Below are 57,671 nucleotides of genomic sequence, written 5' to 3' on the forward strand. Positions count from 1 at the left end.
CAGCGCGCCTGCTTTGGGAGCAGGATGTCGGAGGTTCAAATCCTCTCACCCCGATTTATCTTACTTCCCTATAGGTGTCATTAATTTCGATATACTTCGTCCGAATTACTGGAAGACACATAATAAGATGAAGACAATCCTGTATGGGTAAGTTTGTCTTCGTAGACAGATCCCCTGTACGAAGCTGGATCGGATTTTTGTCCCGATATTCCAATACAAATTGAATTTGTAGATAGGCTCATAAACAAAATAGTGTTGACAAATAATATTGGTAGCATATACTACCAATATGACAAGCAAAGACTATACTCTGCCATTACAGGCTCTCGGTTTCACAGAGATCGAGGCTCTCATCTACGGTTTCCTTGTAGAAAACTCCCCGGCGACCGGCTATCGGATCAGCCACGCCGTCGGTAAGCAGCCTCCCAACACATACAAAGCGATAGCTTCCCTTGAGGACAAAGGGGCAATCATCGTCGAGGTGGGAGAAAGAAGACTTTGCCGGGCGGTGCCACCGGTGGAACTACTCGACAAACTCGAACAGTGCTTCAAACAACACCGTCAGGAAGCTGACCGTGCGCTGAAAACTCTTTCGAGCTCCCCGCAGGATGACGGGATATATCATCTCAAGACCGTGGATCAGGTGATCAGTCAAAGCATAGCCATGCTGGATCGAGCCAAGGGGATTGTTCTTTGTGACCTGTCTCCCGGTCCTTTCAGCCTGCTTGCAGATTCCCTCAGAGAAACCGCAACCAGGGGCGTACGCATCATCTGCAGAGTTTACAGCGAGGTGCAGATCCCGGACGTGATTACTCAGCAACTGACCGGGTACGATCCGGCTTTGGATACCTGGCCCGGTCAGCAGATCAGTATTGTAGTCGACGCTGAAGAACACCTGCTCGGGTTACTCACAAAAGACATGAAGGGTGTGCATGAGACCGTATGGAGCAATAGTACTTACTTGTCCTGCCTGCATCACAATCACGTGGCCTCTGAGATTCTGTACACAAATCTCGAGTCGGGACAAGCTAACCTGTCAGCCGAAGCCGAGGAGAAATTGAAAAACATATCATTACTGACATTCCGCCCGTCCGGCTTGGAGACTCTCATCAAACGCTATCGAACCACCCCTCCCTCATTTGACCAACACTCCAGTGAAAAGGAATCAGATGATTAAGCGTTCAATCACAGCAATCAATCTTCTAATCCTATTTGCCCTGATGACAGCATCCAGCGTGGTAGCCCAGCCTCCCGAAGTCCGAACCGACACAGACCTGGAGTCGTTACTTGCAAACAGAGCGAACCTCACTATTAACTTGCCTGACCTTGGATACACCTGGAGTGATTCCAATTTCACCGGTTCTGCTGACACCGGTACATTGTTAGTAAACACGACAAAAGTGATTTATTACTTCCTGCACTGGGGGCCGATCGAAGTACCCGAAATTACCGAAGACTATGTCAGAGAGAGAATTCCAAAAATCTGGCCTGGCGAAGGTCTGAAGGTTCTTTCGGTGAACGATACAATTGTAGCCGGGCACCCGGCATATTTCGCCGAGGTGATGCCCCAACGCGATTTCTATCGTGCGTTCTTTTTGATCTGGAACTGCCCCGAGAGTGGTCGCCAGTTTATCACCGACATGAATTACAATGTTCGGTACCACACACCACGGGCCGAACTAGAAGCCGAGTTCGCTACTACATATCATACTCTCGCCTGCCATCCGGGAGCAAAAACTAAAGAGTTGCCGGACCATGTCGTGCGGTTCGATAGCCGTCGTTTCGGCATTCGTTTCGATCACCCATTGCACTGGTTTGTTTTTGAGAATCCTTACGGTGTCCCCCACCCTGAGTATCGTGGTATGCGCAACAAGGATATTGGTTCGCTACTGGCGCACCTTCAGGATATGACAACAGACATCTTCTTCAAATGGGTAACGCTACCTGAAAAATCGGCTGACGACACCCAAACCATGGGTAGTGCAATAGAACACTACCGAGTGGCGATCAAGTGTGCCAGCACAATGGATCTAGTAGAGTCATTCAAGTACGACGACGTGGAGACTGTGATTATAAATGGCCGGAAAGTATTCAAACTTTTTGGTGACGTGGTGCGCAAAGCTCCGGCGCAACCCGACCCCGATTTTGTCTCCCACGCACGGACGATGGTTGTACTGATGGACGATCAGCAGAACAAGCGGCGGCTTCATGTTGTGATACTCATCGATGAATACGAGGTAGATGGAATCCCCCGGAAACCGGTACGGGATATCTTCGACCGCTGGGCGGTCACACTCGCGGAAGGGGTTTCTTTCTGAGTATTTTTCATTGTTAAGAACTGTTGGATACACACGAGACTATAGCTGAATTTACTATTTAACAAGAAAAGGAAAGAACGAAAATGATGAAAAGAGGACCGCTGATTATTATCAACGCGTGCATCTGGGGATTGGTTATATTAAGTTGCGCGTGGGCTTTAAAGGGAACGGACGCGTACCCGTTGATTCAGACCATTCTCTCTGGTGGAGCGGGAGCTACATTGTTCTTATTATTATTTGGTACTCGGAAGGACCCCAAGAAACAGAAGGAACGATAATAATGATAACAGAAGCGATTAGAACAGGAGTGATGATTATTGTCAACGCGTGCATCTGGGGATTGGTTATATTAAGTTGCTCGCATGCTTTAAAGGGAACTGGCGCGTACGAGGAGATTCAAAACATTCTCGTTGGTGGGGCGGGAAGTACAATGCTCTTAATATTATTCGGCACTCGGATGCCCTTCAAGAAACAAAATGGTGAGAGCGCTGATCAGGATGTGAAATAAGGAGAACAATTCTACATCTTCCTATAGATCTTCATCTTCTTTCATTGGAGATACCACCAATTTCGGCGTTCTGGCGTTGTAGTTTCTTGAGATGTCTGTTTAGTTTTGCCCTGTAGGAAGCAGGATGTCGGAGGTTCAAATCCTCTCACCCCGATTTTGTTCTCCTCCGATAACATAGGTTCATATCCTCGACAATTGCATCCTGAACCCATTTGTATTATAATCACACCGGAAGCGGATGCCGTCTGGTGGCGGTCCCGGCCTTCAAAGCCGTGCGGGGGGCAATCATATTGTCCCCGGTGGGTTCGATTCCCACCCCTTCCGCTTTCTAAGTAAGTCTTTATCCTTCGGACTGCGGGGAAGAATCTGCTAAAATGTAAGTTAGCTCTACTACTGCTTCAGGTGGCGTTCCAGCAGCTTTGAATTTGAATCGCCCCGGTTTAGATGTCTGTCTTCAATTCCGGATCAGTGTGGATAATAACGCGGGTGACATCGGAAAACTCTTCCAATAACCGCTTCTTGACATTGTGAGCAATAGCATGCCCGGCGCGAACAGTCAGATCAGGATCGACAACGATATGCAATTCGACGAATATCTGCGACCCGCTTAACCGGGCACGCATGTCATGAACCTGCTGTATCCCATCGATCTGCTCGGCGCATTCTGTCAATTGGATCAATACTTCCCGGTCGGGAGCCGTATCCGATAGTTCCTTAAAAGCCGACCAGACCAACTGCAGGCCTATCTTGGCTACGAAAAATGTCACAACCAGGGCAGCATAGGAATCGGCCAGAGACCAGTCGGGATTCACAAAAGTGGCACCCACTCCAAACAAAACAGCTACCGAAGTAAGCGCATCAGAACGGTGATGCCAGGCGTTGCCGATAAGAGCGAGGCTACGAAGGCGACGGCCGATTATTATTGTGTACCAGTACAACCCTTCTTTGAGAATAATACTTGTCGCGGCCGCTATGACAGCAAAGAGGCTTGGGCTGGATGGTTCATGATGGTAGATTGACTGCAAGCCGCTGTAGGCGATCCCAACCGCCACACCGACCAACAGCATACCGACAATCATACTTGATATAGTCTCAATACGGGCGTGTCCGTAAGGATGGTCCGCATCCTCATGCCGACGGCCCCACTTCAACCCCAGGATAACAACGAAATCACTGAACAGATCGGACAGCGAGTGTATCCCGTCAGCGATCAGAGCCTGACTGCCGCTGAGGATTCCTGCCCATAGCTTGAACACAACCAGGACGACGTTGACGACCGATCCGACAACTGTTGCTCTCAAGCCCGCACCGATATCACCGAGAGATGACTCCTTACCGATCGCGAGTGTATTTTGTTTATTCATACCCATAGTAATCAAGAGCAACCGGTGGTTGTTAGATTGACTGCACCGGCATAAGAAAAGGGTCGTCTAATAATATCTTCTCCTTGACCGTATAAGCCTCGGCGTATTTCACATCAACAACCTGCCCCAACGCTCCCGCACGGGTACGCATGAGATCAAAAATATCCACGCCCGGCTGGAAAATCTGCTTAGCTGTCACGGCGCCACCAAACTGGGACTTATAGGCAGCGACAGCCTCACATTTCTTGTCCATTTCGTCAGATATATCCACCAGGAATGAGTAGTCAGAGTTGCGGAAGTATGAGGCATAGATGATTTTGCGAGGACGGAAAGCTTCACCGCTGAGGTCAGCCTTTTTGAGTCCAGCCAGGTAGCAAGCATCGTAACCCAGCCTACAGCAAGCCAGATGATCAGGATGACGCTGTTCCCAATGGGGTAGAACGACCATCTCCGGTCTGGTGTCACGTATGACCTGCGCCAGCTTGAGTTTGTTGGCCGAAGTGGACTCCACTGCGGCATCGGGTAAACCTAAATTGGCCCGCCAGGATAGACCCAGAATCTCAGCGGCCGCGGCCGCCTCAGTTTGACGGCTTTCAGTCGTACCCAGGGTACTCATCTCCCCTTCAGTCAAATCGAGTACACCGGTAGTGCGACCGAGTGAGGCCATCTTGATCATAAGCCCACCACAAGTAATCTCGACATCGTCGGGATGGGCGGCAATCGCCAGTACGTCAAGATGAATCCGGTCAGCCATTGAGAACTTCCTCGTAGTACTGCTCATATTCTGCCACAATTTTCTCACCAGCGAATTTTTCCAAAGCCATTTTGGCCGCAGCTTTCCGGAACTGCTGTAACCTCTCGGTGTCCTTTAGTAGCGATACAGCCGCCCGCGACATGGAACCGGTGTCTCCCACAGGCAGCAGGAAGCCGTTCTTATAGTCGTCAACCACTTCGGTCAGCCCTGTACCCGAAGAGCCGATCACTGGAACGCCGCACGCCAGTGCTTCCATGGCCGCCAATCCAAACGACTCCTCCTCGGAGGGAATCAGAAACAGATCGGCACATGGCAAAACAGCCTCGATACGATCCTGGCTTCCAAGGAACCGAACTCGGTCGACGAGTCCTTTTTTCTTCACCTGTCGTCGTGTCAAAACGATATCAGGTCCGTCGCCGATCATCAGCAATCGAGCCGGCACCTGGGCAGAGATTCTCTCAAAAATATCGATCACGTCCAGGGTTCGCTTTACAGGACGGAAGTTCGATATGTGCACGATAATGAACTCGTCGGGAGTGGCAAAATCCGCCCGAGCGCATCTACATTCAGATGAACGGAAACGTTCGGGATCGAAAAAGTTATGAATCACCCGGATGTCTTTGTCGAGCTTGAAGACCTCCTTTGTTTCGTCGGCCAGATACTGCGAGACAGCAGTCAGACCATCTGAGGCATTGATCGAAAAGCGTGTCATGTCATAGAACGATGGATCCTGCCCCACCAGTGTTATATCTGTGCCGTGCAGAGTTGTTATGATCTTCGGTGGCACTTCACCGTTGTCGGACAGTAAACGCTGAGCCAGATAAGCACACGTAGCATGCGGAATTGCGTAATGCATGTGCAGAATGTCGAGCTTGGAGTTGCGTGCCACCTCGGCCATCTTGGCCGCGAGTGTGATCGTGTACGGCGGAAACTTGAACAGCGGATAGGCAGTGGTCTCAACACCATGATAGCTTATATTCGCTTCGTACTTGTCCAGACGAAAGGGAATCGCATATGAAATAAAATGTACCTGATGTCCGCCCCGGGCTAGATGGAGCCCCAATTCCGTCGCAACAACTCCCGAACCACCGGTCGAGGGATAACAGGTAATGCCAACGTTCATGGTGCCTCCTTCAGATCGGACAAGTGTATGAGTTGGTGCGAAGTTTCCTCGCTGTCGAGCTGCTCGAACAGAAATGGAATGATTCCACGACCATACCGCGACAGGAAATAGCTCATGTTGAGCGTTCGTTCCTGCAAGGCTCGATGTGGGTACAGCACTCTCCATAAGCGGTAGATACTATCCCGCACCTGTGCACTTCGTCGCTTGTGAGCAGCGAACAATTTCCCTTCCATCTGCCGAAGCAAATGGTCAATTTTTCCCCGCACCTGGTTGCTGTAGGTCTCAAGTGACGGCTCAAACTTCAAGGCCATATCAACGAAGCTGCCGACAGTCTCATCGACATCAGTCTTCATCGTCTGAGATTTCTGCTCCAGATCAGAGGGAAATGAAACCCCCAGAACACGGTTGACAACTTGTTCAACGTCGCCCGCAAGGTCCTCAAGAGATATGTCGTGAGCAGTCATAATCTTCTGAAATCTTTTCTCAACGATGGTGGCCGTAGCTCTCGCCCTGTAATAAGGAGCGACTCTATCAAATAGCGGGAAAAGACGATTCATCTGTGCCAGATACGCAATCTCGGCCGGACCACCTTTCTGAGACAGGACCGGGAATAAATACGACTGGAACACCGGCTTGGTCATCACATCAGGCGAGAATCTCTCCGGTTCGGATCGGATTAACTGCAACAATTCGTCAAGTATAAATCGTTCCTCACCCGCAACAAACATGTCACCATCCCGAAGGATCGGCCTGCGACCCTCACGATTGAGGAAAAGATGAACCGCCTCTGGTTTCTTCTCTACTTGAAGATGATAGCCACTGTCAACGATCTCCCGGTTGGCTGCGTTCAGCTGTCCGTGAAGCTCGTCCTGTTTGTGGAGTATCTGTTCAAACAACGGAACAGCCAATTGCTTGGCCTTAGGATCGGATGGCGAGAACAGGACCAACCCGTACTCTCCAACCAGAGCAGTCATCAGCTTCGCAAACGCCGAGACAAAGGTGTCCTCAGTAGTATAACAACGATCAATCAGACTATACAGATCGTCCGTGAAATCGGAATCCCCAAGTTCTTCTCGCAACTGTTGCCTGGCTCGATCGAGCGCATCGACATCACTCAGCGATGTTTCGCCCATCGGCAGTTCCAAATCACGCACTCCGTCGTAGGAAACCCGACATACTTCACTGCCGTGGTCGAGAATAAACGTGTGGTTGACCTCGGCAAAATCATGATCGTCGGCGGCAATCCAAAACATCGGAACCACCGGCCGATTCAATGTCTTAGCGTATTTGCGGCAGGCCTTGACTATTGCCAAAGCTTTGAAGATAACCAGCATCGGCCCACCAAAAAGCCCCGCTTGCTGACCGGAAAAAACGCATAGCGTTCCCGAATCACGTAGCTTGTCTATGTTGTCAAAAGTAGCCTGACTGCAACCATAGGAACGATTCTGAGTTTCGAGTAAGTCTGCTACCGCGTCCCTTGGATAGTTGATGCCATCCAGGGAGTCAGCCACTTCTTCCAGGCTCTGACCGGCATAGAAATGCAGAGCTTCAGAGTTCCCACTAACCTGATCGAGATAGAGCCGGGAATATCCAAGCGATGAATTGGGGTTAACAAGCTCAACCACTTATAGCCGTTCCCTCATTTTCCACCAATGAACCATCCTTCTTCTTGCGCCGGAACAATCCGACAAAATCATCAACCAGAGTATACACTACCGGCACGACCACCAGAGTCAACAGCGTTGACGATAGCATTCCACCGATTACAGCTTTTGCCATTGGTGCCCGGAACTCAGCACCGGGCCCAATACCGAGTGCCAATGGCAGCATTCCAAAAACCGTGGCCAAAGTAGTCATCAGAATTGGTCGCAATCTGATCGGTCCGGCACTAAGTATGGCATCAGTTCTTGAAACACCTTTGGCACGTTCTTGTTTCACAAAATCGATAAGCAGGATGGCATTCTTCGTTACCAATCCCATCAGCAACACGATGCCGATCATGGACATGATGGAGAACGATGATCCGACCAGTCCCAGAATTGCTCCTACCAGCGAAAGAGGCAACGAAATCATGATTGAGAACGGATCAAAGAACGATTCATACTGAGATGCCAGGAGCAGGTAGATGAAAATGACAGCCAGCATCAGCGCCAAAAGAATGTTGGTAAACGATTCCTCCATCATCTCCGCTTCGCCCACAGGTTCAATAACATAACCAGGCGATAGCTTCATCAGGCTTACTTTATCCATTATCTGTTGCGTTATAGTACCTGCAAAAGCCCAACTGGCCACGTTGGAATTAACCCTGATTTCGCGCTGGCGATCAAAACGATTGTACTGACCTATAGAAGAACCTTTCTCCAACTCGGCCACACGATCCAACGGAATCAACGGCTTCTCGCCACCCGCCAATTCCTTATCGCTCAGGACGAGTATTCGTCCTATGTCATTCATGGAAGACCGGAATTTCTCTTCGAGCCTGACGCGAACATCGTATTCCTCGGTCCCATCCTTGAAAGTTGAGACAACCTCCCCTTCGACCAACGTTCGCACGGTAGCCGGTATTGCATAAAGATCCAGTCCCAGATCATCGGCCAACCGGCGATCAACATCCACCAGAATTTCCGGTTTTCCTTCTTCCATCGTATTATCGATGTCAGCTGTTCCGGAAGTTTCTCGCATTATCGCCTGCACCTTGTGGGCCAGCCGTGCCAACTCATCCAGATCACTGCCCCTGATAGACAACTCAACCGGTTTCTCACCTCCGCCTTCCCCCTGTTGATCTGCCACAGCGATACGCGCCCCGGCAATATCGGACAGGAGTATGCGCACCGAATCCACGAGTTGTCGAGCTGTCAGTTCTCGTTCACTGCGATCTATGAGTTTGACAAACATCGATCCGTCGGTGACAGGAGCATTTCCAACGCCAATGGTGACATATGTGTGGGCTACTTCCTTCAGTTCTCGAATGCGGTTCTCGGCCGTCCTGAAACGAGCGGTCGACTCCTCCAGATTCGTTCCCGGAGGTGTAACCACTGACACAATCAGTTGATTCTGATCCGAGGCGGTCATAAACTCTGCGCCCACATACTTGGTCATATACGCTGCCAGTGCAACCGACCCCAGGGCGCCCAGGATGACAAGCCACCGTCTACGCAAAGAAGCTGCCAATAGACCTTTGTACCTGGGTTTGAGACGGTCGAAGAACTTGTTCCATAAAGAGAGTACGTTGCGCACTCTATACCACATACGTAGTAGTATTCCGCCTGACGAAGTTCTTGCAGCAACAGCTGTCGCCTTGTGCAGCCACCGCGAGGAGAGCATGGGCGTTAAGGAAAAAGCCACAAAAAGTGAAATCAATACCGCAAAGGCTACCGAGATGCCAAACTCGAAGAAGAACTGTCCGACCATACCTTCCATATAGGCTACCGGCAGAAACACTACCATGATAGCAAACGTCGTTGCCGAGACAGCCAGTCCTATTTCCTTGGTTCCGTCGATGGCGGCCGCAACCGGCGATTTTCCCATGTCGATGTGTCGGTAGATATTCTCCATGACGACGATAGCGTCATCGATGAGTATTCCGACTGATAACGACAATCCCATCAATGTCATCATGTTAATCGTAAAACCAAGCGAATTCATTATCGTGAATGTAGCCACCAGCGAAATCGGGATAGACAAACCTGCAATAATCGTCGGGCGATAGTCCAGCAGAAACATGAATATTACGAGCACTGCTAAAATTGTTCCAAACCGGATATTGAACAGGATTTCGTGAACGGAATCCTCGATAAATGTAGCATTGTCCTGAACAATCTCGATGGTAATATCGGAAGGGAGTTCCTCCTCCAATTGGACTATTGCGGCTCTGACTAAGCGCGCCATATCCACAGTATTGGCACCGGACTGCTTGGTAACAATCAACGACACGGCCGGATTCATATCATAGCTTGAGTATGACCTCTGTTCGGCTATGGTGTCGGAGACGGTGGCCACATTCTTGAGATAAACAGGTATGCCGTTCTTGTTCTTGACGATGACATTGTCGAAGTCGCGTACTCGCACCAGACGACCAGCCATTCGCACCGTATACTCCCGGGCCGATTCGTCAATTCGTCCGCCGGGTATCTCAAGGTTGGCGGCCGTAATAGCCCCGGTTATATCAAGAACGCTGATACCGTACGATTCCATCCTGTCCGGGTCAAGTGCCACCAGGATTTCGCGCTCCTGGCCTCCTGAAAGTTCAATGTTGCCGACGCCCTGGATAGTCTCCAGACGTTTCTTGATAACATTTTTTGCCAGTTCGGTGACTTCACGGGCTGGGCGTTCTCCCGATACCGCCAACGACAAGATCGGCTGAGCATCAGGGTCCCAGTTCTGGATGAGTGGCTCTTCCACTTCATCCGGCAACTCGGCTCGCACACCCGCTACTTTCTCACGAACCTCCTGGGTCGATTCAAAGCCCCCCTTGTACATCTCGAACTCGATAACAATCAGCGAGAAGCCCTCCTGAGATCGGGAAGTAATATGCCGGACACCGGATATTTGGTTGATGACATCTTCGATCTTCTTGGATACTTCCGTCTCGACCGTCTCTGCCGCCGCACCCGGATATATCGTCTGCACGACAGTAATCGGGAAATCGACATCCGGAAAGAGATCAACCGAAAGTTGGTAGTAAGAAAACAATCCCAGCACCACCAGGGCGCTGATCATCATGGTCGCGAAGACTGGACGTTTGACTGATATTTCAGAGAGCTTCATTATTCACCTGTTGCTGTACCAGTGATGTTGACCTTGACGCCATCTTCCAGGTAATCCTGTCCCAAAGTCACAAGGATATCACCGGGATTAAGCCCCGATACTATCACCACCGAGCCGTTCACCTCGGGTCCAAGTTCTACAACTCGTCGTTCGGCGGTATCCTCATTGACTATATAAACCACATCTCTTCCGCCGAGGTTCAGTACGGCGTTGCGAGGAATAACCAATACTCCTTCCAACTGCTCGACAATCAAGCTGACTCGCACAAACATTCCCGGGGTGAAGAGTCCGTCGGAATTATCCAGGGTCGCCTCGACTTCATAGGAGCGCGTGGCGGGGTCGGCGGATCTGGCCACGGCCGTGACCGTACCTGTCGCGACAAGACCGAGGGCATCAACCGCAATTCTTACTTCGTCGTCCAGCGAAACCAGTTGAATGTCGGAAGTATTGATGGGGAACCTGACACGCAACCGATCAACACTGGCTACTGTTGCCACAACCTGACCAGCACTAAGATAATTCCCATCGACAACATCGACCGAAGTGACCGTGCCGGCGAAGGGAGAACGTATATCAACCAGTCTGGCGGCAGCATCGAAAGCCGCCCTGGCAACTTCGTATTCCGTGCGCGCCCCGTCGGCGGCGGCCTCGCTTACGGCACCTTCATCGAACAGATAGGCCATTCTATTGTTCTGTTTCTCAGCATTCAGATAGAGAGATTTCGCCTGCTGGTAGCTTGAGCTTGGACCTGATTTATTCAACGACACAATGACCTGTTCAGCCTTCACATGATCACCTTCGCGAACACGGACTTTCTCAACCGCCTCTGATATCTTGCAATAAATGACAGCTTGCTTCTGACCTTCCAGAGAACCTGTGTAGGTCCGAACCATTTCCTGATCCGATATCTCGACGACTTGCGTCATCACTGCCACTACTTTCTCTGAGGCCACCTGGTCTGCTTCGTCTTCACCACCACAGGAGAGTCCCACCAAAGTAAACATGGCCGCCACTAATCCAACTTTGAGAATCTTCTTATTCATGTCTTGTGTGTTCCGTACTATTATTAGAGTGTGCTTGCTATTCTTAATTGTGATCTTGCTTGTCTGAACAGAAATACTGCTTCAGCCTGAGCGTTGCGGGCATCAGTCAGAGCCACCTGAGCTGAGAGTACTTCCAATAGTGTTCCTATTCCTGACTCATAACGAAGATTCGATATCCTGAGTCCGGCTTCAGCCTCCGCAATGTTGGCGCCTTGAATATCCATCGTCTCTTTTGCCTGCGTCAACAAGTCGTATGCTTCCTCTACTTGAAGCCGCACATCATCCCGAAGTTGTTCTCGAACGAGCATGGCTTGCCGATGATCCGCCTTACTGATTCCGACCTCTCCCCCGCGAGCGCCACCCTGGAAGATCGGAATGGTAAACGAAAGCCCGGCAGTCCAGGAGTTGCTGTTGTTTTTCCTCAGGCTTAGTTCATCCGATCCAGCTTGCCAGTCATACGACAGAAATACACCTGCTGACGGATAGTAATCGCCCTGGGCAACCCGAATCGCCTTTCGTCTCATATCAACCATATACTCGGCCTGATGTATTTCCGGGCGAGCTTCAAGAGCCATTTGAAAATGTTCTTCAAGCGACGGCAGAGCCTGTAGTGAAGTATCCTCCGCTTCTTCCCGCAGCGTTACATCAGAATTGAATTCAATACCAAGGAACGATTTCAGTCGCTTCTCTGATAGCCGAACTTCTGATTTAACAGCCAGAATTCGAGGCAGGAGATTGTTCTTTTCAACTCTCGCCCGGAGAACCTCATACTCCGACACCAAACCCTGCGAAAACTGTTTCTCTACTACCTCAAGATTGTAACTATTAGCCTCCAGAGCTTTCTCAAGCACCAGCAATCTAGATCGTTGCAGGAGAGCCGAGTAGAACAGCAGTTCAGCATTGTATATGACTTCGGATCGCGACTGGTCGGCCATTGCCTTAGAAAATTTCCGATAGTCCTTGGCAATGGAGTAGGCAGCAAATACTTTCCCGCCCTGAAACAACGATTGGCTTACCGTGAGTCCGGCGCTGAACGAATTCGCATACCCGAATTGCAATTCCTGAGTCTCACCGTCAGCCTCGAAAAAGGTCTTGGGTATCTTGAAACTATGAAGATAACCGCCGGTAGCCTCAATCGTTGGAAACGCTCCTGCGCGAGCTCTGGCAACTTCCCCGCCTGCCTTGGTAACTTCCTCCTGAGCCGCAAGGTATGCGCGATTGAAAACCAGCGCTTTCTCTCTGGCCTTATCTATAGTCAATTCGAGAGGCTGCGCGTTGGCGACCGCAGCTATCAGTACCAGCGCCAGTAGGGCGGTAACCGCCATTCGTCGCGTCAGGTTTGTCAACCAACCAAGCTTCCCTGTTATTCTTCGGGGCATAAGCTCACTGATGCTCATTTTCCTCTCCGATTCCTTGCCTTCCCGGGCTTCCCGGCGTCAAAATGTTTTGTAAACAGACGAGCCTGTTTGTCGAAATCTATATGATTAGGATGCATGAAACTCCCCCAGCAAAGACCGTCATAGAAGTTGACGGTCAGCAGAGCTAACTGCCATAACCCCTTCCGGGATGTAGCCAGGGTCGGATCAAGACAGCGCGTGCACAGCCCCAGGAACTCCTCGTATCCATCATCAATGGCTCTCCGGATACGCGGAATCTGTATTATCTCAGCCAGCAAGGACAGGTTGTGCCTGGCTCCGTGCATAGGTGCCTCCCCATCGATTTTCTTGAGGCGGCGGATTAGTTCACCGGGCTGCAGGCTCCCTCGGGGCAGTTTGCCGACCCCGTCCTGGTACAAATTTAGGATCATCTGTGTAAGCTCCAGGAGAATAGCCTCTTTATTCCTGAAATGATGATAGACAGCACCCTTGGTAAGACCCACTTCCGTAGCGATGTCATCGAGCGTCGTGGCTCGGTACCCCTTCTTGTCAAAGAGGTTGTGGGCCGCCATGAGAAGCTGCTGGCGGCGAGCTTCGGCCGGGAGTTTGGGGCTTTGTTTGATCTGTCTCTTCATTCCAGCCTTGATCCAATTCTATACATACCTACTGGTCAGTATCTATGTATAGATATATCGCAAAATGTCAAGGAAAGTTTCCAAGAAAGATCAATTACAACCACTTTTTTTTGCGAAAGAAGACTACCAGACCGAAAACTACTACCAGCATAATCCCCAGAGCATACCAGTAACCGTATTTCAAGCTCAGTTCAGGCATAGAATCGAAGTTCATCCCCCACAAGCCAACGAGGAAAGTAGGTGGAATAAACAGCACGGTGAATATCGTCAGGATCTTGATTATGGCATTGGTTCTGGTCGAGATTGAGGAATAGTAGACTTCGAGGGAAGAATTGAGAATCTCGCGGTGAAAACTGGCAATGTCGTCAATTCGCACCAGATGATCGTGGACATCCGAAAAATAGACGGCCGCTTTGCTGGAAATCTGACTGAATTGCTCGCGGGAGAACCGCGCCAGGACTTCCTTCTGGGGCATCACGATCCGCTTCAGATGGACTATATCACGGCGCAGAGTAAAAATCGTTTTGAGCGTGTCCTCCTCAGCCTCTCCCCCCAGAACGTCGTCCTCAATCTGGTCAATATCATATTCAAGGATGTCCAGCGTTGCACTGTAGTTGTCAACAATACTATCGATAACAGCATGAGAAAGGAAATCGACTCCACGAGACATGAGTCGCTCGTCACGTTCAGCTCGATGGTGCAGATAGTCAAAAATACGGTGGTCATCGTAGTGGACCGTTACCAGTGCATTGTCGGTAACAAATAAGTCGATCTCACCAATCTTGAGTCCTTCTTCCCGTCCTATGTAGTCTACAATCTGAAAGACGACAAAAAGATACTGATCATAATCATCAACCTTGGTGCGCGGTTTTTCGGAGATCACGTCCTCAATAGCGAGCGGGTGAAAATGGAAATCATGCGTCAGGACAAACGATTCCTCATCGGTCGGTTTGCACATGTCAACCCACAGAACACTGTCCTCGAGTTTCACCATCTCGTCGAAACTCTGGATGCCGTCCATGACCACGATGTCCTGGCCGGGCGAATTAAGGAAGGACTTGATCATACTTTCTCCCGGTCGAGAAGAACGCCGTCCTCGGAAATATGATCTATCAGTTCTTCGTCCTGGTGTTCCTTCTGAATTTCCTGAAGTGACATTCGTTCGCTACGGAGAAAGGCAAGACCGAATATCCACATCGGGATGATATCGATAATGTGCAGAGCCAGGGCAAACATCACGGCGTCCGACCGCCCCACCGAAAAAGCCACCAAAGACGTACTGACCGCCACTTCAAATGTGCCTGCGTTGCCAGGGGTGATAGGGACCATCAGAGCAATAGTGTTGATAATCATCACAGCTGCTGCCGCAGCAATAGGTAATCCGAAACCGAAGGCCTTAAAGAGGAAATAGACTACCAGCATATGGGTCGTCCAGAAAACCAGAGAAATACACAGCGATCCGGCTAGATGCTGGCTGGAGCGAAGCAGTTCAATACCCTTGCAAAATGAACGGATGAACTTCTTAAGACCTATATACAGCCCAGGTCGTCGTTCACGGAAGCAGCGGCGGCCCAAATCCTCGAGCGCACGACTATAGTGCAGGAACACATATAATCCGGCCAATAAGGCCAGCGTAATCCCAGCCACGACCCAACTCAGCGAACGATACTCATCGGGAAAGGCAAACGCCAGCGAAGTAAGAAGCAGAAACAGAACCAGTGTAATGGCGTCAAACAGAATTTCAAGAACAATCGTTGAGAAGACAAAAGTCTTCCGCAATCCCTCTTTCCTCGCAAAAAGGATCACCCTCCCAAGCTGACCAGTAAGGGCCGGCATGAGGATATTCAATACCTGTCCGGCAGAATAGAGGGTTATGCTTCGATAAACCGGGATTATCTTCTGGGGAGCGACCATGAGCTTCCAACGCAGGGCTTTGAAAGCAACAAAAGCCACTGAACAAATCAGGGATAGAAGAATATAGAGAAGATTGACGCGATGATACAGCAACTCCAGTTCGCTGAGCTTAACATCCTTTACGCAGAAAGCCAGCAGAGCAACGGCAAATACTGTCCCCCAGAACTGTTTCTTCTTCCACATCATAATCGAATATTCTTCTCCCCATAGAAAACAACGCCGATAAAGATAGACGCCCTCCTGATGGGTGTCAACTAATTAGAAAGGGTTCAAATGATGATGTCCGACTATATCTCGGCCAGGAGAGATTTTTTCATCCAGCCACGTCGTTTGTTCTCAAACAGCACGTTATAGTAATCGCCGGTCTCAGCCATAATCTCGACAATCAGTCCCGGGGCACCCCGAAATTCAAGGTCGGCACCATCGGTTGGTCCCGATAGCACAAGGCTCTCGTCGGCCACAACCACTGCCCAACGGGTTAGATAGTCAGTCCGATACTTGAAAGTGGTCAGACCTGATATGCCCAACAGAATTACCAGCACCACCACGGTGGACACCCGCTGTAAGGGATTGTTGTATCCTAGTCCGAAACGGACCATAAGCAACAGGCAGAACAATATGAATATGGCCGACATAGCCCAGGCCAGGGTATCCAGACGATATGAAGCCACCAGTGATTCCATAAAGCTATTGATCGGATTAAGCTTTACCCCTTCCATCTGAACACTGGGGAATTGCCGGGCAAATTCAAGATTATGAACCAGGTCTTCATCGTCCGGGGCTAGCCGTCGCGCCCTGTGATAGGAAAGTACGGCTCGTCCCAAATCGCCGGCCTTGAAGTATGCGTTCCCCAGATTATAATATAGAGGTGCCGATTCGACACCGTGACTCAGGGCAGCCAGATATTTGTCTATCGCAGACTCATAATCCTTATCCTCGTAAGCCTGATTACCCTGAAGAAAGAGACTATCGGTGGCAGGCGTAGCGCTGACAGAAGTCACCATCACCATGATGAGAATGGCGTAGAACCTAAGCAAATCGTACTCCTTCGAGGTGGATCATTATCTGTTCGGCCATCAAGAGCAATTGATCAATATTCTCCTGTTTGGTCTCGGCTGGCGCAAACCGCCCGAAGTCGCACTTCTGTAGAGCCATGCAGACATCTTCTATCACTACCTCTTCAACTGAACGTTCCTCCAGCAATTCGCGGAGGCTATCAGTGGTCAGACCGTGGGGCGAAATGTTGAGCTTGTCGGCTACATACGAAGTCAGAGCAAAATGCACTTCGGCAAAGAAATCACCGGCCTGGTCGGGTTTCGCCAGAGATCGAGCCCGAGCCAGACGTTTCCGGGCCAGTTTGCCAGCTTGCCGGGAACGGGCATAGCTGACATCGGAGGCCAGTCTTTCCCGCCGTCGTCGCACGAAGATCATACCGGCCAGCACGAGCACCGGCAACCCATTCACAACCAGATAGACCGGCGTGGTGAAAAACACACGACCGATCAACGACATCTCTCCAGCATCAGTCTTGATGTATCGGATATCCCGCGCATCACTACCGATGAGCAAACTGGGACGGGCAAAGGGGGCATCAGTCGCAGCCACATATCCTTCCGGCTTGATCACCCGCAGTTTGATCGGAGCGGTTGCAATTGTCCGGTAACGCCCCTCGGAAGGAACAAAGTAGTTGTACGAGATAGCTGGTATTTCCAGAGTTCCGGGACGTTTCGGGATGAACACTTCTTCATATATTTTGCTTCCGCCGATGCGGTCTTTGACTTTAGTGATGTTCTCACTGCTGGAAGCCCGGTAGATACGAAACTCATCCAACTCCGGAATGACCGGCTCAGCCGCGGCCTTAATATTGCCCGTCCCAGAGATACGTAGCGTTAGAGTCACTGGCTGATTGACCTCGACTTCACGCTTGTCGGTCTTACCACTGATCTTGAAATTCCCGATACTGCCCGTAAAATCAACGGGACGGCCCTCGTCAGGCAGAGATCGAACATTGATCCTGATCGGCTTGCTACTGACCGAGATTTCCTTGCCGGTATTAAAGAAATCACCGAAAGCACTAAAGGGATCCCGCCCTCGATTACCCCTCGCGGGAACATTGACACGAATAGTAGCACGACCAATAGTGAGATCGCCAGTCTGAGTAGGAAACAGGGCATATTTGCGCTCGATAATCTTGTACGTACGATTGTTGATCTTCTGGCGGTAGGGAGCCTTGTTTCCAAGGAGTTCTGTCCAGAAGCCGGTGGTGGTCGGTTCCGAGAGTTCCGGACTGCCATAATACTGTATCGCGATACAGAACTTCAGCGTGAGCGTAACCTGCTCATTGACGTATGGGTTCTTTTTGTCAATGACAGCTTCCAGGAAGTGATCTTTCCCGCGACTAGTTGATGCCGATGCTTCATCCTGAAGCTGTGATGAGGCCGAAGTTCCAGTGTTCAGAACCGTTAGTTCAACCGGATTGCCCTTGTATCGTTTCTTGCTGTGAACAATCGCGATGTTATCAATGACAAAGACACCGTGCTTACGCGGCATGAGCAGGTAACGATAGGTAACAGAGGAAGTGACCTGGCCGTTGATGATGCTGAAATTACTGGATCTCCCCTGTGAATAAACTTCGAAAGCGGCCAATGTTGGAACCTGTGGATTAGGAAGGTCCTGAGATGTGCCTGCGACGATTATCTGAAGTGTGGCGTGTTCATCAAGACCAATCGTATCCCGGTCAAGCGAGACGGTCAGGGTGACATCATCTCCCTGTCCGACGGCACTGACCGTTCCACATACCATAACAGACAGCAGTAACGTACACCAAATTATGAAGCCGGCTCTAGTCATATTTTACCAGTCATTCCCACGGTAGGCTCCAGCCGCGATTTGTCGTTTGATTTTCTTCTGAAGATCCTGCTCATCATCACGCAGAGCATTGAGAATTCGTTCAGCATCCTCCTTTGATATCTCGTTTTGCTCCTGTTGCTGCTGCTGCTGTTGTTGTTGCTGATCCTGCTGGTCTTGTTCACCATCCTGTTGATCCTGATCCTGTTCTTCTTCCTGCTCGCCTTCCTGCTGTTCCTGCTCTTGTTGCTGTTGCTGTTCCTGTTGTTGCTGTTCCTGTTCCTGGTCCTGATCCTGTTGCTTCGGTTGAGTGTTCTCTTTGAGCATCTTGCGAGCCAGTTCCAGGTTGAACTTCGCATTCAGATCGTCAGGGTTGATCTCCAACGATTTCTCGTAGTTCGTGATGGCGTTCTGATAATCACCCATGCGGAAGTAGGTATTGCCGATATTATAGTAAACCTGCGCCGCCAGTCCTATATTAGTCGTGTTGAGTGCCCTGGTGTAATTGTCAACTGCCTGTTCATAGTCTCCCTGCTTGAAAGACGCTCCACCGATATTGTAGAGCAACTCCGGCGATTCGGGAATCTCCACTTCTGCGCTGTGATATTTTTCCATCGCCGTTGCGAAATCACCATCATTAAAAGCCTCGTTGCCCTCCCGGACCAGATCCACATGATCGGCTGCCACACCGGTCCCCACCATGAGGAGTATCAGCAGTGCCACCATAGCTACCCATCGCATATTCATTAGACAATCCTCTTCCGCGGCTTTTTTCGTTCCGGCAGGAAAAACTCTCCGATAATGAATAGCATCGCCAACAGTAACGGCCACTGGAAGCGATCATCGTAACGGGTTACCAATGTACCTTCCAATTCCTTTTTCTCCAGACTCGCGATCTCATCAAATATCCGATCAAGCTCCATCTCACCGGCCGAAGCGTGGTAGTACTTGCCACCGGTGGCCAGAGCGATTTTCTGCAAAGTGACCTCATCCAGACGAGTCAGTATAACCTCGCCATCCTGGTCCTTCTTGAAGCCTACCTGCTTACCACTACGGTCAACAATAGGAATAGGTTCCCCATTTGGATTGCCAATCCCCACCGTATATATCTTAACACCCTGCTTGCGAGCCTCCTCGGCAGCCTCAATCGCGCCCTCGTCCTGATCTTCTCCATCGGTCAACAGGATCATAACCTTATGCTTCTTCTCCTGCTGGTTAAAAGCACGAGCGGTCGCTTCAATAGCGGAGGACAGGGACGTTCCCTGAATGCTGACCGATGTTTGATCGACAGCACCCAGTAAGAAACCGGCTGATGCGTAGTCGAGCGTCAGGGGACATTGAATAAAAGCATCTCCGGCGAAAACGACCAACCCAATACGATCACCCTGAAGTCGATCAATAATAGACTGAAGTTCCTGCTTGGCCTTACCCAGTCGGTTGGGTTTCATATCACGGGCCAGCATGGAATTGGAAACATCCAACGCCACCATGAGGTCGATCCCTTCTCGCTTGAGCATCTCAAGGTGAGTTCCAAATTGCAGCCGGGCCAGAGCAAGTACAATAAGCACCAGAGCAATCATCAAAAAGGTGGCTTTACTGCCCTGACGGACAAACGAAATATAGGGCGCGTTCTTCATAATCAAAGGCAGATCACCGAAACGCTGAAGAAGCTTTTTCTTTCTCCTGAGCGCCCAGAAGACAAAACCGATCAAAGCCAGTACAACGAGCAACAACAGGAAGTTTTCAGGTTGGGCGAAACGCATCGTCTATCTCATCTCCCTTACGGCAGCTTGCGAAAATATGTGTGGGCCAGCAGCATTTCAAGCATTAGCAACAATAAGCCGGCATAGGCGAAAAAGTGGAATAGCTCAACATACTGAATATGAGCTGCCACTTCGATTTCGGTTTTTTCCAGTTCGTCTATCAGGGTATAGATCTCCTGGAGTTCATCGCCCGACCTGGCCCGGAAGAATTTCCCGCCGGTACGCTCGGCTATCTTCTTGAGGGTTTCTTCGTCAATCTTGGTCGGCTGATATACATAGCGCTTGCCAAATACCGGGTCCTGGTACGGATACATAGCTCGACCGGATTTGCCTGCACCGATCGTGTATACCTTAATATCGAACGCTGCGGCGAGGTTAGCGGCAGTAACAGGGTCGATCTCACCGGCATTGTTGTCGCCATCAGTTAACAAAATGATAATCCTGCTCTCGCTCTCCGAATCCCGCAGACGATTGACAGAGTTAGCCAGCGCCATACCGATTGCAGTGCCGTCATCAATCAATCCAAAATCGACCTGATCGACAAAACTCAACAACACCCCATAGTCAGTCGTGAGCGGACACTGTGTATACGAATATCGCGCGAATACAACCAGACCGATACGGTCGTTAACTCGCTTCTCAATAAAATTCTTGATTTCTTCCTTGGCCACATAAAGGCGATTGTTGGGTTTGAAATCTTCGGCCTGCATCGATGATGACACATCCAGGGCGATCACAATATCGACACCTTCCGAAGTCACCTCCTGATACTCGGTTCCCGACCGGGGTCGAGCAAAAGCCACCACAAACGCCGCCACCGCCAGCACACGTAGCAACAACAGCACGAAGCGGAAACGCTGACGGCTGCTCCGAGCGGCGCGTTTGACAATTCGTATATCGGAGTACTTGATTGAGGCTGATTTAAAGCGCCGGTATTTGAAATGGTAAATCAGCATCGCGGCGATAACAAAGGCACCGACGCCAAAGATAATCAGGGCAGGGACAGTAGTGTCGATCAATTCCAGGAAGCTTACCGACAATCCACCAAACTCTACATTCATGACGCTCTCTCCTGCTGTGAGGGCGTACCAGTATTTTGATCGGACTGTGTATCAACAGTTGTGGTAACAGCCAGACGTTGCACCTGATCGGTGCGAACTCTTTCCACGATGGCATGAACGGAGTCGAAATCTAACCCTGTTCGTTCTCCGGCAGGCACTAGTTTGGCAAACTTTACCAGATCGGCATGACTGAGAAATCCAATCGTATCATCGAAAATACCGGGAGGCAGAGTCAAACTCTCAAACTGGGCCATGAACTCTTCTGTTGTCATATCGAGTGCATTACACTGGTAGACACGACCAAGATACCAACGAGCAATCTCGGACAGTTCAATATAGTAGAGTTTATGTCCGTCACCGTCGATGAGGTTCTTTCCCTGAAGAACGGCCAGCCGTTCAAATGCAATTTCCCATGGCGGGCGGAGGTCCACCGGCTCAACCTCCGTCTTCTTCTTTCGTAACCGCCGCCAGAACCACAGACCGACCAACAACAGGACAAGCGCGATAGCCCCTCCCCAATAATAGTATATGGTCAGATCGCGAAGGAACTCATACTGAGTCTTCAAGGGTTTAATATCCAGCGAGTCATCGGTGTTTAGCAGAAGCGAGTTCACCTTGACCGGCACTGCCTCTGAAATCATAACCTTGCGAGTGCCGTCGGGTAGATCGAAAATGACCGGGATCGGCGGAATAACATAATCTCCGGTCGTAAACGTGGACAGGACAAACCTGTTTTCGCTCTGCACCCGGCCGTCTTCCAGTACCGTGACGATATCAGGTTGATAGTCCTTGACATCGAAAGCTCCGAGGTTGGCTCCCAGCGGTGGAGGAATCAGTTTGTAGGTCGAGTCATGGACGATTGTCAGGATGTACGTTACCAGGTCGCCCACATACATGTCGGCGCGATCAACGGAGGTGGTGATCTCTACTCCCGGTAGAGAAGCTACCGTGTCAGCCTCGCTCTGAGCAAGCGTCACTGAAGGCAGCAAGCAAATCAAAAAACAGACAAATATGTAGTGACGTAACAAAATCATAGCTTACTTCACATTATGGTCGAGAAACTCAACCCTCTCTGTTTGCGCCAAGCGGTTGATGTAGTCACCAAAAGCTGACTGGGTCTTCTCGGACTGGTAATCCATAAAAGCCTGTGCCCGAACTGAATCGAAGGGGGCATTTTGATAGCGAGCGGTCTTATTGGCCAGATAGTAATTGTGTACATCGGAATTATCAATCTGAACTTGGGGAATCACTTTGTCGACTACATAGCGATCCACCAGCAATTGCTTATAGAACAGATGCTGACGGCGTTTGACTTCGGGATCGTCGCCATAGTTCTCCCTGACCGCAGCATGATAGATCAACTCAAGACCAACCTGCTGATGCACAAACTCGATCTTCGCTTCACGACTGAGATAGCGCTGCTGCACTTCAACCGGCAACGCCTGTATCCGGTCGGTGATTTCCGACATATAGAATGGCACGCCGCCGATCCGAGCTACAGCCACGTCCTTGTCATCACGTGGTCCCGCGTCCAGATTAGCGACCTGATCCAGCTGCCTTCGGGCGTCAACGATATTACCCATCTTCTCCAGCGAAGCAACCAATTTGCGGCCGACCTCATCCGAGAAAGAAGCATCCGGGTCCAGTGTCTGCGCCCGAACATAGTGGGCTGCTGCCTGCTCATAATCCAGAAGATGCTCGAAGTAAATGCGAGCCATAAGATAGTTCACGTTGGCTCTGGTCTTCTTCTCGATCCCCTCTATATCAAGGATACGCGCATATTCCAAAACAGCAGCAGAATACAGACGGTTGTCGCGTAACTCACCGGCCAATTTCTTATGACGTTCGATTGCCTCACCATAATCGGTCGTATTCATACACGACACAAAAGCCAGACATATAATCAAACCAAGGCCCAGCATCAGGAGACTGTATATTTTTATGCTTGATGTCATAGTAAGTTCAGTTAGAATCGTTTCTCGCGCTTCCGGAAGAAATTGATTAACGGTATGGTGTATGGCTGGTCGGTACGGATATTGATAAAGTCAAGGTCTATCAACTGGAACTCGCGGGTCAGGTTGGCGACATCTTCATCAGAACGAGCCGCAAATTCACGACGAAACTCCCTGGACGACGTATCGACCATATAGACTTCGCCTGTCTCAGCATCTTCAAGCTCAATCAACCCTACATCCTCGAAGGTTGTTTCACGGGGATCGCTGATTTTGATAGCCACCACATCGTGTTTGCGATTGGCGATCTGAAGCGGCTTGCGGTAGCCTTCCGAAAGAAAATCGGAAATGAGAAACACGACCGACTTGCGTCTTATGACCCGATTGAAATACTCCATCGCACCACCGATATCAGTGCCAATTCCCTTCGGCTTGAAATAGAGTATCTCCCGGATAAGACGCAGAACGTGAGCACGACCCTTCTTGGGAGGAACGAACTTCTCAATCTCGTCGGTGAATATGATCAACCCCACCTTGTCGTTATTCTTGATCGCGGAGAAAGCCAGTAGCGCTCCGATTTCGGCAGCCGTTTCGCTCTTGAAACGGTCACGAGTTCCAAAGCGCCCCGACGATGATGCATCGACCAGTAACACAACCGACAGTTCGCGTTCTTCTTTGAATTTCTTAATATGCGGATAGCCGGTGCGTGCGGTAACGTTCCAATCGATCAGACGGATGTCATCACCAGACACATACTCTCGCACTTCCTCAAATTCCATCCCCTGACCCTTGAAGGTCGAATGGTATTCGCCGGAGAAAAGATCATTGACCAGTTTCTTGGTACGAATCTCGATCCGTCGTATTTTCTTCAGTACTTCTGCCGGTAGCATAATTGATTGTGCCTACGGAACCTCAATGGCGTCAAATACTTTGGCCACGATGGAATCGCTGTCGATTTCCTCAGCCTCAGCTTCATAGGTGATAAGAATACGATGGCGCAGCACGTCGTGGCCAATCGCCTTGATATCTTCCGGTGTAACGTACCCGCGTCCCTTCAGGAAAGCGTGCGCCTTGGCCGCCAGGTTAAGGTAGATCGTGGCACGAGGAGAAGCGCCATAGGCAATTAGGTTCCCCAACTCGCCCAAACCATATTTGTCCGGCTCACGAGTGGCAAAGATGATATTTACGATATACTCCTTGACCTTGTCATCAATATAAATCGAACGCACAACTCCGCGAGCACGAATAATATCTTCAGGTGTGATAACCTTATCGATCTCCGGCAGGGCACCGCCGGTGTTGCGCTCCATGATCTCACGTTCCTCGGCCGGACTGGGGTATCCAATCTTGAGCATGAACATGAAACGATCAATCTGCGCCTCAGGGAGCGGGTACGTGCCTTCCTGCTCAATCGGATTCTGGGTGGCCAGCACCAAAAAAGGCTCGTCCAGCTTGAAAGTAGAATCGCTGATCGTCACCTGACGTTCCTGCATTGCCTCCAGAAGCGCCGACTGGACCTTGGCGGGGGCACGGTTGATCTCGTCAGCCAGAATGATATTGGCGAAGATCGGGCCTTTCTTGACCGAGAACTGAGCGGTCTGGGGATTGTAGATCATGGTACCGATCAAATCGGCCGGCAGCAGATCAGGCGTAAACTGCAAACGCTGAAATTTGGTCTGAACAGCGTCTGACAGCGTCTTGACTGCCAGGGTCTTGGCCAGACCGGGAACACCCTCGATAAGGATATGGCCATCAGCCAGAATACCGATCAGAAGCCGGTCGAGGAGGTACTCCTGTCCGACGATGACTGTCGCCATTTGCTCCGTCAGACGCTTAATGAACGATGATTCCTGCTCCACGCGAGCCTGAATTTCTTGAATATCGGTGTGCATCAATCCTCCGGATATATGTACTTCATAATTTACTTAATAACTCGCGCACTTCGGATTCCAACCGGATAGTATCTCCCGGTGCGGATATTACCGGGCGGAACTTGTCCTTTTCGGCAACGACCATCAATTGCACCAGTTTGTCGATCTGTGATGACGATAACGATGAGCCTTCAAACGCGGCTGACAGGTCTGCCTCGTTGAGACCTTCGGCCTTTATGGAATACTGTGCGGCCAGGAAATCTATCAACAACCGGTGTAGTCCGGACTGGAATTTCTTCATGTCGGAGTCGGCTTCCTGTTTGAGCAAAGCCAATTCATCGAGAGCCTTCTCGGTCGGTCTTTGCTCCGATGGTCCGTCCGCTTTTCTTTTTGAGCGCACTACCACCACAACTACAATTACTACGACCACAATGGCCGCAATGACCACGATTAGCCAGATCGAGACACCGGCCTTCTCCTTTTCGACCGGAACAGGTTCCCGGATCTGGACCGTCATCGCCTCAGTGACTAATTCTCCCTCGGCACTATCAGCCCGGGTTATATAACTAATGACGATAGGATCGATCTTCCCAAGTCCGGCCGAGGTCGGAATAAGTGTGTACCTATAGGTTTTGGTTGTGATCTCATCCGATCCTGATCCCGATGCTGCTATGGAGGAAGTGAACCCTCCAACCCGCAGACGATCAAAATATGTTTCGAGAGGTTGCTTGAACCTGTAAGACGCCTGAGACCCATCCCACTGCAACTTGATCTCAAAGACCGTGCTATCCTCGAAAGCTACCGTCGCTTTTTCAAGTGACTGCGAGACAGATATGCCGTCAGCCAGACAAGAACTCGCCAGGATCACCAATGCTGTCAGAACCAGAGTAGCTAATCTCACAAACTTCCGATCACCTTTCATTCTCGAAAACCCAACTGCAACGATGAGTTGAGCCAGACTACCTTACAGTTGATCTTATACTCCAAATTCGGACGACAGTTTCACAAAAAGCCGTCATGCAAGCACCAACGCGACAATACCAAGAACCATGCCGACCTTCAGACCAAATGTTCCGATAGCCAGCATCCGCGGGCTGGGATTGCCCCAGATCAGAATCAATAGTGCCAACAGGGGCAGGTCAATAATATAAACAGTTATGATCTTGTAGACTGAGCCAAACCACCCGACCAGAACAGGCACAATAGTCAGAACAACCAGAACGCCGAACAACACCAGGGCCGTAGCAAGAGCGGAGCGGGGTTCAATAATTTGTGGAAACGTCCTGATACCGACCCGGCGATCACGGTCAATACCCTCAACATCCTTAAGAATCTCGCGCACCAGGTACAGAAACACAGCAAACAGAGCCGGTATCAGAGGCCCTGGCAATTCCCATGTCCAGGCTGTATTTATTGCCAATCCGCCAGTAATAAACGTTAGACCACTTAGTACGGCGATAATGACATTACCCAGCAACGGAACACGTTTGAGTTTGAAATTGTATGCAATCAGCATAACCAGAGCCAACCCTACCACGGTGGTCACAGACCAGTTGACCGAAATCGCCGCAATCAATGCACCAAGAGCACAGACCACCGCTACAACGACAGCGAACTTCTTCGACAAACGCCCCTCTGCCAAAACCCGGTGGGGATAATTGACACGGTCGATCTCGACATCAAGCAGATCATTGACGCAGTTACCACAGGCACAGACCAGAAACGCCGCCACAGAAGCCAGCAGGGGACCATAATAGATGGGATCACCCCAGGTCATGTACGCTCCCACCCACACCGCCATCATAGTCAGGAGACAATTGAAAAAGCGGATGAGACGGAAGATATCAAGAACGACTCGCATGTCAGAGGATAGACACCACCCCGGAAGCCGGTCAACTTTTATATCTCTGAGGAAATCTCAATCGAGAGACGGGCTTGACCGATGGGCGTGTCCGGATTCAATCCCAACGATATTCTAACACCTCGGGTAGCACTTTGCACGGCTATGCCAATTCCAAACCCCCAGTGAAAGTCTTCCTGGGTGCGCACACCCTCGTCAGCATCGGCAACCCGATTGTTGAGGTAAGCTCCGTCGGCGAAGCCGAAGATGTAACCACTCTCGAAACGAAGACGCGGTTCGACCGTGATGATCGCCGCACGAACGACGGCAAACTGTTCATTGCGGTATCCGCGAAGCGATCCGGGACCTCCAACCAGAACCAACTCAGATACTGGTGGTAAGTCTTCCTCGGTCTCAAGCCCGCGATACCTTAACCCGATGTGGCCAGTCAACGATCCCACCAGCGGTTGGTATGTGCTTATACTTATAGCGATACGAGTTTCGTCAAAAGCCACCCCTGTGGCGGCAGAATCCTGTTTGTGGCGTCGGTACGAATAGAGCAGGGACCAATTCAGATTTACACCACGAGAGGGATTGAAAATGTTATCCAGCGTTCGCCATTGGATTTGATGCTCAACTGCATAGACCGAGAAGGAAGATCGATCTCCGACCGGTTCTACACTGCGATAGGCGAGGGACAGAGCTGTCGATGTTTCCCGCCATCGGTCGAGACGATATGAGCTACGAAGCAAGAACTCGTAGAATAAATCACGGTAGTCACGAGTGGCTACCTGAAACTCAGCACTCCCCGGACCAAGCCAGAAAACCGGCTGTGTGTATCCCAAGCGCAGCTCGTTATGATTGCGTTCGCGTCGCTGCGACAACAACGATGCACAACGACCTTGGCCAAAAAGGTTGTTGAATCGAAGGTCCAGATGCCAGACCAAACCGGTTGGATCATCGGGCACATAACCACCTCCAGCCGATATTTCGACAGGCCTGACTTCCTTAAAGTAACACTCTATATCAGCAACCGTATATCCCTCTAATGCACGAATATGTATCGGTTCCATAAAATGTAGATAGCCTATCCGCGAAGCGGCCTCAGCCACTGATAAGAGACGCCGCTCAATCAGCAAGCTGTCGGCAACCAACGGGAAATAACGGTGAAGTGTTGCCGGGGCAGTGCGACTGAGACCGGAGAATAACAGACGGCCAATCCGTACTTTAGGCCCAGCTTCAACCTTTGCGTTTATTGAAATTCGATCGCGATTTTTCGCTATGCGAATCGGATGAATGACGGCATAATAGTAGCCGCTGTCCTGCCAGGGAGTCAGTAGATTGTCGCACAGTCGTGTCAATGCTGGTTCGGAAAAGGGGATTCCCGGCGTCAAAGTATCATCGATACTACCCGAGAGAATCAGGGTGTCGATGATTGCATTATCCTGATCACGATCATTCCCACTAACATGTGCTGTGCATATCAGCGAACTCACCAGAATAATTACATGTACTACTTGTTTCATATCAGAATCCCGCCACCATTTCGCCCTGCCCTATGATACGGGCTGCCCTCGTATCGGCATGACGGCCGGAAATTGACAGATTAATCCGTAGCCTCGACTTGCCCCCATAGCGCACCCCCACCGACCAAACTGCTCCCTGGCGACCGGGACGATTGTCGGTCAGCAGAAATGACGGCATACCGGACAGGGCCGAAAGAGTCTGTCGATACAACTCCAGTGAGATACGGAGTTCACCATTGCCGACAAATCCAAGACGTGAAGATGTCAACAGCCGGTAAAGATCAGAACGTTCGCCGACAGCCGATGTTGCTCGGCGATAGGCAGTGCCCAACGTCAATTCGTGAGCGCCCATGAGCTGTCGGATAGTGAGATCAATCGAGTATCCGTCCACTTCACCAGCCCCACTAAAATAGATATCTCGATCTGAGTCAAACAGTCCTACAGTCTCTTCGAAACGAGTACTACCGACAACCTGTCGGAAAGACAACGAACCGCGTCGATCGCGCCGTTCTCGTGGCGTATCCGCCACGCGACGTATCTCCTGATCCTCACTCACCGATAGACTGACAGCATAGATATTCTTGATGGGAAACAGACGCAGATCGGTGCTATGATGACGATTGTAATAAAGGTACGGCTGGCTCTGGTCGGACACGAATGGCAACACCCACCAGACTGACCGCTGACCCGACGCCAGTAATTCCTCCCTGACACGTGAATCTAGTCGCAGGAGTACAATCGACCAGTCCCGGGACAAATGGAACGTCTTCTCGCCGCGAGACACTTGGGCCTGAGTAGACAATATCTCCTCGATCCTTACGAAATCACCATTAGGATCGGGGCGATACTCTTCCTCTTCAAAGATGTACTGCCCCTCCCCCGATTCTACCCGTAGATAGTTTATTCCGCGAGCATGTCGTGATTCCTCGGATAGCAGATATGAGCTGCCCACTCTAAATCGTCCGGGTGAATCATTGTAGTCAAGGTTGAGTCTCCCCAGGTAGCTTTCGTCATGGGACTGAGGAGAACGTCGCCATTGATGGAACAGTGTCGTATTATAGCTCAGTTTGCCGATCCGGCGACGTGACTCAACACTAACGTGAGTGCGACGCAATAGCTCATTCCAGTCACCTCTTAAGGTGTCCTCAATATATCGCTGAACTTCCAGACGCTCGGTCGGTCGGTCAAGAGAAAAACTCAGGCGATCATACCGTGTCCCCCGATCTTCTCCCTTGTAATCATGTCTCCGATCGTCATGCTCATAGTCAGTGGAGAACGTCCACCCAAGAGGAACTTTCCACGCCACAACGCAGCCATACGAGTCTGCCCTGCCAGTAATCGGGCGTGTGTCAACGGCACTCGTATCAGCGGTACTTGTACCAACGGCACTAGTGCCATCGATACGGATCATACGCCATTTCAGACGGCCGGTAACATTGCGATGAGCCATAATTTCAACATCGCCACCACCACGCCATGATGACGGACCGTGCTGATAATCCAACCGCGCCAGATTCGGAGAAACGGCTACATGCGACGATGGCGAGAGCCGTCCTTCTATCGATTGATAGCTCTCGTCTGAGGTCATAACAAAACTGTCGGGAAGAAAGAAATCCCTGGCAAAATCGGCCTTATCCAGCCGGTGCGGGGACCTATATCGCGGTTCTCTGAACCTGGTTCTGGCAGTGACATATTGGGTGTTGTCAGGAGGACCCCAGTCTTTCCGAAGCGAGGCTACATACAACGCCCCATTATTGTCATCATCATCGAGGTCGGAGAAAAGATTCTTATCGGATTGACTTTGCCGCCATTCGGCTGTAAGAGTTCCCAGAGCACCGCTTCTGATTCCGAGGCTAGTCTGAAAATACTCGTTTCGCTCAGGCAATGGGAGAGTTCTGACTGGCAGATAGTCACCTTTTCCCTCACCCGCATACTGGTAAATCGCGTTGCCTACATAGCGATACTCGCCCTTGCTAACTCCGACAAAACTGAAGGTCACTCTGTAATCCCCGGTATCCCCCACGATATGTTGGTAGATTGTGTCAGGTAGACTATCAGGTAGAATGATGTAGTTGCCCATACTATCGGGAAACACCCCTGATTCACGGGCCGCATCGGAATTGTCTCCCACCGCTTCTAATAGCGCCCGACCGGCCTCCGACAATTCCCCCTGGAGTGGCTGGTGACTGTCATCACCATCATGTGTCCAGGCCATGTCGAAGATAACGGTGGAATCTCCAAGAGCTACCCCTCCCCCGGCAGTGAACAACTCCCCACGGTAATCCGAGGACTGCGGTTCATAATCAATCTCGATACGGCTGCGGCTGTCGATGGAGTGATTGACGCCAAACGTTATCTGACCAGCCGGGTAGTCAACAATGTAATCCTTGTGTGTACCTCTTTCCAGAAGCTGACCATCGAGCCACACCTGTTCCGAACCCGGGACAACCGGCACCGCGGCCGGGTCGATCTGATAGGGACCTTGAAGCTGATCCAGACTGTGTAGCCGTATGGTCTGGAAACGTCCTCGCGGTCGAGCCGCCGACATGTAGGCACTCTGATGAAAGTCGCGATAAGCAAAGGTCACTCCCGAAAGACGCCGGTCACGTCTGGTAAACGGCATTTGAGTCATCGGATCAAAACGATTGCTCACCATGAGATCACCAACTCGACCGGTGAACCGTCGTGAGTTTACCTCCAGATGGATTCGGTCGAGTTCCTTCAGAGTACTGTTGGCTGTTCCGTAGATGGGGTCATAACCTCGATCCGAGACCGCCCCGGTTACATCTACTCCCGAAGCCAACTGACCGGAGATAGTGAGATCAAGACCCTGGCTGAAGCTTGAACCTCCTCTCGAACGAGTCATAAATCGAAACGACTTGGTTCCTGACAGACTCAGATCCGAACCACGCGATGTTAAGTTTCTTTTACCTGAATGAACCACTCCCCTCGTTTCAGGGAGCGCGTATTGTCCTATCGGTGGGAGTGACCGTCCATAGGTAGTGGACAACCACGAAGGCAAAAGGGTATAGCACAGACGAAGCGTGTCGCCATGTGCGACCGTGATACGCGACAGATCAAATCGCATATATTTGTTGTCATAATTGTATTCTGTCCCTCGCCTGAGTAAACTATCGCCAACATAGAGCGAGTCGGACAAATCGAATATGCCTCTGGGAGCAACCGAGTAAACTGCCGGCAGACTGTCCCCGGCGATTTCGACACAGGTGCCAGAGACGGCGGCATAAGGCGCAAGAAGGATGCAGAAAAATATGATGGTGATCAAGAACGACGGAGATTTCCATGGATAGTGATCGCCCATGGCTCCTCGCCTATCGTTCGGGACTGATTATGCGGCAAACCAACAGACGATCATTGCCGGTGTCGGAGACAACGATACGACCGTCGGGGAGAATGGCAACGTCCGATGGTTCCCTCAGGTCAATTGAGGTCCCGGACATCTGAGGTCCAACCATAAGCTTACGCTCTCCCTGATGCGAGAATAAGAACAATCGACCAACAACTCCGTCTACGACCCATAATCCATGTCCGTCGATTGTCACTGCAATAGGATAATCAAGCTCAGGGGATGATATACTTCGCACAAAGTTACCGTAGTCGTCATAGACAACCAGACGGCTGTTGCCTGCATCGCACACCAGGAATCCACCTTGCCGGCCAACCACAATCTTCTCGGGCGAGTGAACCTGGTCGCCGCTGTATCCGAAATCACCCACGAAACGGTCGAATTGTCCCACGTGATTGAAAACGGCAATGCGGTTCTGATCCCGATCGGCAATCCATAACTCGCCGAACTCCGTGAGTGCCGCACCCGAGGGATACCCGAACTTGAGAAGGTCTTCACTATCATAGAAGGCAATATCACCAGCATACGTAAGGCGATTATCAAAACGCGCCAGACGTCGATTGCCCTCATCAGTAACAAGCAGGTTGAGTTCATTATCAATGACTGCAAAAGTCGGACCATCCAGAAGACCAGCTGCTGATCCATGGCCTCCAATCTCCCTGACAGGAGTTAAATCGGAATGAAACTGGATTATCCGATGGTTGCCGGCATCAACACAGTAGAGCGACCCACGACCGTCAATCGCAAGACCGAATGGACGACTCAGTCTGGCTCCAAGAACAACACCGGCAATTTCCTGCTCCACTACAAGAGCAACAGGAACCACCGCCGCCTGTTCGTCAATAACCTGATCTCTCTTGGCTCCTCCACATGATAGCAAACCAAGAGCCACTATTCCGACCAGTATTCCACTAAGGCGTCCCACACCTATTCGCTCAAAAACCCGGGTACACAGTAATCGCGACCTGGTTGCGCTCAGCCAGAGGATCAACGCTCAACTGCACCGGTTTGCCAGCTACTGACAGGAAGAATCCGTCATCAGTCAGTCCCCCCCCACGGGCATCGCGAACAGCATCGACGACTGCCAGAACACGGTCAAAGAGACCAACCAACATGACCCACCTGGCTCGTCGATAGGCAGTTCGGCTGGATTCACGGAGCTCACGGAAAACAGCCCTGTCCTCGGTTGACTGCCAAGACCAGTGATGACTTGCATCATCGGGAAAGTACTCCGAGCCAGTCTCCAGCAGACGTCCGATATCATTGTACCGATCAATATCGCGGTATTTCTCCAGCCAGACAAAGAAATCATCATCCTTACCATCCAGGTTTGCGCCTGCTTTTGCTTCGGCATGACGTATCATGTCATCCTTCTTCCATGCGCCGTAGGTACGCAGGGAAAAATAGGAAACCCAGGTCACTATCTCCGCCGCAAAGAAAACGCGAGCCTTGGTCTTCCGACCGTTGTAATATTGCCCCCACCCCGGAACCAGCAACGAATACAGTCCGGCTCTGAGCTTCGATTGACCACCAAACTTCTGGCCGGACAAAGTAGCCTTGGCCTCTACATTGCTGGAGTCGAAGGCATTGAGTGCGACTGCTTTCAGTCCGAAACCCGAACCGGCAATGGTCTGTGACATCTGGGTTTGAATAGGCGTCTTGCTCAATTCAAGCCCGTGTCCGACGACCACCATTACAATCAGCAGGGAAACAGTCAGGGACAATATGCGCTTCATTTGCTCTACCTTAGAATTTATAAGTGAACGTCACAAAAGGCGTATCCCGTCTGGCATGATACGACTTTAGCGACGCCTTTATCTTGACCCGAGCCAATGTCGATCCACTCTGGGTTTCGATCCGGCTATTGTGCTTTTTGGCTGAAATCAAACCCTCAAATGCACTTACCAGACGATTGGCTATGGAGACAAAGATCATGCGTCGGGCTCGCTTGTAACGACCGTCAGTATCCTTCCGCATCTGCTCATATTCCAGTCGGTGGGATGTGGACGGAATGTTCTCGTCTGTATTAACATGCGGCGGCGGGGCGATTTCACTGTAGTCATACAGATACTGCCCCTCGAGATTAGCATCATCCCATCCCCAGGCAAACTGATCGTACTTACCGGTCATCTCGTAGTATTGCTGAGTGCGAGTATCCGGCAGATGATGCGACAGTTCGCGGGCGGTGAGGGAATCGTCATCGTCCTTCCCATAGGCCCACAGAAGATAGGTTTCGTAATCCTCCTGATTCCAGTGATCACGATTGAACTGTTCGAACTCGGCGGTCATATCATCGGCCTGTCCATGCCACTTGCTGTAAAAAATCCATGAGGTTACTTCAGCTCCAAGAAATCCGACTGCCTTGAACCGACTGCCATTGTATAACTGACCCATTCCTGGAACCGCGAGCGAGAGTAAAAATGCCTTGGCTGGCGACTTGCTTCGGAAATTATTCGGGCGAGGTATCTGGTCTGATGATGGATCGACGACGAGCGGCTCGTCAGTGTTTAGGGCCAGGGCAACGTCATACCGAATCTTGTGTCCTTCTAGAGCGAAAGCGGATGTAGTCGATTGTACGGCGGCTGCGTTTCCGGCAACCATCAATAGGCCGACAGTTATAGCGAAGACACAAATGGTGTTGGATCGGATCATTATCGCTGGTTCCTCCTGAACTATCGAATTATCGCAATATCTGTGAAGGCTGTTTGTTCCGAACCACTAAAATCAATCTTGATAAAGCAACGATATACACCCGGGCTGACATCGTCACAATTCCAGACGACTTCATTATCCAGGCCACCGGAAGTTGGTCCGCTTAGGGCGTCAATTTCTATCCCTGACAAATCGTAGATGGTAAGCCTTACTCGATTGGCTTCCTTTCCCAGGAAGTATCGAATGGTCGTGTGCCCGTCAACGACCGGGTTAGGATAGTTGTAGAATCGGTCGTCATGCCAATTTTGACTAAACTGTACGGGCGAGATCAATCTGGTCGAATCAAAGGTCAGCGAGTTGGTCGGATCGGCACCACCCATAGGCCAGTAGTTACGGGTCGAATCGGCGTCTACCTGCCACATGTAGAACCATCCATCACCACCAAGGTACCCCAACCATCCGCCGGTCGAATCATTAAGCGTGATCGGCGACCCGGCTGCGAGTTCCCCGGCCGAAAGTGGGAATCCGTAGGCTAGATTCTGACCATAGGCATATATATTTCCCGCAGCGGTAGCTGCTACAATCTCGGACCGTCCACCACGCTCAAGGTCGGATACTATCGGCGGCGCAGACACAAAATTGTCGGCAAGAAGTCCGTCGTCAATCTCAATAGGGAAACCGGTCTTAGCCGTGAGTTCGTGATTGAAAGCATATATAGCGTTGGGACCACCACAGATGATGTCGGGATAGCCATCATCATCAATATCCGCTGCGATCGGATTTACGGTCACCGTTGCTCCCGTTTCTTGATAGCGTAGCAAAGACAGATCCGGCGGGGATTGGTTCTGGTCAACACTAATCAGTACCATCTCCCCATTGGCTGACACGCCTACAATCTCGATGACTCCATCACGATCGACATCGACGGCAATAGGACCATAGCGAAAATGGCCGTTCAGTGAAATCGAATCAACGTGATCATCATCCATAACATAAAAGGTAGTGACATCCTCATCCCCGGCCATCAGAATCATCGCTTCTCCGGCTCGGCAGATACCGTGATATTCGTCATTAACAAATGTCCCAATCAGCACCAAAGATCCGGAAACCAGTCCGGTCTTATGATAAACATTTCCAAGGCTGGTCAGTCCATATAAATCGTGGCCAAAGGTAATGGCAATAGGAGTGCCTGACGTGATGAATTCGGATCGTAAGTCCGCCTGCCCATCGTGGTCATCATCAGTCGCTTTATAAATAAGTATGCGCCCGTCGGACTCACCATAGGGAATACCAACCGCGACGAGTTTTTCGGTAAGCGCCTTCTCGCCAAAGTCACCGGTCACCGGACCGGACCAGATTACCTGGTTGGGAGCCAACTCGACAAACAGCGGCACCGGATGAGGACGCCCGGTATGTATACTGGCCAGGGCTGTGTCATAGAAAGTGTCTGCCTCGGGTGTGTAGAACTTCCTGATATAGCGCTCCCCCTCGGTCGTGAAGACTGAAATGAGGTTCTGCGAAGCGACAATCAACTCATCAGTCCCATCACGATTGAGGTCATCGGCTATTACGTTAAGGTGATAGGCCGGTGAGCCAGCGCGTATAGGGAAACCGGGGGCAAGCCTGTCGGTCTCCAAATCAAACCGCATGATGTTGTCGTCAATGTAGATGTTATTAAGACCTACCGTATCGATATCACGACTAATGCCGGAGACATAGATATGGGTGTTATTGCCTGAATTATCAATTGCCGGTGGATTGGTATTAGGTGTAAAAGAAGTGTTGCGGTCATCGCGATACATATCCTCAGCGCGTCCGAAACCACTGCGGTAGTACCCTCCGAGATGAACCTGGCCATCACCCTCGATCAAACGAATGAATCGACGCTCCGAGTCCCACTGGAGGTCGTTGTCGTCAAAATTGTTCATTCCGTCACCGTCATAATCCAGACCGGCAACAGCCTCGTCAACATGGTAAATAAGCATCCCAGAGCCGGGCATCAGCTGGTCATACTCCCGCGAGTATGATCCGTACCCGACAAGATTGCCTTCATTGTCTCGAATAATCTCCACAGGACCCTGGATAACACCGGTGGCCGAGTCCGCCCGAACTCCGGTTTCCTTGCCATCGATTTCAATAACCCGGTTCTCCAATAAGTAGTATTCCTTTTCGGTGATCGGAATGCGGGCAATCTTGATGCTGTCGGAGATCATTGCAGCCGCTGCCAGCGTTATGTCGGTACCCTGACGGAAGTCATGGACATCGACAAAGCCGAGATGCGCCCGCGACCAGGCTGTTGGGAATAACGGCATGGCTCCAAACACACGACCCGCATCGAACCCAAAATCGATCCCGGTTCCAAAGCCATTGTTATCCATGAGGGAAAAATCACCAAGTTGGGTCATAAAGTTGTTCGTACTGTAGATGTCCACCAATCCCAATTGATGACCAAATTCGTGGGCCAGAACCGCGTTGAGAGCAGTGGCACGATTATCCTGGCAGGCCGTCTCCGGCATCATCAGCGCAGTTCGCACGAACGTAGCACCGTTGTCAACCCACACCGAGTCACCGAAACTGATGAACCCTGTAAACAGGTCATTGCACGTTTCCGGAAAGCCTATATCATTCTGCCGGTCGGAACCGGCATGAAAGAGAAAGATCGACTCGTACCGAGCGAAATCTATCGCGGGTGTTTCGGCATCGGCTGTTTCAATGCAATCTATAAAGTACAGCTCGAGTCCGTAGACCACAGAGTCATAGCCACACTTCCCGTAGTGGCTCATAGGGTGTGGTAAAGTGTAGGCAGCATCGCTCTCTGGTGGGAATATCTCCCAGTGAAGATCGATCTTGCCTTCAGAAACTGTCTCCCAATAGCGACTGAGCGCCTGCATATGAGCATCGAAGTAGGCTGCGTTGTGCGGTGGGGGATCTATCCAATGACCAATGGTATCATAGTAGGCGGCTGAATCCTCAGGCGTAGCCAGGGGATTGCTTAAGTCGATTACACCTCGACCGGTAGTATTGGGATCGTCGGTGTCTTCCCGCTGAAAATCAAACCGCAGCACCAGGACTTCGATAGTCCTGTCGGCCATGGCATCAAGCGCCTGGCTGGGCAGGGACCAGGATCTGTCTCGTTTTACCCCGAGGTCGATCGGATCCTTTACCTCTGGCGTGAGACAGCGTTGACGTACATGATTATCGCCGGGGTCAGTGGTGACGGCCTGACGACTCAAAATAGGCAAAGCTTTGTCACCGGCGGCGACGTTGGTGGTGGCGACCAGCAAGGCCGCCACCACTACTATCTGGCGAAGATCAAACAATCCTATGTTCAAACTCAGACTCCCATGTCTTTGGACAAATTATGGTCTCACAGAAAGTGACATACGCAAGGTGTTCGCCAATATTGACTCGTTATTGCTGGGAATATAAGAGAAATCAAATCCGAAGCGGTCCATCAGCGTAAGACCGACACCAAGAGTGAGAATCTTAATTTTCCCGTCTTCATCATGCTTGTATCCAGCTCTGAGAGCAATCAGGTCAGCATAAACAAACTCTGCTCCAGTGTTAATGATTGTCTCTTTGATCTCTTCATTAAAACTGCCAATGGAAACTAGTTGTTTATTCAGTTCGCCGGTGATCAACAGACGGTTGTAGTCCGATCGCAGGAGCTTGTATGCGAATCCAATTGCGAGGTTACGCGGCAATGGATCACTCTGTGCATCCTGACTGTACTGGATCTCCGGTCCGATGTTGGTGATGCTCATGCCAAGATTCAACCGTGGTGTCATGTGGTAGAGCAATCCCAGATCGAGCGCGACTCCGGTAGCGGTGCCATCACCAAAACCTCCCGATTCCTCTCCTGAAAGCTCGCCCACTTCAGATAGGTGGGAATACAACACTTTGGCTGAGATACCACCTTTGAGCGATTGGGTCAGAGAAGCGCCGTAGGATAGCCCGACGGCAAACTCGTACGCCTCCCCCATACCAGCATCGTGACCCTGCTCGTCGGTATACGGCATGGACCCATATGTCAGGTATGTAAAATTGAAACCGACTGTACCCCAACCACGTAGATGATGTACACCTGAAAAGAATTCATAATAAATGTCGTCGGCAAGATCAAGTTCGGGCAACCAGTTAACATGCATCAGGGAATACTCCGAACGTGCATTGGCTTTGGCAACAACTCTATCTTCGCTGGCCATCCAGAGTTCGTCACCAATCATTATCACGTTGATGGCATTCGACCGGTCAAGCCCCATCCGATTCACGCTCATCACTCGCTTTTTCTCTTTGTCAAAGAATCTGAGACCATTGGCAGTCGCAAGGTAAACATACTTGCCACTCCCCGTGATCTTGTTGATTCGGGATGCCAGAGCGTTGCGATATACTTTGATTGTATCACCTATTTGGAGAGTACCGTCGTCCAAATCATTTATCGCGATGAGAGCTTCGCGGTATAGGTTCGCATCATCGGGATCTATTTCTTCACCCCACCTTAGACCGATCAAGTTACTATCGAGTGTTTCTCCCTCGGCAACAACGTGTTCACCATAACCGAGAATGCGCGACGAATCACCAGAGAGTAACACTAATCCGTAATCTGTACCCAGCCATGTTCTGTCACCAGCAGAGTAAATGCTGGTCGCATCCCCTCTAATCCGGGCCACATAGGGAACCAAAATAACATCGCCAGCTCTCAGAGCATCCATATCAACCGGTCGGGCAGGCATCGCCGGAACCTCGGAGGTAGTGACTGAATCCATCTGCTCAAGGGTTTCATCTATCACCAGAGCAGTATCTTCAACAGAAGTCTCCGGCAACACATCAACATCCTCAGATGCTTCACCAACACTGTCTGACGGAACAACCTCAGTTACTTCACCAGCACTATCTGACGGAACAACCTCAGTTACTTCACCAGCACTATCTGACGGAACAACCTCAATTACTCCACCAACACTGTCTGACAGAACAACCTCGGTGGCTTCAGTGACACTATCGGACTGTACAACCTCCGTAGCTTTTGACGGATCAACCAACACATCTTCCAGACCGGCTTCCGGTGATGGCTCGTCTGGCCGCTGGTTAATGTCAAGCATCTTTGCGATGAATTCACTTTTTTCAGCTTCCAGGCCATAGATTGCGAACTTGTCGGCAATTGACTCTGGGGTGTCATCCAACACCACCGTATAGGCAAAGCTGTTTGACCAGGTATCGCCGTTAAATGAGTATAAGTCGTTATCGATCACGACCCATTCATGTTGGCTGCTGAATCCGGGACCAACAGCACTAACCCGACCGCCTGGTAAACTCTCAGAACCAGTGACAGGTATCACCTTGGCTCCAGCAAAAGAGACCAGACCCTTGCTAGTGCCAACGTATATCAAACCTGGTGAGGTATACAGCGCAGTAATCTCCGAAGAAGGCAGACCATCGAGTTCGGTCATAGTCCGCCAGGTTTTTCCATTGTAGAAATACAAACCGTTTGTCGTTCCTACCAGAAGGGACTTCTCGCCTGAAACAATACAGGTGAGTTCGCCCTCAAACAGAGCTGCATAGGGAATCTTCAGTTCTTCGGGAATGAATCTTGATCTGGCATTTTCAATCGCTATGTTTATGCGATCACACTCAACCTCAGACAAGACCGAATCTTTCATGCCGTCATTGTAATTCTTACGGGCAGTCTCGAACCTATCCCAGTTGATACGACACTCGTCGTAGGCCGCCGTCAGGGTATCAAAATCATCAGTAATTGCTGAGAGGCGGGGATAATCCTCGGGAATGCTTGCAATAATGTTATCCCTAAGCTGCAGTAGCTCCTGTTTGCTGTAAGGGCTGTTGGCCTCAGCCACGACAGCCACTCGGGCTGCGAGCCGCTCTTCGTCCTTTTCGTTGAAATAACGAGTGACCTTTTGAGATACAGTCTGATCGGTACGGGTATTGAATATTTCCTCTGTGTACCAATTGCGATAATCATACCGTACAAGTCCTTGAGTGGATATGGCCCATATTTCATAGGATTGGTAGTCCGAGCCAGTCCCTTTCCTCAGGGCCACCATGCTTCGCAACGGCCGAAGATGATTGGGAACTCGGGAGTCCTTCCATGAATCCGAAAGCGGGTAGGCTCCGAGACCAGCCGGGTTCCAGTATGTTGTGGTGGCATCATCAGCAACCGCCACGAATGACTCACCCATTGCAGCCGCTCGGGCTCCAGGTGCAATGCGAAGGAAAAGAGCTGAAGCGCTCGAGACCTGTGCCTGGCCGCTGGTGGCCAGAGCGGTGACGATCAAACATGTGAGGACAAGAGTAACAACGTGTCTCGTGAGCATAAACAGTCTCCTAATACTATCAGTTCACAACTACTATTTTTCCAAGTGCTTCGACTACTTCTCCCCCATTCGAAGGGACAGCAATCGCTTTATAGATATAGACACCGGTTGCGACCCGGTCGCCGGCGGCATCAAGTCCATACCATATTATATCGTCAAAATAGCCCGCTTCTACGGGGTACCGTTCAAAGGTTTTGATCTTTCGACCTGAGAGCGTAAATATCGCCAGAGACAGCCGTTTCATCGGTTGTGTCAAACGGCAGGAAAATCGGGTCATGTCATTCATGGGATTGGGAAAATTGAGAAGGTCGGCAATAGCCGCTTCTGAGGAGACCATAATCTCGGCCACAAACTCGGTACTCGACGAGTTGTTGGCATTGTCCCAGGCCTTGACCTTGAAAGTGTGTCGACCGGGCTCCAGTTCGTCAAGCGGATACTCCAGACTGCCAGTGGAGAAATCACCCTGATCGTGACTAAAACTGCTGGTCAAATCGATCTGGTTCTCCGATTGTCCATCGATGGTAAGAGTTATTCCGTGCCCCAGCGCCCCAGACAAATTCACGCCACTCGGATCGGTCAGGACAATTTCCAGTCGATCACTGCGAAGAACCACGTCACCGCTTACAAACTGATTGCTGCCCTCCAGACCGTATTCGATCTCCGGTCCGGTAGAATCTGTCGAGGCAGCCGCGTTGTCTGCGATGCGCAACGAATCAGCCAGACCGATAGCATCGGTGTTGCCCAATTGAGCATAGAGCACAATGCGGCCGCCATGACCACCATAGCCAACATCAAGCGGCGTTACGAACTCAAAATCGAAATCTCCAGCGGTTATTGCAGTCGTACCTCGGTACAGAGTAGGACCGGATACAAAGTAATCAATATTACGGTATGTCTTGGGACGATCCGAGTCGTAGATATTGATCGACAATTGGCCATCGGCCATTAATGTTTGCCCGTCGTGATTTATAACCCTTCCTGCTACCCGGGCGCGGTCAAGCGCGATTAAACTATCGGGACAGGTGGTGATTTCAATGTCCAGACGAGGTTGCCCCAGACTCAGACACGGATCCCCGAAAAATACATAAATGCGGTCATTTGTAACCGGTATCGGTGAATCGGGATTGGCATATTGGCGACGTAACTTTGCCAGATACATAGCCTCGGCTATGGTCAACGAATCATCTTCGAAAAGAGCGCTGAACACAGTCTGATTAAATACGGCATTGTCACTCGAATAGACAATGCGAGCCGCGCTGATCACTCCAATAGCCCCCCCTGCGGGGTGGACCAACAAATCTTCGGCCATCGCATCATTAAGTGGTTCATCGAAAAAACCGATGGCACATGAGGCCACAAATACCAAGGGCAAACGATCATAATTGCTCAGCTGGGGTAAATCCTCCAGACGGGTAAAAACATGCTCATGAGCCCAGAGTTCGGGATTGCCATGACCAACGTAGTTGATAATTAATGAACCATTATTGAATGCCGCCACGATATCAGGGTTGGCGGTTGGTTTGTACCGTCCCACAAAGGGGTAGTCCCATATATATATCTTATTACGCAGAAAACTCCGAGGCGTGTATCCCCGCGACAGCTGTTCAGTCTGGTTGGCATGGAAAGTCTCATCGTGGCCGGTATCGGTGTGTTCGTCATCGGCAACAAACGTTATCCGATTACGCCAGAGACCAAGGTTGGACGGTGACTCATAGTGTTTGCTCTTGGCCACGATAGTATTGATTTCTTCCACCGTTCGTACCGGCCAACGAGCTACCAACATGTCAAAACCACGATCTCCGGTCATATAAGTGGTATCACTATCAAGCAGCCCATAGGTGCCAAAATACACATAGGCATCGTCGGAAGTAGACTCCTCCGACGGCAATATCCACGACGGCACACGGTTGACAAATCCGGTACCAAAGTGATCGAGGTAGTCGTAGGTGCCATCACCAACAAGCAATACAGATGATGGCGCTGGAGTTGGATAGCTTTCGTAGGCATACTTGAGAAAATCCCGGATAGCCGCTGGGTCAAACAATCCCCAGGAGAAGTTGTCATAAATATCTTCTACCGCCACCACCGAGATTGATCGTTCACCGTTCTGCCGATATTCGACATACTCATCAAGAGCACCAATTAGATCTCTGGAAGATATGATAATGAGATCCACCTGCCTATCAGTCGCATACAGATCAGTCGGCCAGGATCGTTCAATGGACAGCGGTGCAAGCGGACCCGAACGACGAGCCAGGTAGAACCGATTACTCAGTAAGGGATCGATCATTGCTGAAAATGAAACACTGCCGCCAGAATGCTCGACTCCTGTCAGCAAAGTGGGGTGGTGTGGATCGGCCAGATTGAGAATCATCAACGGAGCATTAAAGTTATCAACTACATCCATTCGCGCCCGCCCCGCAAATGGCTCCAATGTGATATCCAGGACGTTTCCTTCGGGCACCAGCAAACTTATGTATTCGATATTGAGATAGTTGAAAAACGGATCCGCCTCCGTGCTACCATGTAGATCAATGCGAATCTCGTTCAACCCATCATGCAAAGATGAAACCCCAAACCGACAATTGAACTGATTACACGTATCAACGGCTGGAACGCCATTCACCCACAAGTCCATATAACCGGGATTGTAAGTTCGACCATCGGTCTTGATCCGTGCCCGCGCACCCTCGACAGCACCCGGAGTCGTCACGAACAACTCCAGCAAGGTGGAGTCCGTCCAATACCACGTATAATAATCAGACAGTCGACCGTTCTTTAGCTTTCGAAGTATGTTGTCTTGCTCACTATGCCGATAGCGTCGGAAAGTAGTGACTAATGTATCAGTCGGCAACTCGGGTGAGGCTCCGACCTCTGACATGCGTACCGGAGTGTCGTCGGATATATTCAACCAGTAGACGTTGGCATTTTCATAGACATTGTTGACGAAACGTGGCACATAAGCAACCTGGTAGAGCCAGCGATCCACTGCTTCGCCGAAGAAGAAAACAGTGTCATCGTGACCAAATAGACCGTCACCACCGTCCGCCACAATGATCGAAATTTCTTCAAGCGTCGGACGATCTGTATTATTGTTGATGGGCAGAATCAATCCACTACCATTTAGAAGATGAATGTGGTCGCTCGACAGGTTGCCCAGGTTCACCCCGGCCTCCTCCAGCTGTGTTCCGGTAAGGCCATAAAGACCAGTCTGGTTGACCTCAATCCGGTACCATTCTTCCGCCCCTGAAAAGGGTCCGACACTCGCTGTAGGTTTGGCCATCACACGAACTGGAACCTGCCACTGACGGAACTGCTGATAATTTGCTACCGCCGCTTTGAAAATGCGGTCAAACAAAGGATCGTTTGCAGGCGCTCCTACAATCGAGCGACCGCCATCGAAAGAAAGCTGTACTTCCACCTCGTGGAACATCATGGAGCCGGTCACAGGATAAATATTTATCGATACTAACCTGCGGTCTCGGATTGTGCGCGGAGGTAAAACCTCAACCAAAGGATGAGAAGTTGAAGACATCTCCACAGCCATTTTCGTGGCATCCATGCTCCCGAGCGATCTGCCCTCTGCAAATCTCAGGTGAGGCTGAGCTAAATGTGGAAGACCAACTTGTACTGAGTAGAAGTGCGATTGCAGAGAATCGGTTTCCGCATGAGAAAGGAGGTCGTCGTCATCTAAAGTAAGAACAAAATGGAACAGTGTGTCGGAAGAGGATACTACCTGGAGGTCGGCTCCATTGACCGACAACACGCCCAATAGAATTACAAGGCAAAGCAAGATGAATGATTTACACAGTCTACACGTCATAAGAAACCGGGTACAAACCCGGCCCTTACCGCAGAGGTTATAGCCTACGGCATCGGGCCCTAGTTCTGAAAGTACTAATCTTACTACTGTCTTCGAACCAAAACCAATTTAGCCGTACGGTCTATAGAAAATCCTCCATCTGTATAAATCGCCAGATTATAAAAGGTTCCCTGCAAAAAGTCAAGCTGGGAGACCCTGGGACCACTTTTCCTGCAATTTGCCCGCCCAAACCGGACCTAAAGGCTTCTTATTGTCTAAACTGTTGCCATTACACACCATACGACAACAAAGAGCTCCCTTTAAATCAACCCTTATCCGGGACAAGTGGTGCAAACCTTCCGGTAAAGCATGAAAACTTGTTCACAAAGGTGACAGATCACCTACTCCAGTTCCCGAAATAAGTTCTGACTGACAGATTCCATCTCGATCTGCAGCGACCGTAACCAATCGCCATAATCTTCCACCGTACCGTTGGGATACATAACACCACTGTATACACTGTAGTACTGGTCGATCACCCCTTGAATAGCATTCATCTGCCGCTCATCATAATACGCCTGCTGGCGTATCAACTCCCAAGTGTATTCGATGTTATCTTCCCAAGCTTTCAGAATGGGACGCTCACGACCAATCCAGGAGTCGATGACCTCGTGTATCTCGTTGTCAGGGATAGCCTCTCCCCGTCCGGCATTGCCCTCAAGCCATCTTTCTTCGAGCCTCCATCCATAGTCCAGCAATGATCCCGAGGTAGAATCGACGTAGTTCCTGAGCAAATTGGCTACTTCTCCGGGCGCGGTGTTATCAACCCGTCGTGCCCAATTGGATCGAATACCTCGCGCTCTGGTCTCGGAGGAAGCCACTGCTTCCTCGTTGGTCTGGCCGGTTTCAATCCTAACTCCACAACCAACCATAACGAGCCCTATGACCAGCAAGCTAATTAGAAGCACACCGATGGGAACGATTCGTAGCGATCTCGTCATGTGACCACTTTTTCATGGGCCAAAGACTCCAGATCGCAAGTAAAGTGCCGCAGGAAAGCTGTCTGACGGACAATCCGATACCCGGCCAACGAGTCACGTCGGTTGGCGATGCCGGCAGCGATATCAGCTACATAGTCATAGTGTGTGTTGGAATAGACCCTTCTGGGCATAGCCATCCGCACCAATTCGCGTGGTGCCATAAACTCCTCACCCGTGTTAGGATCTTTGCCGCCAAACATGAGCGAACCTATCTCGACAACTCGCACTCCCCCCTCACGATAGAACTCGACTGTAAGAGATTGGCCGGGAAACTGGTTCGGCCTGATATGAGGAAGCAAAGCCCCGGCATCAATAAACACGGCATGGCCGCCGGTAGGTTCGACAATCGGCATACCTGCCCGTTTGATCTGTTCACCGAAATAGGCCACCTGGCTGATGCGGAAATGGAGGTAGTCGAAATCCTGTACCTCGCGCAGACCAATAGATAGAACTTCGAGATCACGACCAGCCAGTCCGCCATAAGTCGGAAAACCTTCAATGATAATCATCAGTTGGGTTAGTTGTTCATACAAAGCTCCATCATTGAGCGCAATGAATCCCCCGATATTGGCCATACCGTCCTTCTTGGCTGACATCATTACGCCATCACAGCATTCGAACATCTCCCGAGCAATAGTCTCGATCGGTTTTTCCCCCCAGCCGGATTCGTCCCGTTTAATGAAATAGCAGTTTTCAGCAAACCGTGCACAGTCAAAGAAGAACGGGATATTGTGCGCTCGACAGATTTCCGAGGTCGCCCGGATATTGGCCATTGATACCGGTTGGCCGCCGATGGAGTTGTTGGTTACAGTCATTATGACCATGGCTACCGACGCCTGCCCGTGTTCGACGATGAACTCCTGCAGACGTTTGGTGTCCATATTACCTTTGAACGGTATCACTTCGTCGGTGGCAGCCTCCGGACATGGAAGATCAATGGGGATGCCGCCCTTATGCAGCGTATTGCCACGAGTAGTATCAAAGTGGGTATTGTTCAGCACGTATTTTCCTTTTTTCAGGATCGTACTAAACATCAGGTTTTCTGCCGACCTTCCTTGATGGCAGGGGATTACGTACTTCTTGCGAAATATATCCTGCACCGTGCGCTCAAAATTACGGAACGAGGACGCACCGGCGTAGGTTTCATCGCCAAGCATCAGCGCCGCCCACTGACGCGCCGACATAGCCGTAGTGCCGGAGTCGGTGAGAAGGTCTATGAAAATATCCGGTCCGTCGATCTTGAAGATATTGTATCGCGCCTTTGTAATCCTCTGCTCCCGTTCGTGAGCGGAGAGGCGCTTGATTGGTTCCACCGACTTGACGCGGTGAGGTTCGACTGGTTGATGTCTTTTGGGCATTAGTAACTCCTGTTGTGATTGGTTTCCGTACCTTCGCTGTTCACAGGAGACAGATTAACTATGTCGTTTTACACGCCGACGGTGGTACTTAAGTCCCAAATGACTATGTCCGTATAAAATCACTTAGACCTCTCGAAGTTTAAACTCGGTCACCACATGACCGGTCAGAATATTGCGATAATTGCGGATTTCCGGACGCTCATGTCTGGCCAGCAGCGGATAGTCTTCGATATTCTCAATGATACCCAACTGCTTCAGAACCGAAACACACACAGCCCCAAGCGCGCGCTGGTTGCCATCGTGAATCTTTACCACTATTCCCAGCGGTGGATCAGATAACCCGATAGCCTCGACCGACTCCGCACCCACTTTGCAAATGAGCCGAGTCGGAAACGAACGAGCGAGATCAAGATCAAGACGTTTTTCACCCGACACCATTTCGGGATATGTTGTCATTGCCTGTCGAATCCTTGCGAGTATGTCGGCGCTAACCCCTGCATGGGCCTGACAATTAGCCAGCTTCTTGAATCCTAGAGCAAGATTATATGGCGGCAGAGGCCAATTCGGAGCACTGCAACCATCGGTCCCAACGGGCATCTTATTAGCCGGGTATTCGCAGAAATCGGACAAGGTCCCCTTTACCATCTGCTGAGTCTTGCTGTCGGGGTTGAGATATTCTTCTTTGGCATCGCCCAGGAATTGGGCCAGAGCCAGAAAACCAGAGTGCTTGCCGGAGCAATTATGCCGGACCGGGTCCTTATCTTCACCAGCCATCGGGTATTTCTTATCGATCTGCATTCCCAACGGCCAGTGACTGCCACAAAGAAGATTATCGGGGCCGGAGTCGGACAGATCAAGATTGGATGAGATCACCTGATGATGGTCGTTACTGCCGGTATGAGAACCACACATTACGGCCAGTTGACGTGGTGTGAAACCGTAGTTGTCGGCGGCACCGCTCACAAGCAACGGCATCAGTTGGAACGGCTTAATGGAGGAACGCGTCATAAACGGTTCATGGGGGTCGCCCACAAAATGAGTCAAACTCCCGTCACCATCAACTACGGCAATTACTCCGTAATGGATTGCCTCGACGGCCTCTCCCCGGTATACCCGGGCCAATATTTCGACACCTTTAGTCATGCAATTACCAGCCAAGATAATCAAGGGGTCGAAAAAAGCCAAACATTTCCGTCAGTCAACGCGCAAAAGAGATCAGGACCGAAAGAATCCTGACCCTTGGAACCCATCCACCAGGTGGTTATTCGTTATTCTATTCCCCCTCCATTATGCTCTTCGTTTCTTCATCAAGAGCCGTGTTGAAATCGACCACGTGTGTAGTCAAAATCATGTAGCTTTTGATCTCTTCGTTGGTTTTGGTGTCACGCGAAAACAAGAAAGGCAAAATATGACCAAGTATCGGGAATCGCTTGACACTCTTCCGTTCGACCGTTCGGGACAGGCCACCCAGTAGCACTGACTCACCATCCTTGACGATGACAGTGTTCTCTATCATCTGACCGTCTTTTACCGGACTACCTGAAATCGACTCGCTCAACGTAGTTAGCTCCGCGTTGATCTGAAGAGTGATGTAACCACTTTCACCCAACGAGGGCAGTACGCTCAGAGTCAGACCGGCATCAAGAGAGTCTGTCTCAAAAAGATTGGTGTAGGCAGCATAGCGAGTAACATAGGTTACGCGCTGTCCGTCAAGAATCGTAGCACGACGGTTATTGAGGGTCAGAACGTGCGGTGCGGTGTGAATCCGGGCGGCGCCGGATTCGTCAAGAATACTGAGTATGTCATCCAAATCTATGGTGGACATGAAATCCAAGTCTGACCTAATGCTCTGTCTTTTGTCCGTTGAAGAATTCACCCTCCACCCGTTGGCCACACTTGTCCGCCGAGCGTCATCCTTATCTTTGGAATAGCGGTAGGAAAGTCGGGGATTAGCCCTGTCCAGTGCTTGCTCCCAATCAAGGCCGATGTCACGCGCCTTAGAAGTGCTCACTTCGATGATCTTGACCTCTATCTCAATCTGGCGCGGTGGTACATCAGCCTTGTGAATCAATGCCACCACATGATCAACATCAGCCACTTCACCCGAGAGGACCAAGATGTTCGCGGCATCGTTCAGACGAATTTCTACCTGATGAAATCCATCTGGCATCTCCCATCTCATAAAATTGCGGCCACCGACTGAGCGAACACCTAGAAACTCGGCAACTTCCGACGGCGGGAGAAAATCCGGTTTCACTGACGTCACCGTGGATTGCGGTATTATTGCTGCTGTTTCCTCCGCTATAGACTCCTGCGCCTGGACAGATCCAAATAGAATGACAAAGAATGTGAAGAACAATAACCCTTGCTGAATACATTTGCGCATGATCTTCTCTCCTTTTTGAATCTGGAACTTCATGATATCGTCATTGCTGTAATGAACATATCAGTTCGGACCCATTGAGGCAAGTCCTAACCATCTTCTGCAAAACCTTGTTCAAAAAAGCCCCATCCCGTATATTGGATAAAACTCTCGACCAAGATCAGGCGAACCGATCCGTATGGATGAAAACAGACTAATCACTCCCTTAGATGTTTCCTCTGCCCGACAAGTTGTGCAGACAGCCTTACCTGATTTGGAAATTTCCGAAATCGAGTATCTGGGCGGCGGCGATCATTCTGTATTTGCCGTCAACAACGAGTTGCTCTTTCGTTTCCCAAAGAACGCCAACGAGACAAGTACGGAGAGGTTTACGTTCGAGAACAGGTTGTTTGACCTGATCCGCCCCCGCGTGAACCCGCACGAAATCCCTGTCCCACTTTTTGATGTCAATACAGAGGATATCCCGGCCCGACACGTCCGTTGCTACCGGATGTTCTTCGGACAACGGATCAGCCAACTTTCAATGAATGATCGGCGGACTGTCGCTGAACTGCTTGGGGATTTCCTCACTCGACTCCACTCAATTGAAAAAACTGATTGTATCGAAATCGGACTCAGGTCGATTTCCTGGCAGGACATAGTGAATAACGTTCGTGGTTCATTCGAGAAAATCAAGACGCGCCTGCTCCCACTCCTGAAACCCGACGAACGTGAATGGATGATAAACCAGTATGAACTGTTTCTGTCCGATGCGGTAACAATGAAAGTCCCTGTGGTTCTAATCCATGGTGATCTGGGGGATGAAAACGTCCTGCTACCGAAGAAACTCGATCATCTTCAGGTGATAGATTTTGATGAAGTTGGTTTCTATGATCCGGCCGCCGATTTCTGTCTGTGGTGGGGAGAATTCGGAGACGATTTTCTAAGGGATATTGTGAATCGCTACGACCTCCCGATCGGAGACGATCTAATGGCAAGGGTTAGATTCTACTACAATCGTATTCCCGTGATCTACTTCGAGTTGGCGAACACCCTTCAGAATGATCGATTCTTTCAATATGGCCACGAACTTCTGTCTGCCAGAATGAACGCTACTCGTCTATCAGACTGAAACATCGCAGCTTTCCCTTCGTAGAGACAGGGTATAGAAACTTATCGGAGGATTCGGAATGAAGACATTGACAATTGTATTGCTGGCCATACTACTGAGCATCGCGCCGGTTCAGAACGGTAACTGCGGCGGGCGGGACATTTCCATTACTAACCTGCACGAATGGCAAATGGACGACGTTGAGTACGAAATTGATGACGGCTCACTCTTTCTGTCCCACGATGGACGCAAGTTTGAGACGATTGAAATTACCGAAGAGTACAAACTAATCATCAATGACAAACAGGTCAAACTTGATGCTGACCAACAAAAACTGGTGAAGGAATATCGTGACACAGTCATGGAGATCGTTGCCAGGGCTAAGAAGATTGGCTGGGAAGGAGTTCAGATCGGTATCGCTGGCGCAGCCTTGGGTATGAAAGCGGTTGGGGGCGTGGTTAAGATGATCTTTACGTCATACGACGAAGATGATCTTGAATACGACATGGACCGTGAAGCCGAGAAGCTTGAGAAACGAGCCGAGAAACTGGAAAAGAAGGCTGAGGTTCTGGAGGACCTGGCCAACAATATGGAAGATATCGCCGAACAGATGTCCCGCGAGATTCCCGAGGTGGGCAAGCTGCGCTGGTTCTGATTGACTGATCGCCTCTTGTTTATTATCTTGGTATAGGGTTCGAAGACCCGTAGTTTGGTTTATGGGCTGGATGGGAGAAGATCGCTGTTGGATACTTTAAGTTTCATCGTTATGGGTTCGTTGCTGGCAGTAATTTTCGGGGGTTGTGGCTGGGTTATAAAACGTCATTGGCTCGACAAGGAGTGGATCAACCCGGGTAGCCGCCTGATCGGCAGACATATCGTGACGCAGTTTCAAAATGCTGACGGTCGGGATAATATCGAGCATGTCATCTACATGAGCGAAGACGAACGGGAAGAAGACGATGAAGGCGAAGGCAACGGACCTCAGATCGAGATATTTGATCCAACCGAACGGTAGTGCCGCGACCTTTTTTTCCCCTATAACTGAAACTCCATCCCATCAATGGCAGTGCAGAAATTGTCCATCCCGATCTTGCGCGCCATCTGGTTCAGCTTCAACACCTCGTCATTGCTACCAAAATGTGTAATCACAAACTCCCCAACATCAATGGTAGCCGCAAACTCAAAAAACTTCTCGGCATCGACATGTGTCATCTCGGTCACAACTAGATCATTGCCGTCAAGATGATCGCGAATATCGTCAAGACTCCCGATGTCACCAGAATAGAACAACCGCTTCTCCCCCACTTCAAGCTGGAATGAATGCGCCTGCATCCGGTTGGGCAAACCAAACCGGGATATCGGGTCGGAGTATTTCTCGAGATGCGAATTGGCGATGGCCTTCAAGCGGAACTCTTCATCGAATTCGAAACCGTCACTGTAGCCGATAATGTTCAGTTCAAACGGCAGCCTTTCAGGTATAAGGTAAACCGCATTGAGATAGGCCGCGAGCGGCTCTGTGAATTCATCGGGAACAAAAACGTCCAACGTCCGGCTGCGTCCGGCCAGGTAAATCATCTGGAGAAAGAGCGGCAAATCACAAACGTGGTCGGGGTGGGTATGACTTATGAATACCCGATCCACATTGAGCGGATCGAACCCTCGTCGCAGAAATGAAGACGTCACTCCTCCCCCGCAGTCGATTAGGGTAAGTTTTCCACTGACGCTCAGAATATGGCCAGATGAATTTCGATCTGCCTGCGGCACTCCCGACGCAGACCCGAGAATGGTGAGTTTGTTTGATGGCATATCTCGTTTCCTCCTTCTGCCTTAAGGCCGGATGGTGTCACAGTCTTCCTGAAGTTGTGGGTCGGGGTAAATTCGATCCTTGACCAGAAGGTCACAGCCCAGAGTGTAGAAAGCAACAGCCTTCTCCCACAACGATCTCGCCAGAACGGTATCAGTGTAAGCCACGTCGGTAGAGAAATCTCCTCCGGCCAGATCATAGACAAGCGGGAGTTTATGGCTAAGGTCCATAATGGCAATATGCTCTCCCTGCGTCCAACCGATCTTCATCCCCGATATCCAGTAGGCAAAACCGCAATCCTCGGGAACAGCCATCAGATCTCGGCCCATTGTAGCATGGTGCGGAAGCCCCAGCAGCCCGGCAATGGTAGCCGGAATATCGGTGTGTGAGCCAATCGTCGATCTGCGCCCGGGTTCGACAATCCCGGGAGCATAGATTAGTAATGGAACATGCTGGTTTTCGTAGAGATTCAGCCGCTTGTGGTAGGTATGGTCGCCGGTGATGATAAATATCGTTCGGTCGAGGTAGCCGTCGCGGGCAGCCCAAAACATTAACCGGCCCAAAGCCCAGTCCGCATAATGAAGAGCATTCAAGTACTTGTACTCAGGGGAATCATTCGAATTGAAACGTTCATATTTCTCATCAGGAACGTCGTATGGGGAATGACTGGATATGGTCATTACGTATCCAAAAACTGGTTGTTCCCCACACCCGAGTATCTCCTCATGAAGCCAACGATAGATTTGTTCATCATCATATCCCCACATATGGCGCGGTTGCCCAAAGCCCTCAATCTCGTTCACTCCCATTACGAGGTCAAACTGCTCCTGGAGCAGCATGTCGTCAAGATTGTCAAAGTCGAGGTGTCCTCCGGTAACAAAGATGTTCTTGTAACCCTGCTCACCGACCAAAACACTGATAGAACTGAATCTATTCTGAAGCTCGGGACGGCGCATAACCGGAGCACCAGGTTGGTCGGGTATACCGGTGAGCGCGGAGAACAATCCGGAAGTACTCCGGAATCCGGCAGCGAAAAACCTGTCAAAGAGAAATCCGTGGTCGGCCAGACGGGAGAACTCCGGCATCACACCAAGAGTATCTCCTCCAGCCACAGTGAACTTGGCCGTAAGGCTCTCGACTAGAATAAGGATCACGTTGTACGGACGGATCGAATCGGGCGGGTCAGCCCCGACCCTGGTAAAAAGAGGGTAATCCGAAAGCGGCAGACCTTCGATATCCCTGCCCAACATCTTCAGAACGATCTCCTGTGCCTTACTACTATCCATAAGAAGGATACGATCCTTCCCATACTGGAGTGTCCTAAAGGCCATGTAGGGAGCGTTAACTGTCAGAAGGTTCACCGGACGGAAGCGACTGACGGATGAATCAGCTGGTCGCAAGGGTACACGTTGCCAGCCGCCACGAGCCATGAGCACCAGTGCCCCTAAAGCCAGGACAACAATTACCCACTGACGAAATGACCGGAATGAATTCCGACCGGGCTGTAGCTTTCTCACATTCCACCACGCCGCTACCAGAAAAATGAAAAAAAACAGGAATGCGGCAATAAAGATAAGAGGGGATTCCTTCATGGCTGCTCCGGCAATCGGTAGCATAGACAGGTCAAGGTAGGCAAACGCTTCGTAACCCAGGCGCTTGCGGGCGTGAGCGAAATAGAGCAGATCACCGAAAGACATGAGGAAGAATATCACGAATACGACGTGCGCCACGACTATCCACAGCCAGCGAAAAAGGCGGAACCGGTTAATCAAGGGCAGATGGGACAGAATGAGAACCACGACCACACCAAAGGCTGTCGCCGATGCATCAAATCTCAGGCCGTGGAGAAACCCGAGCAATGTTTCCCCCAGAGGTACATCGGTGTAATCATAGTGATAGACTATAAAGAAAACCAGTCGTGAGAGAGAAAGCAGAATCATACATGCCGCAAAGAACTGCGCCACGAAAACCAACTCGGAGCCGAAGGGCTGTGGACGTCTTCTTGTCCTGGTTTCTCGGGTCATGATATGTCACTGAGACTCAGACAAAGACCTTACCGATACGGGCTAAAGCTTCCTCGCAATCCGACCGGTTGACATCGAGATGCGTCACCATACGAATACGCATCGGACCAAAAGGTACCGCCCAAACACCGACCTCCTGCATCTTTGCCAGCACCGATTCGGCTGTCTCCGGTTCTGCAATATCGGCCAGCACGATGTTGGTTTCGACACGACTCAAATCGACAGTGAAACCGCTTAGCCCATTCAGACCCTCAGCAACAATCCGAGCATTGGTATGGTCCTCGGCCAGGCGTGCGAGATTGTTCTTCAGAGCATACAGACCTGCGGCGGCAAGAATGCCAGCTTGACGCATACCACCACCAAACAGTTTACGCTCTCGACGACAACGTTCTACAAACTCAATAGTACCCAGAATCATTGAACCCACCGGAGCGCCCAGACCTTTTGACAAACACACTGAGACAGAATCAAACGGCCTCGTCAACTCCGGCAGCGACAGACCGGAGGCAATATTGACATTCCAGATACGGGCGCCATCAAGATGCAAAATAAGGCCAAACTCGTCGCAGACCTCCCGTACACGCAGGATTTCGTCCTGTGGCAGGATCGTACCCCCATGACGGTTGTGGCTGTTCTCCAACGTCACCATCTTGGTAAGGGGACAGTGCAGATTGATCGGGCGAACATTCTCCCGAACCATCTCGGCAGTGACCATACCTCGTTTGGTGGTTAACAAGTTCACCAGCAATCCAGAGTGTATTGCCGGTCCAGCCGCCTCATAGTTGACGACATGACAATCCCGGTCGCAGAGCAACTCCCAGCCCGGAGTCGAATGTGTCTTCAGACAAACCTGATTGGCCATCGTTCCCGACGGCATGTAGATTGATGCCTCGCGTTCGAACAATTCCGCAACGTATCGTTCGAGTTCATTAACGGTGGGATCGTCACCAAAAACATCATCCCCCACTTCGGCGGTCATCATAGACTGGAGCATGGCCGGAGTCGGCCGCGTCACAGTATCAGATCGCAAATCAATTGTTTTCATTCGGGGAATATAGACAGTCTCATCGCCAGACACAAGAGGTGCCTTCATCGCTACTGAAGTTGGAGCGATTCAAGATGTTTGAACGTAGCTCTTTTACTAGCTGAGTAATGACGAAATCTGTTTTCAAATTCGACAGGACTCCTGTTGTTCTAACGCAAACCCTAATCAGAACCTTAGGTAACGGGTAGAATTCTTCCTCTTCCCGTCCGAGTCCCCCACCCACCCGAGGTCTGTGACCCTGGGCTGGTGCCACAAGGTCCCCCCGGGAGCTCAGTCTCCCGGAATACAATCAGGTGGTGGTCCACCGGTGAACAGGTAAGCCACTAACCAGGTCAGGTCCATAATATTGACTTCTCCATCGCAATCCGTGATATCGCCACAGGGGCATCCTGGCACAATCGAGAAGCAGTGAGGACCATCCCAAGGCGGGTAGAAAGCTCCCATCGGGCCATTCGTATTCCACAGCCACTGATTGGGAGGATAGAAACATGAGTCGAGACACAGGTTCTTTCCGACTTGGTTTTCATCAACCTCTGTCGAGATATTGAAGACAACCTTATCAAACGGGTCCCGCATTCCTTGTGAGAACATCGCAAAACCGCCAAGACCGATTGTATCAGCTCCGCTGCCTGTAACCGATCTCGGAGCCATAAAAACGCCACCATCATAAATGTTACTCCAGCCTATGCTGGCAGTATCCCAGGTGATCGGTTGCCAGGTCGCCCCGCTTTGTGAGTAAACGCGGAAGCCGTTGCTCGAGCCGATGATCGCACTACCGTTGCCAGGCGTATACGTGTAACGAATGTGAAAGGTGATCGGCGTATTGGCCTTGATTTGTCCCGGGCCCGCCAGCCCGTCTACATGATCAAGCGTGACCTCAGTCGCACCGTAGGCTGGTTGGGCATAGGCAATTGCAAGAACAGCCATCATTAGAATTAGCGTTCTCTTCCGCATGGTAAAATACCTCCAATGTTTTTGATTGCGCACCGGCAAGATAGTTTCTGCGTCCTATTTTGTCAAGGATGAGGGAGATTGTCCGGCCCGTCCAGTCCGTGTGCAGGCGGTGGATGCCGGACTATCCTCGAAGAAGAAACAGTCGATGCCTGCTACCCCTTGAAAATCCACCGCGCGATGTCCGCCAGGCGAGGCGGCTTGCCTTGTAGCAGAATCCCGATACGAAAAACACGCCCACCAATCCATACTGCCAGAAACGTACATATTATTACGCCCGTAATCGCCACCCATGGCTGCCACCCGGGAACTCCAGCAGGTGTTGCCATGCGTAGCATCATAAGCGTTGGCGCAAAGGGTGGCATCAACGACATCCAGGTAGCAAAACCGGATAAGGGCTGTTTGATGACAGGGCCAAGAACAAACATTGTCATCATCAGAGGTAACATGGCCGGGAAGGTCAGTGCTTGAGCATCTTTGGGATCATTGCAAAGTGAACCGATAGCACCAAACATCGACCCGAACATGATAATCCCCAGTGTGAAGAAAGCAAAAAACCACGGCAGAACATGAAACGGTATGTATTGTACGAAGCCGGAATTCAGTGCGAAAACAACGCCACCCAAAACATATACAGCCGAAGTTGTCAGCGAGACAGCCATACCACCAAGAATCTTGCCCATCATAAACTGAAAAGGAGTCATAGAACCCAGAAGCACTTCGGCAATCTTCTGTGTCTTCTCCTCGATAACTGAACTGAGCATCGGGGCAGCACCGATGGCAATCATTACGAGCGTCAGCATAGTCATCCCTATGGGAATACCGACGGCAATCCCTCTGCTGGCTTTCTTCGCCTCGACGATTGCTCCCGCTTCGTCGACCTGTACCGGATTCATTCGCTCGATGTTGAGCCATATCAGGGCATCATCGACGGTATTACTATCCATTCCCGCTTTGATCATCCGCGTAGCACGAAGGTGTCTATTAACGGGTGAGTTCATCCAGCTCGGGATTCCGTCTATCGCCGCTCCTTCGGCATGATACGCAATAGTGTGCTCAGTTGAATCGCCACGCGGATGAAGTACATCGGGACCAATCTCCAGAAAGGCGTGTATCTCACCGGCGCGTATCCTATCCGACAGTTCCAGCCGCTGCTGGTCG

General features: G+C 50.6%; 43 protein-coding genes and 1 tRNA gene (1 of these 44 running past the window's edge). 6 read left to right on the plus strand and 38 right to left on the minus strand.

Annotated elements, in window-relative coordinates; translation table 11 throughout:
- The first annotated feature begins 289 nt into the window (after window positions 1-289).
- The 3 genes from KOO62_11725 to KOO62_11735 all read left to right on the plus strand — a co-directional run bounded on the left by KOO62_11725 (window position 290) and on the right by KOO62_11735 (window position 3,151).
- Window positions 290-1,177 carry a TrmB family transcriptional regulator gene (locus KOO62_11725; protein ID MBU8934657.1) on the plus strand — a complete coding sequence of 296 codons (888 nt, stop codon included), beginning with the start codon at window positions 290-292 and terminating at the stop codon, window positions 1,175-1,177.
- Window positions 1,170-2,318 carry a hypothetical protein gene (locus KOO62_11730; protein ID MBU8934658.1) on the plus strand — a complete coding sequence of 383 codons (1,149 nt, stop codon included), beginning with the start codon at window positions 1,170-1,172 and terminating at the stop codon, window positions 2,316-2,318. The genes KOO62_11725 and KOO62_11730 overlap by 8 nt, the downstream gene beginning before the upstream one ends.
- A 738-nt stretch (window positions 2,319-3,056) precedes the next feature.
- Window positions 3,057-3,151, plus strand: a tRNA-Sec gene (locus KOO62_11735).
- Window positions 3,152-3,266: 115 nt separating this feature from the next.
- On the opposite strand, the gene KOO62_11740 is transcribed toward KOO62_11735, so the two are convergent.
- The 33 genes from KOO62_11740 to KOO62_11900 form a co-directional block, all read right to left on the minus strand.
- Window positions 3,267-4,190: a cation diffusion facilitator family transporter gene (locus tag KOO62_11740; protein ID MBU8934659.1), complete on the minus strand. Its 924-nt coding sequence runs from the start codon at window positions 4,188-4,190 to the stop codon at window positions 3,267-3,269.
- A gap of 31 nt (window positions 4,191-4,221) precedes the next feature.
- Window positions 4,222-4,944 carry a bacillithiol biosynthesis deacetylase BshB1 gene (gene bshB1, locus KOO62_11745; protein ID MBU8934660.1) on the minus strand — a complete coding sequence of 241 codons (723 nt, stop codon included), beginning with the start codon at window positions 4,942-4,944 and terminating at the stop codon, window positions 4,222-4,224.
- Window positions 4,937-6,067: an N-acetyl-alpha-D-glucosaminyl L-malate synthase BshA gene (bshA, locus tag KOO62_11750; GenBank protein MBU8934661.1), complete on the minus strand. Its 1,131-nt coding sequence runs from the start codon at window positions 6,065-6,067 to the stop codon at window positions 4,937-4,939. Before bshA ends, bshB1 begins: the two co-directional genes overlap by 8 nt.
- Complete coding sequence (gene bshC, locus KOO62_11755) at window positions 6,064-7,692, minus strand: bacillithiol biosynthesis cysteine-adding enzyme BshC (protein ID MBU8934662.1); 1,629 nt, start codon at window positions 7,690-7,692, stop codon at window positions 6,064-6,066. Before bshC ends, bshA begins: the two co-directional genes overlap by 4 nt.
- Window positions 7,685-10,834 carry an efflux RND transporter permease subunit gene (locus KOO62_11760; GenBank protein ID MBU8934663.1) on the minus strand — a complete coding sequence of 1,050 codons (3,150 nt, stop codon included), beginning with the start codon at window positions 10,832-10,834 and terminating at the stop codon, window positions 7,685-7,687. The genes bshC and KOO62_11760 overlap by 8 nt, the downstream gene beginning before the upstream one ends.
- Window positions 10,834-11,877 (minus strand): efflux RND transporter periplasmic adaptor subunit, encoded by a 1,044-nt coding sequence (locus KOO62_11765; GenBank protein ID MBU8934664.1) that lies wholly within the window; start codon window positions 11,875-11,877, stop codon window positions 10,834-10,836. The genes KOO62_11760 and KOO62_11765 overlap by 1 nt, the downstream gene beginning before the upstream one ends.
- Before the next feature lie 23 nt (window positions 11,878-11,900).
- Entirely contained in the window at window positions 11,901-13,274 is a 1,374-nt protein-coding gene (locus KOO62_11770; protein ID MBU8934665.1) for a TolC family protein, read from the minus strand.
- Window positions 13,271-13,888, minus strand: a complete 618-nt coding sequence (locus KOO62_11775) for a TetR/AcrR family transcriptional regulator (GenBank protein MBU8934666.1) — start codon at window positions 13,886-13,888, stop codon at window positions 13,271-13,273. The genes KOO62_11770 and KOO62_11775 overlap by 4 nt, the downstream gene beginning before the upstream one ends.
- A 94-nt stretch (window positions 13,889-13,982) precedes the next feature.
- Window positions 13,983-14,954: a magnesium/cobalt transporter CorA gene (gene corA, locus KOO62_11780; GenBank protein ID MBU8934667.1), complete on the minus strand. Its 972-nt coding sequence runs from the start codon at window positions 14,952-14,954 to the stop codon at window positions 13,983-13,985.
- The gene (locus tag KOO62_11785; GenBank protein ID MBU8934668.1) at window positions 14,951-15,988 is read right to left on the minus strand and encodes a flippase-like domain-containing protein; all 1,038 of its coding nucleotides are present in this window, start codon (window positions 15,986-15,988) and stop codon (window positions 14,951-14,953) included. The genes corA and KOO62_11785 overlap by 4 nt, the downstream gene beginning before the upstream one ends.
- Before the next feature lie 101 nt (window positions 15,989-16,089).
- On the minus strand, window positions 16,090-16,839 hold the full coding sequence (locus KOO62_11790) for a tetratricopeptide repeat protein (protein ID MBU8934669.1): 750 nt from the start codon (window positions 16,837-16,839) through the stop codon (window positions 16,090-16,092).
- Window positions 16,832-18,604 carry a BatD family protein gene (locus tag KOO62_11795; GenBank protein ID MBU8934670.1) on the minus strand — a complete coding sequence of 591 codons (1,773 nt, stop codon included), beginning with the start codon at window positions 18,602-18,604 and terminating at the stop codon, window positions 16,832-16,834. Before KOO62_11795 ends, KOO62_11790 begins: the two co-directional genes overlap by 8 nt.
- Before the next feature lie 51 nt (window positions 18,605-18,655).
- Window positions 18,656-19,396 (minus strand): tetratricopeptide repeat protein, encoded by a 741-nt coding sequence (locus tag KOO62_11800; protein ID MBU8934671.1) that lies wholly within the window; start codon window positions 19,394-19,396, stop codon window positions 18,656-18,658.
- Window positions 19,396-20,412, minus strand: a complete 1,017-nt coding sequence (locus tag KOO62_11805) for a VWA domain-containing protein (protein MBU8934672.1) — start codon at window positions 20,410-20,412, stop codon at window positions 19,396-19,398. The genes KOO62_11800 and KOO62_11805 overlap by 1 nt, the downstream gene beginning before the upstream one ends.
- Window positions 20,413-20,429: 17 nt before the next feature.
- Window positions 20,430-21,473: a VWA domain-containing protein gene (locus KOO62_11810; GenBank protein MBU8934673.1), complete on the minus strand. Its 1,044-nt coding sequence runs from the start codon at window positions 21,471-21,473 to the stop codon at window positions 20,430-20,432.
- The gene (locus KOO62_11815) at window positions 21,470-22,450 is read right to left on the minus strand and encodes a BatD family protein (GenBank protein ID MBU8934674.1); all 981 of its coding nucleotides are present in this window, start codon (window positions 22,448-22,450) and stop codon (window positions 21,470-21,472) included. The genes KOO62_11810 and KOO62_11815 overlap by 4 nt, the downstream gene beginning before the upstream one ends.
- A 60-nt stretch (window positions 22,451-22,510) precedes the next feature.
- On the minus strand, window positions 22,511-23,350 hold the full coding sequence (locus tag KOO62_11820; protein ID MBU8934675.1) for a hypothetical protein: 840 nt from the start codon (window positions 23,348-23,350) through the stop codon (window positions 22,511-22,513).
- Between the two features lie 89 nt (window positions 23,351-23,439).
- The gene (locus KOO62_11825) at window positions 23,440-24,315 is read right to left on the minus strand and encodes a DUF58 domain-containing protein (protein ID MBU8934676.1); all 876 of its coding nucleotides are present in this window, start codon (window positions 24,313-24,315) and stop codon (window positions 23,440-23,442) included.
- A gap of 12 nt (window positions 24,316-24,327) precedes the next feature.
- Window positions 24,328-25,317: a MoxR family ATPase gene (locus KOO62_11830; GenBank protein ID MBU8934677.1), complete on the minus strand. Its 990-nt coding sequence runs from the start codon at window positions 25,315-25,317 to the stop codon at window positions 24,328-24,330.
- 22 nt (window positions 25,318-25,339) lie between these two features.
- Window positions 25,340-26,218: a hypothetical protein gene (locus KOO62_11835; protein ID MBU8934678.1), complete on the minus strand. Its 879-nt coding sequence runs from the start codon at window positions 26,216-26,218 to the stop codon at window positions 25,340-25,342.
- 93 nt (window positions 26,219-26,311) lie between these two features.
- The gene (locus KOO62_11840) at window positions 26,312-27,157 is read right to left on the minus strand and encodes a geranylgeranylglycerol-phosphate geranylgeranyltransferase (protein ID MBU8934679.1); all 846 of its coding nucleotides are present in this window, start codon (window positions 27,155-27,157) and stop codon (window positions 26,312-26,314) included.
- A gap of 38 nt (window positions 27,158-27,195) precedes the next feature.
- Entirely contained in the window at window positions 27,196-28,662 is a 1,467-nt protein-coding gene (locus KOO62_11845; GenBank protein ID MBU8934680.1) for a BamA/TamA family outer membrane protein, read from the minus strand.
- 1 nt (window position 28,663) lies between these two features.
- Window positions 28,664-31,984: a hypothetical protein gene (locus KOO62_11850; GenBank protein MBU8934681.1), complete on the minus strand. Its 3,321-nt coding sequence runs from the start codon at window positions 31,982-31,984 to the stop codon at window positions 28,664-28,666.
- A 10-nt stretch (window positions 31,985-31,994) separates the two neighbouring features.
- Entirely contained in the window at window positions 31,995-32,954 is a 960-nt protein-coding gene (locus tag KOO62_11855; protein MBU8934682.1) for an NHL repeat-containing protein, read from the minus strand.
- A gap of 10 nt (window positions 32,955-32,964) precedes the next feature.
- Window positions 32,965-33,765 carry a hypothetical protein gene (locus KOO62_11860; protein MBU8934683.1) on the minus strand — a complete coding sequence of 267 codons (801 nt, stop codon included), beginning with the start codon at window positions 33,763-33,765 and terminating at the stop codon, window positions 32,965-32,967.
- A gap of 10 nt (window positions 33,766-33,775) precedes the next feature.
- A complete protein-coding gene (locus KOO62_11865) occupies window positions 33,776-34,681 on the minus strand; it encodes a hypothetical protein (GenBank protein ID MBU8934684.1) in 906 nt (301 codons plus the stop codon).
- 20 nt (window positions 34,682-34,701) lie between these two features.
- Window positions 34,702-38,013 carry a hypothetical protein gene (locus KOO62_11870; protein MBU8934685.1) on the minus strand — a complete coding sequence of 1,104 codons (3,312 nt, stop codon included), beginning with the start codon at window positions 38,011-38,013 and terminating at the stop codon, window positions 34,702-34,704.
- A 27-nt stretch (window positions 38,014-38,040) separates the two neighbouring features.
- The gene (locus KOO62_11875) at window positions 38,041-41,013 is read right to left on the minus strand and encodes a PorV/PorQ family protein (GenBank protein MBU8934686.1); all 2,973 of its coding nucleotides are present in this window, start codon (window positions 41,011-41,013) and stop codon (window positions 38,041-38,043) included.
- Window positions 41,014-41,032: 19 nt separating this feature from the next.
- Entirely contained in the window at window positions 41,033-44,836 is a 3,804-nt protein-coding gene (gene porU / locus KOO62_11880) for a type IX secretion system sortase PorU (GenBank protein MBU8934687.1), read from the minus strand.
- A gap of 380 nt (window positions 44,837-45,216) precedes the next feature.
- Complete coding sequence (locus KOO62_11885) at window positions 45,217-45,816, minus strand: hypothetical protein (GenBank protein ID MBU8934688.1); 600 nt, start codon at window positions 45,814-45,816, stop codon at window positions 45,217-45,219.
- Window positions 45,813-47,213: a tryptophanase gene (locus tag KOO62_11890; protein MBU8934689.1), complete on the minus strand. Its 1,401-nt coding sequence runs from the start codon at window positions 47,211-47,213 to the stop codon at window positions 45,813-45,815. The genes KOO62_11885 and KOO62_11890 overlap by 4 nt, the downstream gene beginning before the upstream one ends.
- A 123-nt stretch (window positions 47,214-47,336) precedes the next feature.
- A complete protein-coding gene (locus KOO62_11895; protein MBU8934690.1) occupies window positions 47,337-48,356 on the minus strand; it encodes an asparaginase in 1,020 nt (339 codons plus the stop codon).
- A 130-nt stretch (window positions 48,357-48,486) separates the two neighbouring features.
- Window positions 48,487-49,599 (minus strand): hypothetical protein, encoded by a 1,113-nt coding sequence (locus KOO62_11900; GenBank protein ID MBU8934691.1) that lies wholly within the window; start codon window positions 49,597-49,599, stop codon window positions 48,487-48,489.
- Between the two features lie 175 nt (window positions 49,600-49,774).
- On the opposite strand from KOO62_11900, the gene KOO62_11905 reads away from it, so the two are divergent.
- The 3 genes from KOO62_11905 (at window position 49,775) to KOO62_11915 (ending at window position 51,701) form a co-directional block, all read left to right on the plus strand.
- A complete protein-coding gene (locus tag KOO62_11905; protein MBU8934692.1) occupies window positions 49,775-50,707 on the plus strand; it encodes an aminoglycoside phosphotransferase family protein in 933 nt (310 codons plus the stop codon).
- 58 nt (window positions 50,708-50,765) lie between these two features.
- The gene (locus KOO62_11910) at window positions 50,766-51,341 is read left to right on the plus strand and encodes a YggN family protein (protein ID MBU8934693.1); all 576 of its coding nucleotides are present in this window, start codon (window positions 50,766-50,768) and stop codon (window positions 51,339-51,341) included.
- 87 nt (window positions 51,342-51,428) lie between these two features.
- Window positions 51,429-51,701, plus strand: coding sequence for a hypothetical protein (locus tag KOO62_11915; protein MBU8934694.1), 273 nt, complete (start codon window positions 51,429-51,431; stop codon window positions 51,699-51,701).
- A gap of 20 nt (window positions 51,702-51,721) precedes the next feature.
- Here the strand turns inward: KOO62_11915 and KOO62_11920 are convergent, their stop codons facing one another.
- From KOO62_11920 to KOO62_11940, 5 genes are all read right to left on the minus strand, one after another.
- On the minus strand, window positions 51,722-52,492 hold the full coding sequence (locus KOO62_11920; GenBank protein ID MBU8934695.1) for a ribonuclease Z: 771 nt from the start codon (window positions 52,490-52,492) through the stop codon (window positions 51,722-51,724).
- Between the two features lie 21 nt (window positions 52,493-52,513).
- The gene (locus tag KOO62_11925) at window positions 52,514-54,514 is read right to left on the minus strand and encodes a sulfatase-like hydrolase/transferase (GenBank protein MBU8934696.1); all 2,001 of its coding nucleotides are present in this window, start codon (window positions 54,512-54,514) and stop codon (window positions 52,514-52,516) included.
- 16 nt (window positions 54,515-54,530) lie between these two features.
- Window positions 54,531-55,559, minus strand: a complete 1,029-nt coding sequence (locus tag KOO62_11930) for a low specificity L-threonine aldolase (protein ID MBU8934697.1) — start codon at window positions 55,557-55,559, stop codon at window positions 54,531-54,533.
- Between the two features lie 270 nt (window positions 55,560-55,829).
- Window positions 55,830-56,513 (minus strand): hypothetical protein, encoded by a 684-nt coding sequence (locus tag KOO62_11935; GenBank protein ID MBU8934698.1) that lies wholly within the window; start codon window positions 56,511-56,513, stop codon window positions 55,830-55,832.
- Between the two features lie 152 nt (window positions 56,514-56,665).
- Window positions 56,666-57,671 carry the 3' portion of an ABC transporter permease gene (locus KOO62_11940; GenBank protein MBU8934699.1) on the minus strand. The gene runs 308 nt beyond the window's last position, so only the last 1,006 of its 1,314 coding nucleotides appear in the window; its start codon lies beyond the right edge, outside the window; its stop codon occupies window positions 56,666-56,668.

The sequence above is a fragment of the Candidatus Zixiibacteriota bacterium genome (assembly GCA_019038695.1).
In the GTDB taxonomy this organism is placed as follows: domain Bacteria; phylum Zixibacteria; class MSB-5A5; order GN15; family FEB-12; genus B120-G9.

What these genes read in the sequence shown, in the direction of transcription:
- KOO62_11935 (MBU8934698.1), bottom strand. Translation starts at nt 56,513, where the DNA reads ATGCGGAAGAGAACGCTAATTCTAATGATGGCTGTTCTTGCAATTGCC.
- KOO62_11930 (MBU8934697.1), bottom strand. Translation starts at nt 55,559, where the DNA reads ATGAAAACAATTGATTTGCGATCTGATACTGTGACGCGGCCGACTCCG.
- KOO62_11820 (MBU8934675.1), bottom strand. Translation starts at nt 23,350, where the DNA reads ATGAATACGACCGATTATGGTGAGGCAATCGAACGTCATAAGAAATTG.
- KOO62_11885 (MBU8934688.1), bottom strand. Translation starts at nt 45,816, where the DNA reads ATGACGAGATCGCTACGAATCGTTCCCATCGGTGTGCTTCTAATTAGC.
- KOO62_11760 (MBU8934663.1), bottom strand. Translation starts at nt 10,834, where the DNA reads ATGAAGCTCTCTGAAATATCAGTCAAACGTCCAGTCTTCGCGACCATG.
- KOO62_11730 (MBU8934658.1), top strand. Translation starts at nt 1,170, where the DNA reads ATGATTAAGCGTTCAATCACAGCAATCAATCTTCTAATCCTATTTGCC.
- KOO62_11810 (MBU8934673.1), bottom strand. Translation starts at nt 21,473, where the DNA reads ATGAATGTAGAGTTTGGTGGATTGTCGGTAAGCTTCCTGGAATTGATC.
- KOO62_11795 (MBU8934670.1), bottom strand. Translation starts at nt 18,604, where the DNA reads ATGGTATGTGGAACGGTCAGTGCCGTCGGACAGGGAGATGATGTCACC.
- porU (MBU8934687.1), bottom strand. Translation starts at nt 44,836, where the DNA reads ATGACGTGTAGACTGTGTAAATCATTCATCTTGCTTTGCCTTGTAATT.
- KOO62_11875 (MBU8934686.1), bottom strand. Translation starts at nt 41,013, where the DNA reads ATGCTCACGAGACACGTTGTTACTCTTGTCCTCACATGTTTGATCGTC.
- KOO62_11850 (MBU8934681.1), bottom strand. Translation starts at nt 31,984, where the DNA reads ATGGGCGATCACTATCCATGGAAATCTCCGTCGTTCTTGATCACCATC.
- KOO62_11865 (MBU8934684.1), bottom strand. Translation starts at nt 34,681, where the DNA reads ATGATCCGATCCAACACCATTTGTGTCTTCGCTATAACTGTCGGCCTA.
- KOO62_11800 (MBU8934671.1), bottom strand. Translation starts at nt 19,396, where the DNA reads ATGAATATGCGATGGGTAGCTATGGTGGCACTGCTGATACTCCTCATG.
- KOO62_11905 (MBU8934692.1), top strand. Translation starts at nt 49,775, where the DNA reads ATGGATGAAAACAGACTAATCACTCCCTTAGATGTTTCCTCTGCCCGA.
- KOO62_11835 (MBU8934678.1), bottom strand. Translation starts at nt 26,218, where the DNA reads ATGAAAGGTGATCGGAAGTTTGTGAGATTAGCTACTCTGGTTCTGACA.
- KOO62_11765 (MBU8934664.1), bottom strand. Translation starts at nt 11,877, where the DNA reads ATGAATAAGAAGATTCTCAAAGTTGGATTAGTGGCGGCCATGTTTACT.
- KOO62_11805 (MBU8934672.1), bottom strand. Translation starts at nt 20,412, where the DNA reads ATGCGTTTCGCCCAACCTGAAAACTTCCTGTTGTTGCTCGTTGTACTG.
- KOO62_11900 (MBU8934691.1), bottom strand. Translation starts at nt 49,599, where the DNA reads ATGCGCAAATGTATTCAGCAAGGGTTATTGTTCTTCACATTCTTTGTC.
- KOO62_11920 (MBU8934695.1), bottom strand. Translation starts at nt 52,492, where the DNA reads ATGCCATCAAACAAACTCACCATTCTCGGGTCTGCGTCGGGAGTGCCG.
- corA (MBU8934667.1), bottom strand. Translation starts at nt 14,954, where the DNA reads ATGATCAAGTCCTTCCTTAATTCGCCCGGCCAGGACATCGTGGTCATG.
- bshB1 (MBU8934660.1), bottom strand. Translation starts at nt 4,944, where the DNA reads ATGGCTGACCGGATTCATCTTGACGTACTGGCGATTGCCGCCCATCCC.
- KOO62_11925 (MBU8934696.1), bottom strand. Translation starts at nt 54,514, where the DNA reads ATGACCCGAGAAACCAGGACAAGAAGACGTCCACAGCCCTTCGGCTCC.
- KOO62_11860 (MBU8934683.1), bottom strand. Translation starts at nt 33,765, where the DNA reads ATGAAGCGCATATTGTCCCTGACTGTTTCCCTGCTGATTGTAATGGTG.
- KOO62_11845 (MBU8934680.1), bottom strand. Translation starts at nt 28,662, where the DNA reads ATGAAACAAGTAGTACATGTAATTATTCTGGTGAGTTCGCTGATATGC.
- KOO62_11825 (MBU8934676.1), bottom strand. Translation starts at nt 24,315, where the DNA reads ATGCTACCGGCAGAAGTACTGAAGAAAATACGACGGATCGAGATTCGT.
- KOO62_11840 (MBU8934679.1), bottom strand. Translation starts at nt 27,157, where the DNA reads ATGCGAGTCGTTCTTGATATCTTCCGTCTCATCCGCTTTTTCAATTGT.
- KOO62_11775 (MBU8934666.1), bottom strand. Translation starts at nt 13,888, where the DNA reads ATGAAGAGACAGATCAAACAAAGCCCCAAACTCCCGGCCGAAGCTCGC.
- KOO62_11740 (MBU8934659.1), bottom strand. Translation starts at nt 4,190, where the DNA reads ATGAATAAACAAAATACACTCGCGATCGGTAAGGAGTCATCTCTCGGT.
- KOO62_11830 (MBU8934677.1), bottom strand. Translation starts at nt 25,317, where the DNA reads ATGCACACCGATATTCAAGAAATTCAGGCTCGCGTGGAGCAGGAATCA.
- KOO62_11770 (MBU8934665.1), bottom strand. Translation starts at nt 13,274, where the DNA reads ATGAGCATCAGTGAGCTTATGCCCCGAAGAATAACAGGGAAGCTTGGT.
- KOO62_11910 (MBU8934693.1), top strand. Translation starts at nt 50,766, where the DNA reads ATGAAGACATTGACAATTGTATTGCTGGCCATACTACTGAGCATCGCG.
- KOO62_11890 (MBU8934689.1), bottom strand. Translation starts at nt 47,213, where the DNA reads ATGCCCAAAAGACATCAACCAGTCGAACCTCACCGCGTCAAGTCGGTG.
- KOO62_11725 (MBU8934657.1), top strand. Translation starts at nt 290, where the DNA reads ATGACAAGCAAAGACTATACTCTGCCATTACAGGCTCTCGGTTTCACA.
- KOO62_11785 (MBU8934668.1), bottom strand. Translation starts at nt 15,988, where the DNA reads ATGATGTGGAAGAAGAAACAGTTCTGGGGGACAGTATTTGCCGTTGCT.
- bshA (MBU8934661.1), bottom strand. Translation starts at nt 6,067, where the DNA reads ATGAACGTTGGCATTACCTGTTATCCCTCGACCGGTGGTTCGGGAGTT.
- KOO62_11895 (MBU8934690.1), bottom strand. Translation starts at nt 48,356, where the DNA reads ATGACTAAAGGTGTCGAAATATTGGCCCGGGTATACCGGGGAGAGGCC.